Here is a 57,671-nt window from a genome sequence, read left to right on the forward strand (position 1 = left end):
ACGGTTGGTGTTCGACAGCACCACAACCCGGTGCCCCTGCTCGCGGAGTTTTTGCATAACGGCAATCACCTCCGGGCGCAGCGCCACAAAAACAGCCTGCCAGCCATGTGAGAATTGTTCATAGCTCAGCGGCAATGCCAGTTCATGACAAATCGCATCGGCAAAGGCCTCATCCGTTATTTCACCTCGTTCATGCTGCTGAAAAGCATCTCCCATAGTAAAACTCTGCTTTAACGAAGCCAGCGGGACACGGCTTAAGTCGCTCCATGTTCCTAACACACGGTTAAAGTCGATATCGACAATCACATTACCTAAATCAAAGATATAGAGCATGACCTTCTCCTTGTAAGCCGTGGATGAATAACTGTAGCGGGAAAGCCGAAGTTTGACTACTGACGACGGTCAAACCTGAGAGTTTTAGCTTATAGTGCTATTTTCTTAGCTATAAAATATCCTAAATGACGCACATTTTTCCGATCTCAGGTAGTAAAACTCCTGGAGCATATCGAAATATATTGCATTTACGCATCGTTAATTATTTGAGGTTGGATTTTTACCAGGAATATTCATTTAAAGTCATTCCATATCGTTATTAAAATAATAGCATGTTCCTTTTATTGACCTTGACACATTTACTTACAGGTGAAATATTTAAAGTGTAGCTAATGCAAAGGGATTGCTGAACATAGCGGAATATTATTTATGGGTATGTATCAACGCACAGACACCCTGATCATAATACGTAGCGAAATTAGTTTATAGACAAAGCAATTATGACTTATTTTTAATAAGACCGCTCAGTATTGATTAACATATTAGCCTACTTCAAATAAAGATTTAAATATCGTTATGAATCAGGCCTAAAGGAAGGAGGCTATTATGTTACATCAGAATAGATATTCTCGAATTGCATTGGCTGTATCGGCCGCATTAGCTACTTTCGCACTCCCGGTTCATGCGGCACGTATTGATTTTGATTCCTTACCCTCAAGTGGCCTGGTATCCGACCTGCCCGCTGAGTTACGTGTGCTAATCCCTGCAACAGCCAACGCCAGTTATCAAAAAAACAACGGTAACCCTAACTATATCTATCAATATGACCCAGGCAATATTCAAATTTACGGTAATAACGTTACCTTAAATGGTCCCGGCGCAGAGGCCTTTGAGCATTCTCTAATGGTTCTTCGTAATTCAACCTCGGGGAGCGCAGGTGTTGTTTTGGGTGATGACCTGACAATTTATACTAAGTCGAAAATCTCAACAAATGATGGAAAAGATGTTGATGGGATCCGTACTCATGGCACTAACACCCCAGATAACCCAATATTTATCATCACCGGTGACCGTACGAAAATCTACGTTAATGGATACAGTGGAGATGGCATTAACGCTGGATACAGTAGTTATAGCCAGGGTTATCTTGGTTCAGCCAATATTTACGTTGGCGATGAATTATATATTGAAACCACGGGATTCCAGGGACGTGGTATTTCCGCTAACGCCATGAAAAACGCTTCGGTGGTCAAAAACAATATTATTGTTGGCGATAAAGCTCACATTGTCACACGCGGTAATAGTGCCGAAGGGGTACGCACAAGCCAGAACGGAGCATATGTACGCCTCGGTGATAACACGACCATTGAAACCTATGGGACGAGTTCACATGGCCTCTATGCTGCCAGCCTTTCAACGATTGATCTTGGAAAATATACAACCATCACAACCGATCAGAGTCGGGCATACGGAATGTATGTCTCCAATGGCACTGTGAACCTGGATGAACACGCCTCCATCAAAACAAACGGCATTGATGGTCACGGCATTTATTCCTATGGGGCAACAGGGGTGGCTAACGTGGGCGAAAATTCCGCTATTTTCACCCAAGGCTCTGGTGCTCACGGTGTATACGCCTATAGCTCTGGGACGGTCAACCTCGCAAATAACATCAGCATAGCGGCCAACAGCGCGGAAAAATCCGCCTCTAAAGCTCCAGCGGGTTTGTATGCGATATCACGCGGTAAGATTAATTTAGCCGGCAACACAACCCTCACCATGGCTGGCAATAACGACAGCCAAAGCTACGCGATTCTCGCGGAAAGCGGAGGGATGGTTGATGGCTCGGCGGGTGGGCAACTCAATATTAAGGGCGATTTACTCGCTGCCGGTGCGATTGCAGCTACCAGCTCATTACCTTTGCAAAACAGCGCCATTACGCTGAACATGACGAATGAATCGATATGGAACGGAGCCTCATACATCACCAGCACAGCAGCCGGAACGGGCAATATTTCCGTATCAATGACCGATGCAACCTGGAATATGAGCAATAGCTCAACCCTCACTCACCTGATGCTAAATTCAGGCAGTATCGTCAATTTCCAACACGTCGATCCTGATAGCTGGCAGACGCTAACAATCAACGAAGATTTCACAGGAGATGGCGGCAGGCTGGTCTTTAATACCGTGCTTTACAATGACGTTTCGGAAACGGATAAGCTTATCGTTAACGGCAATACTGCCGGTAATGCCCTGGTTGCCGTAAGGAATATTGGCGGCAATGGCGCACAAACCGTTGAGGGGATTGAAATCATCAGCGTTGGAGGTCAATCAGACGGTGTATTTGAAAAAGAGGGGCGCATTGTTGCAGGCGGCTACGACTATAACGTTGTACAAAAAGGAAATAACTGGTATCTGACGAGTCTTCTGGAACCGACGGATCCAGTCGACCCACCACCGCCGGACCCGGTCGACCCACCGCCGCCAGACCCGGTTGACCCGCCACCACCAGACCCGGTCGACCCACCACCGCCGGACCCGGTTGACCCGCCGCCACCAGACCCGGTCGACCCGCCACCGCCGGACCCAGTTGACCCAGTTGACCCAGTTGACCCAGTTGACCCAGTTGACCCGGTCGACCCACAGGATCCTGTTGACCCGACTCCTCCGGTGCCACCAGCACTTCCAGGAGAGCATCAATATCGTCCTGAATATGGTAGCTATATGGCAAACAACTATGCCGCGAATACCATGTTCATCACCCGTCTTCACGATCGTCTGGGTGAAACACAGTACACCGACATGCTCACCGGAGAAAAAAAGGTGACTAGCCTATGGCTTCGTAATGTTGGGGGACATACGCGCTTTAAGGATGCTTCAGGTCGGTTAAGTACACAAAGTAATCGTTACGTGATGCAGTTGGGTGGCGATATTGCCCAGTGGAGTTCGGATGGTTTAGATCGTTGGCATGTTGGGGCAATGGCGGGTTACGGCAACAGCCGAAGCAGAACAGAGTCCAGCCTGACGCAATATCGCTCACGTGGACAAGTGACGGGCTACAGCGTCGGTCTATACGGCACCTGGTACGCTAACGAGACGGATAAAACGGGAACTTACGTCGATACGTGGGCTCTGTATAACTGGTTTGATAACAAAGTGATGGGTGAGCATTTAGCCACGGAGAAATATAAATCCAGCGGTATTACGGCATCCATTGAGGCGGGTTACAGCTTCAAAGTGTCGGAAAATGAACGCAACAGTTACTGGATTCAACCCAAAGCGCAGGTTATCTGGATGGATGTACAAGCTGATAGCCATCGCGAAGCCAATGGTACTCAGGTGAAAGATAAGACTGACGGTAACGTGATGACGCGTCTCGGTGTGAAAGCTTATATCAACGGGCATCACCCTATCGATGATGGTAAATCGCGTGAGTTCCAGCCATTCATTGAGGCCAACTGGATCCATAACACGCAGATGACGCGGGTGAAAATGGACGATGTTAGCAATGAAATGCATGGCGCTAAGAATATCGGCGAGCTGAAACTGGGTGTCGAAGGGCAGATTACGCCACGCTTGAATATGTGGGGTAACGTTGCTCAGCAGATTGGGGATAAAGGCTACAGTGATACGCAGGGAATGCTGGGCGTTAAATACAGCTTCTGAATTTCAACCTAAGTAAATTAAAACGCCTGGCGATCATCATCAGGCGTTTTTTTGCACACTCTCAGCGGAAGGCAAAAAAAAGCCGCTGATAATCAGCGGCTTTTCACCATCAAAGACGATAATTAGTCTTCTTTTGGACCACGGCTTGCGCGTTTACGATCGTTTTCAGTCAGGTGACGTTTACGGATACGGATAGAAATTGGAGTCACTTCTACCAGTTCGTCGTCATCGATGAATTCCAGAGCCTGTTCCAGCGTCATTTTCTGAGCAGGAACCAGCGTGGTGGCTTCATCAGTACCGGAAGCACGCATGTTGGTCAGTTTCTTACCGGTCAGGCAGTTTACAGTCAGGTCGTTAGAACGACTGTGAATACCGATGATCTGGCCTTCATAAACTTCTGCACCGTGACCCAGGAACAGCTTACCGCGGTCCTGCAGGCTGAACAGTGCGAACGCAACTGCTTTACCCTGGCCGTTGGAAATCAGTACGCCGTTCTGACGCTGGCCAACTTCGCCTGGACGAACGTCGTCGTAGTGGCTGAAGGTGGAGTACAGCAGACCAGTACCGGAAGTCATGGTCATGAATTCTGAACGGAAGCCGATCAGACCACGGCTTGGGATCACGTAGTCAAGACGTACGCGGCCTTTACCGTCTGGATTCATGTTTTTCAGGTCGCCTTTACGCTCACCCAGTGCCTGCATAACAGAACCCTGGTGCTGCTCTTCGACGTCCAGCGTTACGTTTTCGAATGGCTCTTGTTTACGGCCATCGATCTCGCGGAAGATAACTTTCGGACGGGAAACCGCCATCTCGAAACCTTCACGACGCATGTTTTCAATCAGAACGGACAGGTGCAGTTCGCCACGACCAGAAACGCGGAATGCGTCAGCATCCGGAGTCTCTTCAACGCGCAGCGCAACGTTGTGTACCAGCTCTTTTTTCAGACGGTCAAGGATCTGACGAGAAGTAACGTACTTACCTTCTTTACCACAGAATGGTGAAGTGTTGACGTTAAAGAACATGGTTACAGTTGGTTCATCAACAGACAGCGCTGGCAGCGCTTCAACATTCTGCGGGTCGCAGATGGTGTCAGAGATGTTCAACTCACCCAGACCAGTGATCGCGATGATATCGCCAGCTTCCGCCAGGTCGCTATCGATACGTTCCAGACCCAGGTGGGTCAGGACTTTACCGACTTTACCGTTACGGGTTTTGCCTTCGCTATCAATGATAGTGATCTGCTGGTTTGGTTTCACTTTACCGCGTTTGATACGGCCGATACCGATAACACCAACGTAGTTGTTGTAGTCCAGCTGGGAGATTTGCATCTGCAGCGGGCCATCCAGGTCTACGTCTGGAGCTGGTACATGGTCGATAATCGCCTGGTATAGCGGAGTCATATCTTCCGCCATATCTGCGTGATCAACGCCAGCAATACCATTCAGCGCAGATGCGTAAATGATAGGGAAGTCCAGCTGTTCGTCGGTCGCGTCGAGGTTAACGAACAGGTCAAATACCTGGTCAACAACCCAATCAGGACGTGCGCCTGGACGGTCAACTTTGTTGATAACAACAATTGGCTTCAAGCCGTGAGCAAATGCTTTTTTGGTCACGAAGCGCGTCTGCGGCATCGGGCCATCCATTGCATCAACAACCAGCAGCACGGAGTCTACCATGGACATGACGCGCTCAACTTCACCACCGAAGTCTGCGTGGCCTGGGGTATCAACGATGTTGATACGGTAATCATTCCATTTGATTGCGGTGTTTTTCGCGAGGATGGTAATCCCACGCTCTTTCTCCAAATCGTTGGAGTCCATCACACGCTCTTGTGTTTCAGCACGCGCATCAAACGTACCGGATTGCTGGAGCAGCTTATCAACCAGGGTAGTCTTACCATGGTCAACGTGCGCGATGATGGCGATGTTACGCAAATTTTCGATCACAACTTTGCCTCGGGCATTAGAAATAGCGCGTTATTGTACACGGATTAATCGCACTACAAAACAGGATCACAGAGATCCTCCGCAAACAAGTATTGCAGAGTTTCTTTGTGATCGCTTTCACGGAGCATAAAAAGGGCACCTAATCACAATTTGCACCAATATGGTGCTCAACAATCACAGGTAAGCACTATAATGGTGCAAAGAAGCTATCGTGGTGCATCCCTTTTGCACTATGGTGCGCATGATAACGCCTTTTGGGGGTAATTTAAAAGTTGGCACAGATTTCGCTTTATATTTTTTAGGGCAACAACGCCACTTTATGCAGTGATAGAAGACCTCGTTACCACGACGACAATGATAAATCCGGGAGATGTTAAGTATGTCCGCTGAACACGTTTTGACGATGCTGAATGAGCACGAAGTGAAGTTTGTCGATTTGCGCTTCACCGATACCAAAGGTAAAGAACAGCACGTCACGATCCCTGCTCATCAGGTAAATGCCGAATTCTTTGAAGAAGGCAAAATGTTTGACGGCTCCTCAATTGGCGGCTGGAAAGGCATTAACGAATCCGACATGGTGCTGATGCCAGACGCATCTACCGCTCTCATCGACCCGTTCTTTGAAGAGTCTACCCTGATTATTCGTTGCGACATCCTGGAACCAGGTACGCTGCAGGGCTACGACCGTGACCCACGCTCCATCGCGAAACGCGCTGAAGAATACCTGCGTTCTACCGGCATCGCGGACACCGTTCTGTTCGGGCCAGAGCCAGAATTCTTCCTGTTTGATGACATTCGTTTCGGCGCATCTATTTCCGGTTCTCACGTGGCTATCGATGATATCGAAGGCGCATGGAACTCTTCCACCAAATACGAAGGTGGTAACAAAGGTCACCGTCCAGGCGTGAAAGGCGGTTACTTCCCGGTTCCTCCGGTCGATTCTTCCCAGGACATCCGTTCTACCATGTGTCTTATCATGGAAGAGATGGGCCTGGTTGTTGAAGCGCACCACCACGAAGTGGCAACCGCTGGCCAGAACGAAATCGCGACCCGCTTTAACACCATGACCAAAAAAGCGGACGAAATTCAGATCTACAAATATGTGGTTCACAACGTTGCACACCGTTTCGGCAAAACCGCGACCTTCATGCCAAAACCAATGTTTGGCGATAACGGTTCCGGTATGCACTGCCACATGTCTCTGTCCAAGAACGGCGTAAACCTGTTCTCCGGTGACAAGTATGCAGGTCTGTCCGAGCAGGCGCTGTTCTACATCGGTGGTGTTATCAAACACGCTAAAGCGATCAACGCCCTGGCGAACCCAACCACCAACTCCTACAAGCGTCTGGTCCCGGGTTACGAAGCACCGGTTATGCTGGCTTACTCTGCCCGTAACCGTTCTGCCTCTATCCGTATCCCAGTGGTTGCGTCTCCGAAAGCACGTCGTATCGAAGTGCGCTTCCCGGATCCAGCAGCTAACCCGTATCTGTGCTTTGCAGCACTGCTGATGGCCGGTCTTGATGGTATCAAGAACAAAATCCACCCAGGCGAAGCAATGGACAAAAACCTGTACGATCTGCCTCCAGAAGAAGCAAAAGAGATCCCACAGGTTGCAGGCTCTCTGGAAGAAGCACTGAACGCGCTGGACGCAGACCGTGAATTCCTGACAGCTGGCGGCGTATTCACTGATGAAGCTATCGACGCTTACATCGGTCTGCGTATCGAAGAAAACGACCGCGTACGCATGACGCCACACCCTGTAGAGTTTGAACTGTACTACAGCGTTTAATCGTTTTTGAGTTGTCCCATCCAGCTAACGTCGCGTCATGGTGAACCCACCTTGACGCAACACCCTGGAGTTGAGTTGCCGTGGAAGCTTTCAGCCCATCTCAGGATGGGCTTTTTTCTCCACCAACAACCTGAACTTTCGCGCTTTTTAACCGTAAAAAGCTATAATGCACTAAAACAGTGCAAGCCTTTTCAGGAGACTGCTAAATGGCAACAGGCGCACTGCCCGATGCTGGGCAGATCCTCAATTCGTTAATCAACAGCATTTTATTAGTCGATGACGACCTCGCCGTTCATTACGCCAACCCGGCCGCACAACAGCTGCTGGCGCAGAGCGCGCGTAAACTTTTCGGCACACCGTTACCTGAACTGCTGAGCTATTTTTCGCTAAACATTGGCTTGATGCAGGAAAGTCTGCAAACCGGTCAGGGGTTTACTGATAACGAAGTGACGTTAGTCATCGACAGTCGTTCACATATTCTCTCGCTTACCGCTCAGCGCCTGCCTGATGGATTTATCCTGCTGGAAATGGCGCCGATGGATAACCAACGCCGCCTGAGCCAGGAGCAGCTACAGCACGCTCAGCAAATCGCTGCACGCGATCTGGTACGTGGGCTAGCCCATGAGATAAAAAACCCGCTGGGTGGCTTACGCGGCGCAGCACAGCTATTGAGTAAAGCCCTGCCTGACCCTGCATTGACTGAATACACCAATGTAATTATCGAACAGGCTGACCGTCTGCGTAATTTAGTGGACCGTCTGCTGGGGCCACAGCGTCCAGGAACTCACGTCAATGAGAGTATCCATAAGGTGGCGGAGCGGGTGGTGAAACTGGTCTCAATGGAGTTGCCGGATAATGTCACGCTAGTTCGCGACTACGATCCAAGTTTGCCGGAGCTTCCGCACGATCCAGACCAGATAGAGCAGGTTTTACTGAATATCGTGCGTAATGCACTTCAGGCTTTAGGGCCAGACGGTGGTGAAATCGTTCTGCGAACGCGAACCGCATTTCAGCTCACGCTACACGGCGTGCGCTACCGCCTGGCTGCCAGAATTGACGTTGAAGATAACGGCCCCGGCATTCCATCACATTTACAAGATACGCTGTTCTACCCGATGGTCAGCGGCCGTGAAGGCGGTACCGGGCTGGGTCTGTCGATTGCGCGCAGCCTTATCGATCAGCACTCCGGCAAAATTGAATTTACCAGTTGGCCGGGTCATACCGAGTTTTCGGTTTACCTGCCAATTAAAAAATAAGGTGTGTTTATGCAACGAGGGATAGTCTGGGTCGTAGATGACGATAGCTCCATCCGTTGGGTGCTTGAACGCGCACTCTCTGGGGCGGGCCTCACCTGTACGACATTTGAGGGCGGGAAAGAGGTGCTTGATGCGCTGGCGACCAAAACGCCAGACGTGCTGATGTCCGATATTCGCATGCCGGGTATGGACGGTCTGGCGCTGCTCACGCAAATTAAACAGCGTCATCCGATGCTTCCGGTCATCATAATGACGGCACACTCCGATCTGGATGCCGCCGTGAGCGCCTATCAGCAAGGGGCATTTGATTACCTGCCAAAACCATTCGATATCGATGAAGCGGTGGCGCTCGTTGAACGCGCCATCAGCCATTATCAAGAACAGCAGCAGCCGCGCAATGTTCAGGTAAACGATCCCACTACCGATATCATTGGTGAAGCGCCAGCGATGCAGGATGTGTTTCGCATTATCGGTCGCCTCTCTCGCTCCTCAATAAGCGTCTTGATTAACGGTGAGTCCGGTACCGGGAAAGAGCTGGTTGCGCATGCCTTGCATCGCCACAGCCCACGCGTAAAAGCGCCGTTTATCGCACTGAATATGGCCGCGATACCGAAAGACCTGATTGAGTCTGAACTGTTTGGCCACGAGAAAGGGGCCTTTACCGGCGCGAACACCGTACGCCAGGGGCGTTTTGAGCAAGCCGACGGGGGCACTTTGTTCCTCGATGAGATCGGTGACATGCCAATGGATGTACAGACCCGCCTGCTGCGCGTCCTGGCAGACGGGCAATTCTACCGCGTGGGTGGCTATGCCCCCGTAAAGGTGGATGTACGTATCATTGCCGCTACCCACCAGAATCTCGAACAGCGTGTCCAGGAAGGGAAATTCCGCGAGGATTTATTCCACCGCCTGAACGTCATTCGTGTCCATCTTCCACCGCTGCGCGAGCGTCGGGAAGACATCCCACGTCTGGCACACCATTTCCTACAGGTTGCCGCGCGTGAACTGGGTGTTGAAGCCAAATTACTGCATCCAGAAACGGAAGCCGCGTTAACTCGTCTGGCCTGGCCGGGCAACGTGCGTCAGCTTGAAAACACCTGTCGCTGGTTAACGGTGATGGCAGCCGGACAAGAAGTTTTAATTCAGGATCTGCCAGGTGAACTGTTTGAAGCCAGCATGCCGGACAGCCCCGCAGCCGCTTCACTGCCGGACAGTTGGGCCACATTGCTGGCGCAGTGGGCCGACCGTGCTCTACGTTCCGGTCATCAAAACCTGCTGTCTGAAGCACAGCCGGAAATGGAACGCACGCTGCTGACCACCGCGCTACGACATACTCAGGGGCATAAACAGGAAGCGGCTCGTCTGCTGGGCTGGGGGCGTAATACGCTCACCCGCAAGCTTAAAGAGCTGGGGATGGAGTGACCTTCATGTAAAGTGTAAATATTGCTCGATTCGAGCAGATTGCTGCAATTTTGTACTTTACTGTTCCGATGAGTTAAGTATTATTCAGCCCGGAAATTCGAGGGGACGATAATGTTTGAATCATTGATTAATTTGCTATCAAGCGGTGCCGCTAGCCATACGCCACAAACCGCGGCAGCGGCCGTACTGTGCGCTGCGCTGGTTGGGCTTTTTAGCTAAGCCGGATGGCGCTTGCGCTTATCCGGCCTACGGTAGATTTGTAGGCCCGGTAAGCGTAGCGCCACCGGCAATATCATCGCTAAATCACCCGTGAGAATTGCTGCATCCGCGCTTTCTGGCGCAGATAAGCATCAAAGCACATGCAGATATTGCGAATCAGCAGACGACCTTTTGGGGTCACCTGGATCCCTTTCTCATTAACCTCCACCAGCCCATCTTTCGCCAGCGGTGCCAGAAGTTCCAAATCTTGCGCAAAGTAGTCGCTAAATATCAGCCCCCACTCTTTTTCTACCGCCGCAAAGTCGAGACTGAAGTTGCAGATAAGCGCCTTAATGACATCACGACGAATACAATCATCACGCGTTAAGGCAATACCACGCCACAGAGCATTTCCCTGTTCTGCAACCTGTTGATAGTAAAGCTTCAATTCTTTCTGATTCTGAGCATAGCAGTCGCCAATCATGCTAATAGCGGAAACCCCCATGCCCAAAAGATCTGTGTCGCCCTGGGTGGTATAGCCCTGGAAGTTACGATGCAACACACCTTCACGCTGAGCCACCGCCAGTTCGTTATCCGGACGAGCAAAGTGGTCCATGCCGATGAACTGATAGCCCGCGTCGGTCAGTGAAGCGATAGTTTCCTGTAGGATATCCAGCTTCTGCTGCGCCGAAGGCAGATCGTCATCTTTAATTTTACGCTGTGCGGCGAAAAGCGTCGGCAGGTGCGCGTAGTTAAATACGCTCAGGCGGTCAGGATTCAGCTCCGCAACACGTTTCAACGTAAACGCAAAGCTCTCAGGCGTCTGCTTTGGCAGGCCATAGATCAGGTCGATATTCGTCGAGGTGAAGCCAATTTCGCGGGCGCGATTAAGCAGTGCGAAGATGAACTCTTCATCCTGCTCGCGATTCACCAACCGTTGCACTTCTTTGTTGAAGTCCTGCACGCCCATACTGAGGCGATTAAAGCCTTCGCTACGCAGATGATCGATAACATCTAGCTCGATTTCACGCGGGTCGACTTCAATCGATATCTCGGCGTCTTCATCAAACTGAAAACTCTCGCGCAGCAGTGACATCAGACGACTAATTTGCGCTTTGTTGAGATAGGTTGGCGTACCGCCGCCCCAGTGCAACTGGCTGACGTGTCGTCCAGCAAACAACGGTGCGCGCTGCCGGATTTCCTGTTCCAGGACGTCGAGGTATTGATCGGCTTTGTGCTGCTGACGAGTGACGATTTTATTGCAGCCACAGAAATAGCAAAGCTTGTGGCAGAACGGAATATGCACGTACAGCGACAAGGGGCGTTCAGGGTAACGCGCAACGGCGTTCAAGAATTCGGGTTCGCCAAAGGCGTCAGAAAATTCCAGTGCGGTGGGATACGAGGTATAGCGCGGCCCGGAATAGTTATATTTCTGGATCAGGGCCAGATCCCAGTCGATTAACTGCAAAGACATGCTCACTCCTTCCGATGGTGTCGAGAACGACGACGGCTTGCCGGCATCACCGTATTGCGGTGAAATTGCCGGTTGCGCAGCCATCTTTGACGCCGCGACAACCGTCGTAGTTTAACGAATAACCACACCAGATAACATATAACCAAAAGGGTTATAAGAAGGACTGGCAAGCCAATCGGGTGCAAACCTTAGTTTCCGCCTCTCAGCAGACGCATCATGTCTTCCTTGCCCTCTTCTTCCTCTTCCTCTTCTTCATCGTCATCATAAGAGAGGCCGAGTTTCTGCATCAGCTCGTCAATTCTATCCAGCTTGGCGTCAACCCACTTCTGCTCTTCAGCAGTCAGGATTTCGTCATTTTCCAGACGTTCAAGCAGCGCATCCAGGCGCTCATCACTCTCCAGCATATCCAGCTCAGCCTGCGGTGAAAGCATAGGTTTCTCGCTCTTCGGTTTGTGCTGTTTAGCGACCGGAGCGTCAGTGACGCCCAGCGCGATCGGTTTTTTACTACCAATACGAGGGTCTTGCTGCTGCTTTTGTTTGTTCGAGCCGGATGCACCGTCAGAGCCAGACGCACGGCTGCCTGCCGCGTTACCACGGTGTTTTTTATCGGTTTTACGATCGCGAGCTTCCAGATTCAGTTCTTCGCGTGTTTTACGATGCTGTTTGCCCGGTGCTTTACTACGCGGTGCAGAGGTTGGTTTTTTCATGATGTCAGTCTTTAAGCCGTTTTATTCAGTATAGAATTGAGCCGGAATCTAGCAGAAAGCAAACAAAGAAAAAAGGCGACAGAGTAATCTGTCGCCTTTTTTCCTGACTCACAACCCATTACGGGTTCTACATTCCATGTTGGCTTACAACGCGCCCTGTTTATCCGTTAGCTTTATAACAGTCCCTGTTATTGTTCCCTATCCCTGCGTAACGTCTCCAGACGTTGGTCATCCTGACAAATTCCGTAGGTCTTCGCCTCCTGGCGTTCCTGACCCCTCATCCTGAGTCTAAATCCTTCTGGCGCCCTTGCCGATGGGTGCTACTTTACCGTGTTGCGTTAAACTAACAAGCAATGAAAAGAGTAAAAAGAGACAAATCAGAATATTACATATCTGTAAGGTTATGATTTTTATCATGTCGACTATTTTTCAACCTGCGCTTTAACTTAGATTTCTCATAGTAACAATGGCGAATGTCTTACAAACGGGCAGCCATTGGCTTACAGCGAATGAGCGGTTGAGGAAAATCAGCCTTTTTCTACCGATCGGGTATAATCGCCTCCATATGCTGATTTAACGGAGATAACCGTTTTGACTAACCTGAACTACCAACAGACGCACTTTGTGACGAGTGCGCCTGATATTCGCCACTTACCGTCCGATACCGGAATCGAAGTGGCGTTTGCCGGCCGCTCTAATGCCGGGAAATCCAGCGCCCTGAATACGCTGACCAACCAGAAAGGCCTCGCACGTACCTCAAAAACGCCAGGACGTACGCAGCTTATCAACCTGTTCGAAGTCGTAGAAGGCAAGCGCCTGGTCGACCTTCCAGGCTATGGCTTCGCACAAGTTCCAGAAGAGATGAAGATCAAATGGCAAAAGGCGCTGGGTGAATACCTGGAAAAACGTCTGTGCCTGAAAGGATTAGTCATACTGATGGATATCCGTCATCCGCTGAAGGATCTCGACCAACAGATGATCGAGTGGGCGGTCGCCAGTGAAATCCAGGTTTTGGTACTGTTGACTAAGGCAGATAAGCTGGCAAGCGGCGCACGTAAAGCGCAGTTAAACCAGGTGCGTGAGGCAGTTCTTGCCTTTAATGGGGATGTGCAGGTTGAAGCATTTTCTTCACTGAAAAAGCTGGGCGTGGACAAACTTCGCCAGAAGCTCGATAGCTGGTATAACGAAATTCCACCGCAGGAAGAGCCAGAAATCGCCGAAGAGTAATTCCCGCCATAACCCCGGATAGCGGCGCCTGGCGCCCTGTTCCGGGCTCGATTTATCCCCTCGTCCGACCTAACACATATCAAATTGACTGATGCGAAAACTTTTCTTTCGCCCAATAAAAAACGCCCCAGTCATTACTGACTGGGGCGGCTAAAATATTCAGCCAAATCCGATTACGTGAAGTAAAAGGTCTGAAAGATAGAACATCTTACCTCTGTACCCTACGAGATTAACTCTACTCTTTTTTACAGTTCACAGAAAGCATTTTTTGTAGTTTTTTTTCATATATTACATAGCGAATTCTAATGTTCATCACAAAATTAGATAAGTTATGTTGCTTACTTACATAAACCAGAGTTATTAATCGAACACTTAATGCGCTTGATCCCAGTTTTCACCACTGCCCACTTCCACCAGCAATGGCACATCCAGTTGGGTGCTGTTTTCCATTAATTCATGCACCTTTTTCGTTACCGCATCCACATCATCTTTATGAACTTCAAAGACTAATTCATCGTGTACCTGCATGATCATACGAACGCGCGGTTTTTCACCTTCTAACCAGCTATCGACGGCAATCATTGCCCGCTTGATAACATCAGCAGCGGTACCCTGCATTGGGGCGTTAATCGCCGCACGCTCAGCACCAGCACGACGCGCGCCATTGCTGGATTTAATATCCGGCAGATACAAGCGACGACCATCCAGCGTGGCAACAAAGCCCTGCTCTTTCGCCTGCGCACGGGTACGTTCCATGTAGTCCAGTACACCTGGATAGCGCTCAAAGTAGAGGTCCATATACTTCTGCGCTTCTTTACGCGGAATGTTCAGCTGACGCGCCAGCCCAAATGCACTCATGCCGTAGATCAGACCAAAGTTGATTGCCTTTGCGCTACGACGCTGTTCGCCGGTCACGCTCTCCAGCGGCATACCAAACACTTCGGCAGCGGTCGCACGGTGGATATCCTGACCTTCTGCAAACGCCTTCAGCAAGCCTTCATCGCGAGATAAATGCGCCATGATACGCAGTTCAATTTGCGAGTAGTCGGCAGAGACGATGACGTAATCTTCCGGCGCAATAAACGCCTGACGAATACGGCGTCCTTCTTCGCTACGCACCGGAATATTTTGCAGGTTAGGATCGGTCGAAGAAAGGCGCCCGGTTGCCGTCACCGCCTGGTGATAGGAGGTGTGTACGCGACCGGTCTTCGGGTTAATCATCAGCGGCAGTTTGTCGGTATAAGTCGACTTCAGCTTCGCCAGCCCGCGATATTCAAGGATCACTTTCGGCAGCGGATAATCCAGCGCCAGCTCTTCCAGCACCTCTTCCGACGTAGACGGCGCGCCGCCCGGGGTTTTCTTCAGCGGCTTAATACCCTGCTTTTCAAACAAGATAGTTTGCAGCTGTTTTGGCGAAGCGAGGTTAAATTCTTCGCCTGCAATCTCGTAAGCTTTCTGCTCCAGTTCAACCAGACGTTTAGCGATTTCCTGCGAGTGCGCATGCAATACGGTCGGATTAATTTTCACACCGTTGCGTTCAATTCGTGACAGTACGGGCACCAGCGGCATTTCTATCTCATTGAAGATGCGTAGTGGCCCTTCCGTCTGCTGTAGCTTCGGCCACATTTTCAGATGCAGTTGCAGCGTGACATCGGCATCTTCCGCCGCGTAGCGCCCGGCTTCCTCCAGCGCAATCTGGTTAAAGGTCAGCTGGTTTTTGCCTTTCCCGGCAATCTCTTCAAAAGTGATGGTTTTATGCTTCAGCCAGCGGTCGGAGAGGCTGTCCATATCATGGCGTCCGGCCACGCTGTCCAGCGTGTAGGATTCCAGCATGGTATCAAAAGCAATGCCGCGCAGTTCGACGCCATAGTTAGCAAGAATGCCGCGATCGAATTTCAGGTTCTGACCTACCTTCAGCAGGCTATCGTCTTCTAGTAGCGGTTTAAGCAGCTCCAACACGCGTTCACGAGAGATCTGATCCGGCGCATCAAGATAGTCATGGGAAACCGGGACATAAGCGGCAACACCCGGTTCGGTGGCAAACGACAAGCCGACCATGTTAGCTGAGATATTATCAAGGCTATCCGTTTCCGTATCGAAGGCGAACAATGGCGCATTTTTTAACTTGTCGATCCACGTCACCAAGGTTTCTTCATCAAGAATGGTAACGTAGTTTTCTGATGATAATACGGTTGCCAACTCTTCTTCAGGCTCAACGGTCGCGACAGCGGCTTTCGCCGGTTTTGCTGCCGGCTTGGCGCCTTTGGCCTGCATCCAGGTACCGGACTCAACATCAGTTATCCAGCGTTTGAATTCGTACTTCTTAAACAACTCCAGCAACTCATTCGCCGATGGAGGTGAAACAAGCAGCTGTTCGCATCCCAGTTCCAGCTCCACGTCGGTTTTAATGGTGGCGAGTTTGTAGGAGAGATAGGCCAGATCTTTATTCTGCTCAAGCTTCGCCGCCATGGTTTTCGCGCCACGGAAGGTCAGCCCAGCAATTTTTTCAGGTTCACCATACAGCGTATCCAGACCACCTAAGCCTTGCAGCAGCGCTTGTGCCGTTTTCTCGCCAACACCCGGTACGCCTGGAATGTTATCCGAAGAGTCACCCATTAGCGCCAGGAAGTCGATGATCAACTCCGGCGGTACACCATATTTTGTGACCACTTCTTCAGGGCCGAGGATGGTATTGGTCATGGTGTTGATAAGCGTGATGCCCGGCGTCACCAGCTGCGCCATATCTTTGTCGCCGGTGCTAATCAGCACTGGGCGCCCCATTTTTTCCGCTTCACGTGCCAACGTCCCGATAACGTCGTCCGCTTCTACGCCCGCGACTGCCAGTAGCGGCAGTCCCATCGCTTTCACCATCGTATGCAGCGGCTCAATTTGCGCACGCAGGTCGTCCGGCATCGGTGGGCGATGAGACTTGTAGTCTTCAAACAGTTCGTCACGGAAGGTTTTCCCCTTCGCATCAAAAACCACAACCGCGTGAGTCGGCTGATATTGCAGGATCAAGCTGCGCAGCATGTTCAACACACCATACATCGCGCCTGTCGGCTCGCCTGCACGGTTAGTTAGCGGTGGGAATGCGTGATATGCCCGGTAGAGATAAGAGGAGCCATCAACGAGGATGAGAGGGTTTTCTGGGATCTGAACCATAATTTCCGTGCCTGTTTATCAGATTATGGGTAAAGGATGCCACAGACAGCATGAAAACATGAGTTTTTCGCCAAAATAAGGCGAAAAGATTTAGAGATCTTCGCGATCGCGCGTAAAACAAAATGTGGATAACTTTGTGAATAATTTTATTTTAATAATAACAAAGCATCTTTAACACAGACTTAAATTTAAAATAATCCATTACTTTCAATTTGTTATAACAAGATCGAGCCAGTAAAATTCGATCTGATGATAATTCACACAATGTGGATAGACATGCTGGTTCTTTTTGTATTCCTCTAAGACCCATCATTTGGTGCGTTTTCTGGTAAAATCAGTGCCTTGTGCCTTTTATATGGGCACTTTATATAACTAACTATCTGAATAAACATACTATGTCGAGATTACTCGCGGCGATAACATTGCCCATAAGTATCGCACTTACCATTTTGCTGACGATATTATGCTCCATACCCATCATACTTGCCGGGATCGTTAAGCTGATTTTTCCCATCCCGGTGATATGGCGTTCAGTCTCAGTATTTTGTAATTTCATGATGTACTGCTGGTGCTCTGGGCTGGCTGCTTTGCTGTACTTCAATCCCTGGCTCAAGTGGGACATTCAGGGGCTGGAAACGCTCAATAAAAAAAATTGGTACCTGCTTATCTGTAATCACCACAGCTGGGCGGATATCGTGGTGCTTTGTGTGATTTTCCGTAACCACATCCCGATGAATAAGTATTTTCTCAAGCAACAGTTGGCCTGGGTACCCTTTATGGGGCTGGCATGCTGGGCCTTAGATATGCCTTTTATGCGCCGCTATTCCCGGAGCTTTTTAATTCGCCATCCAGAGCATCGCGGTAAAGATGTTGAAACAACTCGCCGCTCCTGTGAGAAATTCCGCTCGCATCCAACAACCATCGTTAACTTTGTAGAAGGTTCACGCTTTACCCCTGAAAAATGCCAGCAAACCCGCTCACCGTATAAAAACCTGCTTCCGCCGAAAGCTGCGGGCATTGCCATGGCATTAAACGTATTAGGCTCTCAGTTTGATAAGCTGCTCGATGTCACGCTGTGCTATCCGGAAAATGATAAGACGCCATTCTACGATATGCTCAGTGGGAAATTGACGCGCATCGTTGTTACCGTCAATTTACGACCGGTAGATCCTGAGCTATACGGGGATTATGTCGGTGATAAGAGTTTCAAGCGACGCTTTCAGCTATGGCTGAATGCATTGTGGGAAGAGAAAGACAGGCAGATAGATGCCATCAAAGCAAAATACAAAAACGCCGGTCAGTGACCGGCGTTTTCATTTTATTTCTTCTCAACAAGCTGTTTAACGGTATCAGCATACTGAGCGACAAAGACGTCCATATTGCTGGTGTCCATGCCCTGCGGGTTCAGCTGGTATTTACCATTAACGAACATGGCTGGAACGCCCTGCAGCTGAAGATCGGCTGCGGCTTTTTCCTGCTGAGCGACCATCGATTTCACCACGAAGCTATTCCATGCAGCATCGTAGTCTTCGCCTTTCACACCCGCGTTGATAAAGACAGTGCGGATGTCAGCAACGGTTTGAACGGTTTGCGTTTTCTGTACCGCTTCAAACATCGGTACAGTAACCTTGTCTTCCACGCCCAGCGCCATTGCTACGGCCCACGCTTGAGTCAGATCTTTGCCCAGAGGGCCCAGGAACTCAACGTGATATTTAGTCATTTTTACGCCTTCTGGAAGCTTTTTCTTCACGTTGTCAGAAACGTGCAAAACTTCCTCGAACTGATAGCAATGTGGGCAGTAGAAGGAGAAGAACTCCAGTACCTGCGGCTCACCTGCAACCGGCTTATCGATAGTAACGTATTGTTTGCCTTCGGTGATCTGAGCAGCAGATGCACTGAATGCCAGAATCATACCTGCCAGCGCAAGCCAAACCTTTTTCATAACTCACTCTCTCCTGACTATGTCGAATTAATACATTGGCGTTAGCTGTAGAGGGGGTTCTTGTAGAACCTTCACCTGCTCAATGAAAGTAGCAATCTGCCGATGCCAGAAATCTTCCCCGGTTAACCAGGGAAAATTTTTCGGAAATGCGGGGTCATCCCAGCGTCTGATGATCCAGGCCAGATAATAAACCAACCGCATTGCACGTAAAGGCTCAATCAGCGCCAATTCATCTGAATCAAAGCTGCTGAATTCTTCATAAGCCTCTACGATCATTTCAAGTTGCATGCGTCTTTCGGCAAGAGAGCCGTTAAGTAGCATCCAGAGATCCTGTATAGCGGGACCGTTTCGCGCATCATCAAGATCGACAAACATGGGGCCATCACGCCAGAGAATATTCCCGGCATGGCAGTCACCGTGCAGACGCAGCGAATTAAAGCGCCCGTGCCACTGCCCCATTACCGCATCAATCAGATCATCTGTCGCTTTCAGGAAACGGTCTTTTAATCCAGCGGGGATCAGCGCCGAGTGTTCAAACACAGCACGAGGTTCAATAAGGTACTCTTTGACGCCGATATCCGGACGCGCTACGAAGCGTGATTTACGCCCGGTCTGATGCAGACGTCCTAGGTAGCGTCCCACCCACTCCATTTGATCCAGATTATCGGATTCAAACTGGCGGCCACCCACGCTTGGAAATACGGTGAAGTAAAAACCATCGTGAGTTAACAGGGTTTTATCGTTAAAGGCGAGGGGGGCGGCAACCGGCACATCATCCTGAACCAGCTCCAGCGCAAACTGATGCTCTTCAAGTATTTGTGCGGCTGACCAGCGTTCCGGACGATAGAACTTCACCACCATGCGGCGACGGTCTTCATCCTGGAACTGGTACACCCGGTTCTCATAACTATTTAGAGGTGTGAGACCAGAATCAACCCGGATACCCTGCTCAAACAGGGCATCAATAATGGTATCCGGGTGAAGAGTCTGGAATGTGAAAGCCTTGTCGTTCATCCTGACATCCGATAACGATACGAATGAGTCAGGATATCATTTCGCAGCGGTTTGAGCGGCTCTGCTTACAACCTTTTACTCTTTAATCACCCCACGAGCGCGGAGTAATGCGGTTTTGAAGTCTTCTTCATAATCTTTCTGAATACCGGGGATCACCGCATCCTTTGCCGAGTCGCGCATTTTCAGATGGTAGATCAGAATATCATCCGTTAAATCGGCCAATTCACCGTCATAACCTGACTCCTGCGCCAGTTTCTGCAAAAATTGCATTAAATTCAGCTCAGGCTCCTTCTGCCAGGCTGGCTGGAGGAGTTCAATAACTTCGTTCAGACGTTTACATTTCATGGTCATGCTCCTTACGCTTGATAAAGATACGGTAGCAGGGTAATCCCTACAATAAAAGAGGCGATAACGGTGAATGCAAAGAGCCAGGTCACGGGCGTGGTATTGGCGGGCGGTAAAGCCAGCAGAATGGGTGGGCAGGATAAGGGATTGATGCTGCTGGATGGTAAGCCGCTGTGGCAACACGTGTCTGACAGGCTGCATCCACAGGTAAGTTCAGTGGTTATTAGCGCGAACCGGAATCTGAATACCTATCAGGAAAGCGGTCTACCGGTCATAAGTGATACGTTGTCAGACTTTCCTGGTCCTTTGGCCGGTATGTTGTCGGTTATGCAGCAATTACCTGATGAGTGGTTTCTGTTTTGCCCATGCGACACTCCTTTTATTCCAGTGGATCTGTTCGCTCGTTTAGATATTGATCGTTTTCAGGCGCCTGTCGTTTGGGTCAATGACGGCGACAGGGATCACCCAGCTGTTGCACTGGCGCATCGCAGTCTGGCATCGAAAATATCAGATTACCTGATTCGTGGCGATCGACGCGTTATGGTATTTATGCGTGAAGTTGGCGGTCATTCTGTAGATTTTAGCGACATAAAGTCAGCATTTCGCAACATCAATACATTGGAAGATTTGCAGAAAAATCAGGGGGCGAAATGATCCCGTTATTAGCGATTGCAGCCTGGAGTGGTACGGGAAAAACAACGCTGTTGAAAAAATTGATCCCTGAACTCTGCATTCGCGGTATTCGCCCTGGATTGATTAAACATACTCACCACAATATGGATGTCGATAAACCCGGTAAAGATAGCTATGAGCTGCGTAAAGCGGGTGCGGCGCAGACGTTAGTCGCCAGCCAACAACGCTGGGCGCTGATGACGGAAACACTGGAAGAAGGTGAACTCGATCTCGCCTGGCTGGTAAGCCGAATGGATGCATCAAGGCTGGATTTGGTACTGGTTGAAGGGTTTAAACAGGAGGCAGTAGCTAAGATTTTACTGTTTCGAGAGGCGACTGGACATGCGATTGATGAGCTTGTTATTGATGAACATACGATCGCAGTGGCCAGCGATATTACATTAGATATTGATGTACCAGTGCTGGATTTGAACGATTTCGAGGAGATTGTGGAATTTATTGTGGGCTGGTTGGGTGGCGCTGGAGGATTTGGGTCCGCAGCTTCCCCGGAGTCGGCGTGAACGCCTCGTCCGGGCTTCCGGACGGGGCTGTTGTCGCCCGGCCGAACGCAGTGACCCCGGGGTTTTATTCGTGCTTTCATTTCGCACACACGCAAAAAAGCCCATCCGGCAGGATGGGCTTCTTCACTATTTGATGCCTGGCAGTTCCCTACTCTCGCATGGGGAGACCCCACACTACCATCGGCGCTACGGCGTTTCACTTCTGAGTTCGGCATGGGGTCAGGTGGGACCACCGCGCTGTTGCCGCCAGGCAAATTCTGTTTATCAACACGCATCTCTGCATGTCGATTTAATCTGTCTCAAGCTGAATATCGTGTCTCATCACCAACAAAACACCTTTGGCGTTGTAAGGTTAAGCCTCACGGTTCATTAGTACTGGTTAGCTCAACGTATCGCTACGCTTACACACCCAGCCTATCAACGTCGTAGTCTTCAACGTTCCTTCAGGACTCTCAAGGAGTCAGGGAGAACTCATCTCGGGGCAAGTTTCGTGCTTAGATGCTTTCAGCACTTATCTTTTCCGCATTTAGCTACCGGGCAATGCCATTGGCATGACAACCCGAACACCAGTGATGCGTCCACTCCGGTCCTCTCGTACTAGGAGCAGCCCCCCTCAATTCTCCAGCGCCCACGGCAGATAGGGACCGAACTGTCTCACGACGTTCTAAACCCAGCTCGCGTACCACTTTAAATGGCGAACAGCCATACCCTTGGGACCTACTTCAGCCCCAGGATGTGATGAGCCGACATCGAGGTGCCAAACACCGCCGTCGATATGAACTCTTGGGCGGTATCAGCCTGTTATCCCCGGAGTACCTTTTATCCGTTGAGCGATGGCCCTTCCATTCAGAACCACCGGATCACTATGACCTGCTTTCGCACCTGCTCGAGCCGTCACTCTCGCAGTCAAGCTAGCTTATGCCATTGCACTAACCTCCTGATGTCCGACCAGGATTAGCTAACCTTCGTGCTCCTCCGTTACTCTTTAGGAGGAGACCGCCCCAGTCAAACTACCCACCAGACACTGTCCGCAACCCGGGTAACGGGTCTACGTTAGAACACCAGCCATTAAAGGGTGGTATTTCAAGGTTGGCTCCATGCAGACTGGCGTCCACACTTCAAAGCCTCCCACCTATCCTACACATCAAGGACCAGTGTTCAGTGTCAAGCTATAGTAAAGGTTCACGGGGTCTTTCCGTCTTGCCGCGGGTACACTGCATCTTCACAGCGAGTTCAATTTCACTGAGTCTCGGGTGGAGACAGCCTGGCCATCATTACGCCATTCGTGCAGGTCGGAACTTACCCGACAAGGAATTTCGCTACCTTAGGACCGTTATAGTTACGGCCGCCGTTTACCGGGGCTTCGATCAAGAGCTTCGCCTTACAGCTAACCCCATCAATTAACCTTCCGGCACCGGGCAGGCGTCACACCGTATACGTCCACTTTCGTGTTTGCACAGTGCTGTGTTTTTAATAAACAGTTGCAGCCAGCTGGTATCTTCGACTGATTTCAGCTCCATGGGTAAACCACTTCACCTACATATCAGCGTGCCTTCTCCCGAAGTTACGGCACCATTTTGCCTAGTTCCTTCACCCGAGTTCTCTCAAGCGCCTTGGTATTCTCTACCTGACCACCTGTGTCGGTTTGGGGTACGATTTGATGTTACCTGATGCTTAGAGGCTTTTCCTGGAAGTGCGGCATTTGTTACTTCAGCACCGTAGTGCCTCGTCATCACACCTCAGCGTTAATAAGAGTCCGGATTTACCTAAACTCTCCGCCTACATGCTTAAACCGGGACAACCGTCGCCCGGCTAACATAGCCCTCTCCGTCCCCCCTTCGCAGTAACACCAAGTACAGGAATATTAACCTGTTTCCCATCGACTACGCCTTTCGGCCTCGCCTTAGGGGTCGACTCACCCTGCCCCGATTAACGTTGGACAGGAACCCTTGGTCTTCCGGCGTGCGGGTTTTTCACCCGCATTATCGTTACTTATGTCAGCATTCGCACTTCTGATACCTCCAGCACCCCTCACAGGACACCTTCAACGGCTTACAGAACGCTCCCCTACCCAACAACACATAGTGTCGCTGCCGCAGCTTCGGTGCACAGTTTAGCCCCGTTACATCTTCCGCGCAGGCCGACTCGACCAGTGAGCTATTACGCTTTCTTTAAATGATGGCTGCTTCTAAGCCAACATCCTGGCTGTCTGAGCCTTCCCACATCGTTTCCCACTTAACTGTGACTTTGGGACCTTAGCTGGCGGTCTGGGTTGTTTCCCTCTTCACGACGGACGTTAGCACCCGCCGTGTGTCTCCCGTGATAACATTCTTCGGTATTCGTAGTTTGCATCGGGTTGGTAAGTCGGGATGACCCCCTAGCCGAAACAGTGCTCTACCCCCGAAGATGAGTTCACGAGGCGCTACCTAAATAGCTTTCGGGGAGAACCAGCTATCTCCCGGTTTGATTGGCCTTTCACCCCCAGCCACAAGTCATCCGCTAATTTTTCAACATTAGTCGGTTCGGTCCTCCAGTTAGTGTTACCCAACCTTCAACCTGCCCATGGCTAGATCACCGGGTTTCGGGTCTATACCCTGCAACTTAACGCCCAGTTAAGACTCGGTTTCCCTTCGGCTCCCCTATTCGGTTAACCTTGCTACAGAATATAAGTCGCTGACCCATTATACAAAAGGTACGCAGTCACCCTGATAAATCAAGGCTCCCACTGCTTGTACGTACACGGTTTCAGGTTCTGTTTCACTCCCCTCGCCGGGGTTCTTTTCGCCTTTCCCTCACGGTACTGGTTCACTATCGGTCAGTCAGGAGTATTTAGCCTTGGAGGATGGTCCCCCCATATTCAGACAGGATACCACGTGTCCCGCCCTACTCTTCGAGTTCACAACACATGCATTTTTGTGTACGGGGCTATCACCCTGTATCGCCGGACTTTCCAGACCGTTCCACTAACACACATGCTGATTCAGACTCTGGGCTGCTCCCCGTTCGCTCGCCGCTACTAGGGGAATCTCGGTTGATTTCTTTTCCTCGGGGTACTTAGATGTTTCAGTTCCCCCGGTTCGCTTCATTACGCTATGTATTCACGTAATGATAGTGTGTCGAAACACACTGGGTTTCCCCATTCGGAAATCGTCGGTTATAACGGTTCATATCACCTTACCGACGCTTATCGCAGATTAGCACGTCCTTCATCGCCTCTGACTGCCAGGGCATCCACCGTGTACGCTTAGTCGCTTAACCTCACAACCCGAAGATGTTTCGTAAAACATTCCGCGTTGCGAAAATTTGAGAGACTCGAACACACCGCTTATCTGTTCTTATTACGGAGAACAGACACAGTGTGTCGTTTCAATTTTCAGCTTGATCCAGATTTTTAAAGAGCAAAACTTCTTAATGCACTCGTAAGTACATTCAGAAGTTCATCATTCATCAGACAATCTGTGTGGACACTTCAAAGCACGTTTCTTTAAGGTAAGGAGGTGATCCAACCGCAGGTTCCCCTACGGTTACCTTGTTACGACTTCACCCCAGTCATGAATCACAAAGTGGTAAGCGCCCTCCCGAAGGTTAAGCTACCTACTTCTTTTGCAACCCACTCCCATGGTGTGACGGGCGGTGTGTACAAGGCCCGGGAACGTATTCACCGTAGCATTCTGATCTACGATTACTAGCGATTCCGACTTCACGGAGTCGAGTTGCAGACTCCGATCCGGACTACGACATACTTTATGAGGTCCGCTTGCTCTCGCGAGGTCGCTTCTCTTTGTATATGCCATTGTAGCACGTGTGTAGCCCTACTCGTAAGGGCCATGATGACTTGACGTCATCCCCACCTTCCTCCAGTTTATCACTGGCAGTCTCCTTTGAGTTCCCGGCCGAACCGCTGGCAACAAAGGATAAGGGTTGCGCTCGTTGCGGGACTTAACCCAACATTTCACAACACGAGCTGACGACAGCCATGCAGCACCTGTCTCAGAGTTCCCGAAGGCACCAAAGCATCTCTGCTAAGTTCTCTGGATGTCAAGAGTAGGTAAGGTTCTTCGCGTTGCATCGAATTAAACCACATGCTCCACCGCTTGTGCGGGCCCCCGTCAATTCATTTGAGTTTTAACCTTGCGGCCGTACTCCCCAGGCGGTCGACTTAACGCGTTAGCTCCGGAAGCCACTCCTCAAGGGAACAACCTCCAAGTCGACATCGTTTACGGCGTGGACTACCAGGGTATCTAATCCTGTTTGCTCCCCACGCTTTCGCACCTGAGCGTCAGTCTTTGTCCAGGGGGCCGCCTTCGCCACCGGTATTCCTCCAGATCTCTACGCATTTCACCGCTACACCTGGAATTCTACCCCCCTCTACAAGACTCTAGCCTGCCAGTTTCGAATGCAGTTCCCAGGTTGAGCCCGGGGATTTCACATCCGACTTGACAGACCGCCTGCGTGCGCTTTACGCCCAGTAATTCCGATTAACGCTTGCACCCTCCGTATTACCGCGGCTGCTGGCACGGAGTTAGCCGGTGCTTCTTCTGCGAGTAACGTCAATCACTGCGGTTATTAACCACAATGCCTTCCTCCTCGCTGAAAGTACTTTACAACCCGAAGGCCTTCTTCATACACGCGGCATGGCTGCATCAGGCTTGCGCCCATTGTGCAATATTCCCCACTGCTGCCTCCCGTAGGAGTCTGGACCGTGTCTCAGTTCCAGTGTGGCTGGTCATCCTCTCAGACCAGCTAGGGATCGTCGCCTAGGTGAGCCGTTACCCCACCTACTAGCTAATCCCATCTGGGCACATCCGATGGTGTGAGGCCCGAAGGTCCCCCACTTTGGTCTTGCGACGTTATGCGGTATTAGCTACCGTTTCCAGTAGTTATCCCCCTCCATCGGGCAGTTTCCCAGACATTACTCACCCGTCCGCCACTCGTCACCCAAGAGCAAGCTCTCTGTGCTACCGTTCGACTTGCATGTGTTAGGCCTGCCGCCAGCGTTCAATCTGAGCCATGATCAAACTCTTCAATTTAAGTGTTTGATGCTCAATAAATTAAACTTCGTAATGAATTACGTATGTTCACTCGTTGAGACTTGGTATTCATTTAGCGTCTTGCGACGTTTAAGAATCCGTATCTTCGAGTGCCCACACAGATTGTCTGATAAATTGTTAAAGAGCAGTGCAACACGGCTTTCGCTCACTGTTGCGAGGTGGCGTATATTACGCTTTCCTCTTTCAGAGTCAAGCATTTAATTTCGCTTTTCTCTGTCGGCGTTCTCTTAAGAACCCCTGCTGACCCGGCGGCTTGCTTGCCGTTGTTCCGTCTCAGTGGGGCCGCATTATAGGGAGTTATTGAGATCCCGCAAGCATAAATTTGAATTAATTTATCGCTCGCTATTTTTTTCATCAAATTGCTTACGAATACGCCGTAAAAGGCCTGGATTGCTGTTTTTAACACCGATTCCACACGTCAAATGGCATACTAATGAAAAACAAATAATAGGAATGGCATTTATGTCCTTAACCGCACAGCAACTGGCAGCTCAAAAAAACATCTCTTGGGTCCTGGCTGAGAAGATAGCCCAGAAGATATTAACCGGCGAGTATCCACCGGAGAGCATTCTCCCCGGTGAAATGGAACTTGGCGAGATTTTCGGCGTGAGCCGCACCGCCGTTCGTGAAGCGGTGAAAACTCTCTCGGCAAAAGGCATGCTACTCCCCCGCCCACGTATTGGCACCCGCGTGATGCCCCAGGCACACTGGAACTTCCTCGACACCGACCTCATATCCTGGTGGCTCACCACCGATAACTTCCAGTCGGTCATGAAGCATTTCCTCGTGCTGCGCCGCAGCCTGGAACCTCAGGCATGTATGTTAGCTGCAACGCTCGGGACAGCCGAACAAAAGGCGCACCTCAACACATTAATGCAAGAGATGGCTAAGCTGGAGAAAGCCTTCGACCGCGATCGCTGGATTGATATCGACACATCCTGGCATGAACACATCTATGAAATGTGCGCGAATCCATTCCTGACCTCATTCTCTAAACTCTTTCATTCCGTGTACCACATCTATTTCACTTCTATTACTGAAGATGAAGTGATTGAGCTGGCCAGCCACCAGGCTATTGTTGATGCAATACAGGCAGGTGATGGTCAACAAGCGCTGATAGCCTGCCAGGCGTTATTAAATGCCCCACATATCCGGGCATTAGTATAAAGGACAGCGAATGACCGAAATGAAAGCTCGGAGTATGGCCGGGCTACCGTGGATAGCGGCGATGGCCTTCTTTATGCAGGCGCTGGACGCCACTATCCTGAATACCGCGCTCCCCGCTATTGCGCACAGCCTTAACCGCTCTCCATTAGCGATGCAGTCGGCGATTATCAGTTATACCCTCACCGTCGCCATGCTGATCCCGGTGAGTGGCTGGCTAGCCGACCGTTTCGGCACCCGGCGTATCTTTATGCTGGCCGTAAGTCTGTTTACCCTGGGCTCACTCGCCTGTGCGCTATCAAGTTCATTATCTGAGCTGGTTATCTTTCGCATCATCCAGGGTGTAGGTGGCGCGATGATGATGCCCGTCGCACGTCTGGCGCTTCTGCGCGCCTACCCGCGAAGCGAACTGCTGCCCGTGCTTAATTTTGTCACTATGCCGGGATTGATTGGCCCAATATTGGGGCCGGTGCTGGGCGGCGTATTCGTCACTTGGGCGACATGGCACTGGATTTTCCTGATTAACATTCCCATTGGCGTCGCGGGAATAATATACGCCCGTAAATATATGCCGAACTTCACGACGCCCCGACGGCGCTTTGACCTCTCAGGTTTCTTGCTGTTTGGTTTGAGCCTGGTCCTGTTCTCTATTGGTATGGAATTGCTGGGCGAGCAGATTGTGGCAAGCTGGATTGCCTTAATGGTCGTGCTATTCAGTCTTCTTCTATTACTGATGTATATCCGTCACGCTCGCAAACACCCGTCGCCACTGATCTCGCTATCATTATTTAAGACCCGGACCTTCTCCGTCGGTATTGCCGGTAATCTGGCTACGCGTTTAGGCACCGGCTGCGTACCGTTCCTGATGCCGCTCATGTTGCAGGTGGGCTTTGGCTATTCGGCATTAATTGCTGGCTGCATGATGGCACCGACGGCTGTCGGCTCCATCGTGGCAAAATCAACCGTCACTCAGGTGCTGCGTCGTTTAGGCTATCGGAAAACGTTGGTCGGCGTGACGCTGTTTATTGGTTTGATGATCGCGCAGTTCTCATTCCAGTCGCCAGGCATGCCGATATGGATGTTGATACTGCCGCTGTTTGTGTTGGGGATGGCGATGTCGACGCAATTCACCTCGATGAACACCATTACGCTTGCGGACTTAACCGACGATAACGCCAGTGGCGGCAATAGCCTACTCGCCGTGACACAGCAATTGTCGATTAGTCTTGGTGTCGCCATTAGCGCCGCGGTGCTCCGGTCGTATCAGAGCATTGAAGGGGCAACGACTGTCGATCAGTTCCACTATACCTTTATTACCATGGGCGTTATCACGGTGATATCGGCATTCATGTTTATGCTGCTTAAGCCTAAAGATGGTCGGAACCTGATTAAGGAAAAGCACTAGCTTTAAACCGAACCACGAACCACCAGCTCGGGCGTTAATTGCATACGCTGCTGTTTCTGTCCGGGCTGGGAAATACGGTGGATCAGCACATCAATCGCCAGTTCGCCCAGCTCGTCTTTCGGCTGGTGAATGGTGGTCAACGGCGGCGTCATGTAACGCGCCAGTTCAATATCGTCATAGCCAATCACCGCCATATCCTGTGGAACACGCAGCCCAGCCAGGTATAACGCCTGATAGACGCCAACGGCCATCGCATCGTTACCAACAAATACCGCATCCGGTCGAACCGGGTGCGTCAGCAGTTGCTGCATCGCATCAAGGCCACCGCCAAACTCAAAGTTACTGGTGATCTCATAACCGTCTGGGATCGGCAGTTTAGCGTTATGCATCGCTTCCCGATACCCTTCCAGACGTAGACGCGCAGGCGTTTTATCCAGAGGCCCGGAAATACAGGCAATACGCGAGTAGCCGCGTTCGATTAAATAACGCGTCGCCATATCACCACCAAGCAGCGAGTTGTCCTGAATCAGGTCGCTATCACCGTCGAACGGCGCCCAGTCCATCATCACGGAAGGAATTGAAGGATAGCGCTGCATGATTTCCAGCGACGGCTGGTGCGTTTCAGTACACAGCAGTAGCAGCCCATCAACGCGTTTTTGCATCAACGTCTCAAGATTGCTGTTCATCCGCTGTTCATCGCCTTCCGTATTGCACAGCACCAGGCTGTAGCCACGCTCAAAACAGCTACGTTCCACGCCGCGCACCAGTTCAGAGTAGAACGGATTGGTACTGGCGGTAATCAGCATACCGATTGTGCGAGTTTGATTTAGCTTGAGGCTACGCGCCAGCGCAGATGGCGCGTAATTGAGGCTTTTTATAGCCGCATCAACTTTCCCGGTAATGGTCTCGCTGACAAACCGGTCCTTATTAATGACGTGAGATACCGTGGAGGTGGAAACGCCCGCCAGGCGAGCAACATCCTTCATCGTGGCCAAGCGTTACCCCTGTTGACGTAAAAATTCGTCGATCTCTTCACGCCACGGCACCGAGGGCTGTGCCCCTTTGCGCGTGACGGCAATGGCCGCAGCAGCATGAGCAAAACGCAGCGCGTTGGCCAGCGGTGTTTTCTCCAGCAGAGCGGTCATCAGCGCGCCGTTAAAAGTGTCGCCTGCGGCAATGGTGTCGATAGCCTGGACTTTAAAGCCCGGAACGCGACGACCTTCGCCTTTGACGCTGGCCCATACGCCGCGGCTACCCAGCGTGATAATCACTGTGTCGATGCCTTTGGCATGCAAAACTTGCGCGGCTTTGGCTGCATCATCATCGTTTTCAACCCGCACACCGGTCAGCTTCTCGGCTTCAGTTTCATTCGGGGTAATGATATCCACCAGCGACAACAGCGTATCCGGCAGTTCACGTGCCGGCGCCGGGTTCAATACCACGGTCGTCTGGTTTTGGTGGGCAATCTTTGCGGCCAGCAGTACGCTGTCCAGCGGGGATTCAAGCTGCATCAACAACGCATCGGCCTGAGCTATACGCTCACGCTGCGCGTCAACTAATGCCGTAGAGAGGGCGGCGTTAGCACCAGCATGAATGCCAATGACGTTTTCGCCTTCACCGTTAACAAAGATCAGCGCCACGCCGGTTGATTCGCCGGATACCGCGCTCACGGGCGCGACGTCAATGCGATCGACCAGGAGCTGTTTGCGGATACGTTCGCCGATATCATCGTCGCCAGTGCAGGCAATGAATGCGATATCCGCGCCGCTGCGTCCGGCAGCCACTGCCTGATTCGCACCTTTGCCGCCGAAAGCGACCTGATAATGACTACCGGTAACGGTTTCGCCAGGCGTCGGGAAAGCGTCAAGATTGAGAATGTGATCGGCATTGATGCTGCCAAGAACGACGAGTTTGCCTGCGGTTTTCATTTTCAGAGTGTCCGGTAAGATGCGCCACCGGTAAACCGGTGGCGCGTGCCCTACTTTTCTTTATTGATATTGTCCCTCAGGCCTTAAAAGCCTGATTCGCATTCGCGTTATTACTGCTTGATAACCAGCTTCAGGTCAACAGGATATTTCGCCTGTACCTTTTCGCCTTTCAGTACTTTGTCAGCGGTTTCAACGCCTTTTGCACCGATCTGGTCAGGCAACTGAGCAATTGTTGCCGCCAGCTTGCCATCTTTAACCGCTTTTTCACCGTCCGGCGTACCGTCAAAACCAACAACCATCACGTCGGATTTGCCCGCAGTTTGCAGTGCACGCAGTGCACCCAGCGCCATTTCGTCATTCTGTGCAAATACCGCTTTCACATCAGGATGCGCGGTCAGCAGGTTCTGCATGACGTTCAGGCCTTTAGTACGGTCGAAATCTGCCGGCTGGCTCGCCAGCACGTTAAATTTATGCGCAGCCACGGCCTGCTGGAAACCTTCACCACGCTCACGCGCAGCGGATGTCCCGGCAATACCTTGCAGCTCAATAACTTTGGCGCCTTCACCTTCTTTCTTCGCGATGTAATCACCAGCGATTTTACCGCCCAGTACGTTATCGGAAGCAATATGGCTCACGACGTCGCCTTTAGATGCCACGCGGTCAAGGGTGATAACCGGGATTTTAGCCTGGTTAGCCATCTTGATGGCATTACCCACTGCATCAGAGTCAGTAGGGTTTATCAGCAGGATTTTGGTGCCGCGAACGGTTAAGTCCTGAACGTTAGCCAGCTCTTTCGCCGGGTTGTTCTGTGAGTCCAGAACCACCAGGTTATAACCCAGTTTGTCCGCTTCTTTCTGTGCGCCATCCTTCAAGGAAACAAAGAACGGGTTATTCAGCGTAGAGATAACCAGTGCAATGGTGTCTTTTGCCATCGCATTCGCGCTGACGGTGGCGCTCAGCGCAACCGCAGAAACCAGGGTAGCCAGTTTTTTCATGTTCATATCTAAGATGTCCTGTAGTGTCGTGGGTTATTGCTTTTTGTTGTCCACCAGCACCGCAAGCAGGATAACAACTGCTTTAACGATCATCTGGTAATAAGAAGAAACACCTAATAAGTTCAAACCGTTATTCAGAAAACCAAGGATCAGCGCACCGATAAGTGTGCCGACGATACGACCTTTACCGCCAGCCAGACTAGTACCGCCTAGAACAACTGCCGCGATGGCATCCAGCTCATAGCCTGTACCCGCCGTAGGTTGTGCCGAAGAGAGACGCGCCACTTCAATGATGCCCGCCAGCGCCGACAATAATCCACACAAAGAGTAGACGATAATTTTAACTTTATTGACGCTGATACCGGAAAGACGCGTTGCCGCTTCGTTGCCACCCAGCGCATAGATATAACGACCCAGACGAGTGTGATGCAGCATGTACCATGCCGCGAGGAAGACAATCCCCATGATCCACACCGGCGTAGGAATGCCCAGCGGGCGACCAATACCGAACCAACCGAATACGTCGGCATTATCGGTAAACCCGGTATTCACCGGACTGCCGTTGGTGTACACCATCGTCACACCGCGCAGCAGCAGCATCATCACCAGCGTGGCAATAAACGCCTGAACGCGTCCTTTGGCGACAATCACACCGGTAACGGCCCCGATTGCGGCACCTAATGCGAGTGCGGCAGCAACCGCCACCAACGCATTGACTTCGATGCCCACAATCGACGCGGCGACCGCGCCGGTCAACGCCAGCAAAGAACCGACGGACAGGTCGATTCCCGACGTTAAAATGACCAGCGTCATCCCAACCGCCATGATCGCATTCACGGAGGTTTGCTGCAGGATGTTGAACAGGTTATTGACGGTAAAAAAGTTTGGGCTCATGGTCGACACAACCGCTATCAGCACCAGCAAGGCAATCAGCGATTTTTGCTCGAGCAGCCATGCTTTAGTGAAATAGCGGCGACCTGCCACAGACTGGGTTGTCATCTTTTTTACTCCTGGTTCACGCGGTTAAGCTTGCCCACAGCGGCAGCCATTAATACTTCCTGGGTGGCCTGCTCGCGTGAAAACTCACCGCCGAGATGCCCTTCATGCATCACAATAATGCGATCGCTCATCCCCAATACTTCTGGCATCTCGGATGAGACCAGAATGATGCTCAGACCATCGGCCTTGAACTGGTTGATCAGCTGATAAATCTCTTTCTTCGCGCCCACATCTACGCCGCGCGTCGGTTCATCCAGAATCAACACTTTCGGACGGGTCATCAGACCGCGGGCGATGGCGACTTTCTGCTGGTTACCGCCGGACAGCAGGCCGATAGCCTGTTCCATGGAAGGGGTTTTTACGTTGAACAGGCGGATAAAGTCGCTCACTGCCTGCTGCTCATCTTTATGTTTGAGGCTACCGCCGGCACGGCTGAAATAGCGCAATGCGGTCAGCGACATGTTCTCTTTCACCGACATGCCCAGTACCAGGCCATCACGTTTACGGTCTTCAGAGATATAAACGATGCCGTTTGCCAGACCATCCTGCGGCGAGCGAGTCACCACTTCATGACCATCGAGGGTAACGTAGCCGCTGGTACGTGGCAGCGCGCCGTACAGCACTTTCATCAGTTCCGTGCGCCCAGCGCCCATCAGCCCAGCAACGCCAAGAATTTCACCTTTACGCAGGGTAAAGGAGACGTTTTCCACGCCCGGACCACACAACGCATCCACCTTCAGGCGGATATCACCCGGCGCTTTATCAATGCGCGGATATTGATCTTCAAGCTTGCGCCCCACCATCATTTCAATCAGCAGATCTTCATCGAGACTGGCGACTTCACGCTCGGCAATAAATTGACCGTCGCGGAAGACCGTTACGTCGTCGCAAATCTCGAAGATCTCTTTCATACGGTGAGAAATATAGACAATGCCGCGCCCCTGCGATTTCAGCTCGCGGATCACGCGGAACAGGGATTCAGTTTCGGTATCGGTCAGCGCATCGGTCGGTTCATCCATAATGATGACTTTCGACTCGAAGCTCAGCACTTTGGCGATTTCCACCATCTGCTGATCGCCAATCGAGAGTTCGCCGACTAAACGGTCGCTTTTAAAGCGCAGATTCAGTTTCGCCAGCAGAACGTCGGCTTCGGCATACATCTTCTTCCAGTCGATTTTGCCAAAACGATTCACAAACTCACGGCCGAGAAAAATGTTCTCAGCAATCGTCAGTTGTGGGATCAGGTTCAATTCCTGGTGGATGATGCCGATACCGGCTTCCTGGGAGGATTTCGGGCCGGTGAAGGTGGTTTCTTTACCCAGCCATAATAATGAACCGGCGTCACGGGCATAAATCCCGGTCAGCACTTTCATCATGGTGGATTTGCCCGCGCCGTTTTCGCCCACCAGCGCCATCACGCGCCCGGAATAGACATTTAACGCAGCACCGGAGAGCGCCTTCACGCCCGGGAACGATTTATCGATCCCTTTGAGTTGTAAGAGTGCGTCCATGATGGCCTCAGAAGGTGACGCCAGCACAAAGAATGATATTCGCATACGGGGAACATTCCCCGCTGCGAATCACCGCCTGACTGTCTGCGGTTTGTTGTTTGAACTGTTCATGCGAGACGTAACGAACGTCAATGGTATTTCCCTGGTGTTGTTGCAGCTGCTCGATGTGTTTGAGCAACGTTTCGTGGAGTTGCGGATTATGCTGTTGAATTTCCGTTGCGAGAATGGCTGCCTCAACCTGCATCTCTTGCGTCACCACGCCTAATACCTGCATAAAGGTGGGAACGCCCTGGGTTAACGCCATATCAATGCGCGCGGTGCTATGGGGAATAGGTAAACCCGCATCGCACACCACCAGCGTATCGGTATGACCCAGACGGGAGATAACCGATGAGATTTCAGAGTTAAGTACCGTGCCTTTCTTCATTTGTTTTCTTGCTCCACTAGCGAAACGTTTCGCTGAACTAAGTTTAGTCTTAAGTGCGCACAGAAAACCACCACTAGGTTATAGAAATGTGATCGCTATCGAAACGTTTCGCGAAGAAAGAAAGTGAGATAAAAAAATGCCCTCCATCGAAATGAGGGAGGGCATTGATTGTTTAGATTTCGACCTGGGTACCCAATTCGATAACCCGGTTTGGCGGGATCTCGAACTGGTCCGGCGCGCGAAGCGCGTTGCGTTGCAACAGCAAGTACAGCTTACCGCGCAGACGCAGATACCACGGACGCTTACCGACAATCAGTGACTCATGCGACATGAAGAATGACGTTTCCATCATCCGGCAGCTTAAGCCTTCCAGACCACAGCGGTGGAATACTTCTTCAACATTCGGGGTTTCACGCCAGCCGTAGCTTGCTACCACACGCCAGAAGGTTGGCGAGAGTTGCTCTATCTGCACGCGACGTACGTTATGAACATACGGCGCATCTTCAGTCCGCAACGTCAGAAGAATCACCCGCTCATGCAGCACCTTGTTGTGCTTGAGGTTATGCATCATGGCAAACGGAATAACGTTAAGCGCACGTGACATATATACCGCAGTACCCGGTACGCGTACCGGCGGCGATTTCTCGAGTGACGCTATCATCGCCTCCAGAGAGTTACCGTGTTCGTGCATCCGGCGCAGCAGACGGAAACGCTCACTTTTCCAGGTGGTCATAATGGTAAACATGATCAGCGCCAGCGTCAGCGGCAACCAACCGCCGGAGATGATTTTATCGAGGTTCGCCGAGAACAGCGGGATATCGATGCACATAAAGCCCACCAGCATCAACGCCACGACAAATTTATTCCAGCGCCAGTTTTTACGCGCCACCGTGGTGAACAGGATGGTGGTCAGCACCATAGTTCCCGTTACCGCAATACCGTACGCCGCCGCCAGGTTCGAGGAGTGCTCAAAGCTAACAATCACGATAACCACGGAGATGTAGAGCAGCCAGTTGATAAACGGAATATAAATCTGCCCGGACTCCATTTCCGAGGTATGGATAATCCGCATCGGCGACAAATACCCTAAACGCACGGCCTGACGCGTTAGCGAGAAGACCCCGGAAATCACTGCTTGAGAGGCAATAACTGTCGCTAGCGCTGCGATAATCAGCATTGGGATCAACGCCCAATCAGGTGCCAGCAGGAAGAAGGGGTTCTTAATCGCTTCCGGATGTTTTAACAACAGCGCACCCTGACCAAAGTAGTTGAGCACCAGCGAAGGCAACACCACCGAGAACCAGGCCAGACGAATTGGCAACTTACCGAAATGCCCCATGTCGGCGTAAAGTGCTTCCACACCGGTAATCGACAGCACGACGGCGCCCAGAGCCACAAACGAAACGGTCTTGTACTCAAGGAAGAAATGTACCGCCCAGTAAGGATTCAGCGCATGCAGAACGTCTGGGTTATCCATGATACTGCGCGCGCCCAGCACCGCCAACAGCAGGAACCACACCAGCATAATAGGGGCGAACAGTTTGCCGACCATGCTGGTACCGTGTTTCTGGATAGCAAACAGCAGCGTCAGAACGATAATCGAGATAGGGACAACCCAGGTATCGAGATCGGGCGCGATAATTTCCAGACCTTCTATCGCTGACATAACCGAAATAGCCGGGGTAATAACCACTTCGCCATAGAAGAAACTACCGCCGATAAGCCCCAGGATCACCAATACCGATGTGGTTCTCGCAGACGTGTTGCGTCCCGCCAGTGACATCAGCGTCAGGATCCCACCTTCACCCGCGTTATCCGCGCGCATCACGAAAGTGATGTATTTGAGTGAGACGGTAAAAATCAGCAGCCAGAAGATAAGCGACAGGAAGCCAAAAACGGCATCTCGTTCAACGCCAAAACCAAACTGACCAGACAAGCATTCACGAAGTGTATAAAGAGGGCTGGTACCGATGTCGCCGTATACCACGCCAATTGCAGCGAGTGTAATCGCTGATAAAGATTGTTTCTTATCAGTGCTCATAGACTAGTCTTTCGTTTATAAAACAAATGTGTGCCTAGTCCCTTGGCCCACGAAAAGCGCACAGTATGCACGATTAGCATCAAAATCGTACCCCTTAATCGCGTCATCTTAACCTGCCTCAATAAATCGCGAAGGACTATTCAGGCTATTCACCGCCAGACTTAAACGTCTATACTCAGCCAGTTAGCTGATTACATGGCGAAAGGACGCAGGTTAATTATGGCCCAACCACATTTATTAGCAGAAAGAATTTCTCGGTTAAGCAGTGCGTTAGAGAAAGGGCTCTTTGAACGTAGTCACGCCATTCGCCTGTGTCTTCTGGCAGCGCTGAGCGGCGAGAGCGTCTTTTTACTCGGCCCACCCGGAATTGCTAAAAGCCTGATCGCTCGTCGCCTGAAATTCGCCTTCCAGCATGCCCGCGCGTTTGAATATTTGATGACCCGTTTTTCCACGCCGGAAGAAGTCTTTGGTCCGCTGTCTATTCAGGCGTTAAAAGATGAAGGCCGCTATGAGCGCCTGACCGCTGGCTATCTGCCGGAAGCGGAGATCGTCTTTCTCGATGAAATCTGGAAAGCCGGCCCGGCCATCCTCAATACCCTGCTGACCGCGATCAATGAACGCCACTTCCGTAACGGCGCCAACGTCGACAAAATCCCAATGCGACTACTGGTCACCGCGTCTAACGAACTACCAGAAGCCGAAAGCAGCCTGGAAGCGCTCTATGACCGTATGTTGATTCGCCTGTGGCTCGACAAAGTGCAGGATAAAGGCAACTTCCGTTCAATGCTGATTAGCCAGCAGGATGAAAACGATAACCCTATCCCGCCAAATCTGCAGGTCACAGATGAAGAGTACTTCCAGTGGCAGAAAGATATCGGCAAGGTCAAACTGCCGGATGCGGTTTTTGAACTGGTATTCACGCTGCGTCAGCAACTGGATAACTTACCGAATGCACCATATGTCTCAGACCGTCGCTGGAAGAAAGCCGTCCGCTTACTGCAAGCCTGCGCCTTTTTCAGCGGCCGAGACAGCGTCGCGCCGATCGATCTGATCTTGCTAAAAGAGTGCCTGTGGCACGACGCTGAAAGCCGGAATTTACTGCAACAACAGATAGATATTTTGATGACCGGGCACGCATGGCAGCAGCAAGCGATGCTCAACAAGCTGGGCTCAATTACCCAGCAACGCTTACAGCTTCAGCAGCAGCAAAGCGACAAAACGGCGCTGAAAGTGACTCGTCTGGGCGGCATGTTTAGCCGTAAACCGCACTATGAACTGCCACCAGAGGTGCAGCCGCCAACGGTGACGCTGCTGTTACAAAAACCGCTTAAGCTGCATGATATTCAAGTCGTTCACATCACCTTCGAACACCAGGTGCTGGAGAATTGGCTGGAAAAAGGGGGTGAGATCCGCGGCAAACTTAACGGTATTGGGTTTGCACTGACGCTCAATATGGAAGTTGATGCAGCACAGCACCTGGTGGTGCGCGATGTCAGCCTTCAGGGTTCTCGATTATCACTGCCGGGCAACAGCACGCCGGAGAATATGCCGACCGAGATCCGCCAGCAGCTCACCGCCCTTCACGAAGAGTGGCACCAGCAGCACAACCGTTTTAGCGAGCAGCAAAAATGCCTGTTTGTGAACGAAGAATGGTTAGGCCGTATTGAGGCCAGCCTGCAAGACGTCGCTGTTCAGATTAAGCAGGCGCAACTTTAATGCTGACCGTTGATACGCTCAACATGATGCTGGCGGTCAGTGAAGAGGGGATGATCGAAGAGATGATCATTGCCCTGCTGGCCTCACCACAGTTGGCGGTCTTTTTTGAAAAATTTCCCCGTTTAAAAAGCGCGATTACCGAAGATCTTCCCCGGTGGCGTGAAACCTTTAAAAATCGCCTGAAAGGGGCCCCGGTTCCGGAGGAACTGGAAGAAGAGGTTATCTGCTATCAGCAAAGCCAGCTCCTATCGACGACCCAATTTATCGTCCAGCTCCCGCAGATTCAGGCACTCTTAAAACGGGTGCAATCTCCCTTTGCCGCGCAAGCGCAGCAGTTGGTTGCCAACAATGCGACCTTTACTCCCGCATTGCACACGCTCTTTCTACAACGCTGGCGCTTAAGCCTTGTTGTTCAGGTCACTTCAATTAACCAGCAATTGCTGGAAGAAGAGCGAGAACAACTGCTCAGTGAAGTCCAGGAACGCATGACCCTGAGCGGGCAGCTTGAACCGGTGCTGGTGGATAATGACAGCGCGGGTGGGCGACTGTGGGATATGAGCGCCGGGCAGCTTAATCGCGGCGACTATCAGCTGATCGTAAAATACGGTGAGTTTCTCAGCCAACAACCGGAATTAATGCGCCTGGCCGAGCAGCTGGGACGTTCTCGCGAAGCGAAGTCAGTGCCGAAGAAAGATGCACCGATGGAAACCTTCCGCGCGCTAGTACGCGAGCCCTCCACCGTGCCAGAACAGGTTGATGGCATCCAGCAAAGCGACGATATCCTGCGGCTACTACCACCGGAGCTGGCTACGCTGGGTATCACGGAGCTGGAGTATGAGTTTTATCGTCGGCTGGTGGAAAAACAGTTACTGACCTACCGTCTACATGGCGATTCCTGGCACGAGAAGATCACTGAGCGTCCAGTTGTTCGCCAGGACGAAGATGAGCAACCACGCGGACCCTTTATCGTCTGCGTGGACACTTCCGGTTCCATGGGTGGCTTCAATGAACAGTGCGCCAAAGCCTTCTGTCTGGCACTGATGCGCGTGGCGCTCGCTGATAATCGCCGCTGCTACATTATGTTGTTTTCAAGCGAAGTGGTGCGCTACGAGCTGACCAGCCCGCAGGGACTGGAGCAGGCGATCCGCTTTCTAAGCCAACGCTTTCGCGGCGGTACCGATATGGCCAGTTGTTTCCGCGCCATTATTGAACATCTGCAAAATCCGCAGTGGCAAGATGCCGACGCAGTGGTGATTTCAGATTTTATCGCCCAGCGGCTGCCGGATGAAGTGGTGAAGAAGGTGGGGGATCTACAGCATAAATATCAGCACCGTTTTCATGCGGTGGCGATGTCGGCACACGGCAAACCCGGGATCATGCGCATTTTCGATCATATCTGGCGCTTTGATACCGGGTTAAGAAGCCGCCTGCTAAGACGCTGGCGGCGTTAATCGTTTATTACAGCAGAGAAGAGACGCTCTCACGAACCTGTGCTGGCCACACGCCGCACTGCACCTGGCCGATATGCGACAACTGCAACAACAGCATGGTCAAACGCGACTGACCAATACCACCGCCGATGGTTTGCGGCATATCACCACGCAGCAGCGCCTGATGCCACTCAAGCTGCAAGCGATCTTCATCACCGGTCAGTTGAAGCTGATGTTTCAGTGCTTTAGCATCCACGCGAATCCCCATTGAAGAGAGCTCAAACGCATCTTCCAGTATCGGGTTCCACACCAGAATGTCACCGTTCAGACCAGCAAAGCCGGACGCGCTCGGGGTGCTCCAGTCGTCATAGTCCGGTGCACGAACGTCGTGGCGGTAACCATCAGATAATTTGCCACCGATACCAATAAGGAAAACAGCGCCCAGTTCTTTGGCGATAGCACGTTCACGACCTTTAGCATCCAGACCGGGATAACGGCTCAGCAACGTTTCACTGTGGACGAAGTGGATCTGTTCTGGCAGGAACGGTGTCAGACCAAATTCTTTGCTCACAGCGATTTCTGTTTCTTTAATTCCCGCCCAGATAGCCTTAACGGTGCTTTCCAGCGTACCGGCATGGCGCTCATCATCACCCATCACGCGTTCCCAGTCCCACTGGTCAACGTAAACGGAGTGAATGGCAGTCAATCTATCTTCATCGGGGCGAAGAGCTTTCATGTGCGTGTAGAGCCCTTCGCCCGCGCTGAAGTCGTGTTGTCCCAGTGTTTGACGTTTCCACTTTGCCAGAGAATGCACCACTTCAAACTGGGCATCTGGCAACGTTTTCACTTTCACCTGGACCGCTTTCTCGCAACCAGACAGGTTGTCCTGAGTCCCATCCCCGATACGGCTTAAGATTGGCGCCTGGACTTCTACGAGCCCTAGCTTCTCTTCCAGCTGACGGGAAAAGTGGGATTTAACGAAACTAATCTGGCGTTGTTTTGCGATGTATGCGGTTTTCATTGTTTTACTCCTGCGTCCTGTTGCCATTGATTAAGCAACAAAACAGGGTGCCAATACAATAATCAAACAATAAAAAGCCTCACTCACTTTTGATTCGATAAAATATCAGGCTAAAATAGAGTTAATCGTTAATCATCATAAGAAAAACCAATGGAAAATTATCAGATCGACAATCTGGATCGCGGCATCCTTGACGCTTTGATGGCCAACGCCCGTACCGCCTACGCAGAATTAGCCAAACAGTTCTCCGTTAGCCCCGGCACCATTCACGTACGTGTCGAGAAAATGAAGCAGGCGGGGATCATCACCGGCGCACATGTTGATGTCAGCCCCAAACAGCTCGGTTATGACGTGGGCTGCTTTATCGGCATTATTTTAAAGAGCGCAAAAGACTACCCGTCGGCATTAGCACGGCTGGAAAGTCTTGATGAGGTTACCGAGGCGTACTACACCACCGGTCACTACAGCATCTTTATTAAAGTGATGTGCAAATCGATCGATGCCCTTCAGCAGGTACTTATCAACAAGATCCAAACAATTGATGAAATTCAATCCACCGAAACGTTGATCGTGCTGCAGAACCCGATCATGCGTACCATCAAGCCGTAAACAACTTTTTTAATCCCACATTTTTCCACAGGTAGATCCCAGCTCGTTCACAGCGTACAATGCGCCTTCTTTATAAAGGTGGACGAGCATGGCGGATATCACTCTCATTACCGGCAGCACGCTAGGCAGTGCGGAATATGTTGCAGAACATCTGGCTGAAAAGCTCGACGACGCTGGTTTTTCCAGCGAAATGCTGCACGGCCCAATGATCGATGAAGTGCCAACCGACGGGATCTGGCTGATTATCAGTTCAACGCACGGTGCGGGAGACATTCCTGACAACCTGCTTCCTTTATATGAAGCATTACGCGAGCAGAAACCGGATCTGTCAAAGGTACACTTTGGCGCAATCGGGATCGGTAGCCGCGAATATGACACGTTCTGTGGGGCTATTGATAAGCTAGAGGCTGAATTGAAGTCCTGTGGAGCCAAACAGATCGGCGAAACGCTGCGGATCAATGTGCTTGAACATGAGATTCCTGAAGATCCGGCTGAGATTTGGTTAGGATCGTGGCATCTTTTACTCAGAGTTTTGTAAAGATCGCACTTTATTCTGTGGATAAGTCTGGTTAAAAGCATTGATCAACCGGTAGTTATCCCAAGAATAACTTCTGCCTAGTTTTTGACCTGTGTATAACCCTTCGTTTTGATCCCAGCTTATACTGTCCAGGATCACCGATCATTCACAGTTAACGATCCTTCTTAAACGGTTGATCTTAAATCGCGGATCGCACTTATCCACAGAAGTTGGCGATCCTAATAAGAGATCATAATAGAACAGATCTCTAAATAAAAAGATCTTCTTTTTAATACCCAAGATCCGAACCCTTTCTCCATCGACTAAAGTTGAGTAGAATCCACGGCCCGGGCTTCAATCCATTTTCAAACCGCTTTACGCGAGGCAAACCACCATGTTTTATCAGGATCCTTTTGACGTCATCATCATTGGCGGGGGTCATGCAGGCACTGAGGCCGCGATGGCCGCAGCGCGAATGGGTCAGCAGACCCTGCTTTTGACACACAATATCGACACCCTGGGGCAGATGAGCTGTAACCCGGCGATTGGCGGCATTGGGAAAGGACACCTGGTAAAAGAAGTGGATGCGCTTGGCGGCCTGATGGCAACGGCTATCGACCATGCGGGCATCCAGTTTAGGATACTAAACGCCAGCAAAGGACCGGCTGTTCGAGCCACCCGTGCTCAGGCGGATCGCGTGCTCTATCGTCAGGCTGTCCGTACCGCACTGGAGAATCAGCCAAACCTGATGATCTTCCAGCAGGCGGTCGAAGATCTGATTGTTGAAAACGATCGTGTTGTTGGCGCCGTCACCCAAATGGGCCTGAAATTCCGCGCTAAAGCGGTGGTTCTGACCGTCGGGACTTTCCTTGACGGCAAAATCCACATTGGTCTGGATAACTACAGCGGTGGCCGCGCAGGCGATCCGCCATCCATCCCACTGTCTCGTCGTCTGCGTGAATTGCCGCTGCGTGTGGGCCGCCTGAAAACCGGAACCCCACCGCGTATTGACGCTCGCACTATTGATTTCAGCGTATTGAGCCAACAAAACAGCGACAACCCGCTGCCGGTCTTCTCGTTCCTGGGCAAGGCGTCTCAACATCCGCGCCAGATGCCGTGCTACGTCACGCACACCAACGAGAAAACCCATGAGGTGATCCGCAATAACCTCGATCGTAGCCCGATGTATGCTGGAGTGATCGAAGGGATCGGCCCACGCTACTGCCCATCGATCGAAGACAAGGTGATGCGCTTTGCTGACAAAAATCAGCACCAGATTTTCCTCGAACCGGAAGGTTTGACCTCTAACGAAATTTATCCGAACGGGATCTCCACCAGCCTGCCATTCGATGTGCAGATGCAAATTGTTCGTTCCATGCAAGGGATGGAGAACGCCCGTATCGTTCGTCCAGGCTACGCTATCGAGTATGATTTCTTCGACCCGCGTGATCTGAAGCTAACGCTTGAGAGCAAACATATTCACGGTCTGTTCTTTGCAGGTCAGATCAACGGGACTACCGGTTACGAAGAAGCGGCTGCTCAAGGTATGCTGGCCGGTCTTAACGCAGCTCGTCTGTCTGCGGAAAAAGAAGGCTGGGCACCACGTCGCGATCAGGCTTACCTGGGCGTGCTGGTGGACGATCTCTGTACCCTCGGTACCAAAGAACCGTACCGTATGTTCACTTCTCGTGCGGAATATCGCCTGATGCTGCGTGAAGATAACGCCGATCTGCGTCTGACCGAAATCGGTCGTGAGCTGGGACTGGTGGACGACGTTCGCTGGGCTCGCTTTAACGAGAAAATCGAAAATATCGAACGTGAGCGTCAGCGTCTGAAGTCAACATGGGTTAACCCAACGACTGACTCTGTAGACGAAGTGAATGCTCACCTGAGCGCGCCACTGACCCGAGAAGCTAGCGGTGAAGATCTGCTGCGTCGCCCGGAAATGACCTACGAACAGCTGACGAAATTTACGGCCTACGCCCCAGCGCTGGAAGATGCTCAGGCGGCGGAGCAGGTAGAAATTCAGGTGAAATATGAAGGTTATATCGCGCGTCAGCAAGACGAGATTGAAAAACAGCAGCACAATGAGAATACCCTGCTGCCCGCCACGATGGACTATCGCCAGGTTAGCGGTCTGTCCAATGAAGTGATCGCGAAGCTTAACGATCACAAACCGGTTTCTATCGGTCAGGCATCGCGTATTTCCGGGGTGACCCCGGCTGCTATCTCAATCCTGCTGGTGTGGCTGAAAAAACAGGGTCTGCTGCGCCGCAGCGCGTAGTATTTGAATCATGCCCGGTAACGCTACGCTTACCGGGCCGACAATGTAGGCCGGATAAGGCAAGGCCGCCATCCGGCAAATCACCGCTAATAGGTATTCCCCGTGCTCAACAAACTTTCTCGTCTGCTGGATGAAGCAGGAATTTCGCTCACCGATCACCAGAAAAACCAGCTTGTGGCTTACGTCGATATGCTGCACAAGTGGAACAAAGCCTACAACCTGACTTCCGTTCGCGATCCCAATGAAATGCTGGTGCGCCATATTCTCGACAGTATCGTGGTCGCGCCTTCGCTGAAAGGTGAACGTTTTATCGACGTTGGGACAGGCCCGGGGCTGCCGGGGATTCCGTTATCTATCGTCCGACCGGATGCAAATTTCACATTACTGGATAGTCTGGGCAAGCGCGTACGTTTCCTGCGGCAGGTACAGCATGAGCTGAAGCTTGAGAACATTACGCCGGTGCAAAGCCGTGTAGAAGCGTTCCCGGCAGAGCCACCGTTTGACGGTGTTATTAGCCGTGCTTTCGCGTCTCTGACCGATATGGTGACCTGGTGCCACCATCTTCCTGGCGAAGAAGGGCGTTTTTATGCGTTAAAAGGCGTATTACCGACAGAGGAAATTGCGCAACTTCCCGCGCAGTTCAGCGTGGAGTCCGTGGTTGAATTGCGGGTTCCACATCTGGAAGGGGAACGTCATCTGGTTATTATTCAGGCTAATAAAATTTAATATTTATCAAAAAAAGTCGAGAAAAAGTACAGGTGCTGGTGTTAACAATTGTGCGAAAAGAAACGTCAGCAACCTGGAAAGATTAACTAGTGATTAACTTTGTTTTATCTTACTTTTAACTCAGCCTTTTTTGTTAAAGATGAAAATAGTAAACATGGAAAATATCAGTCTGCTAAAAGTCAGGGCTTAAGTCATTTTGTTATGTTAATAATATATTATGAATGTCAATGAATGGTTTTTGTTCTGTATCGGTGTGTTTTTAAAAGATTGGATAATTTTCGGCTTAGATATCAAAATGATGAGAACGCATATTTTGCTGCGTTGAATCAGAAGCTTAGTTCTAAAATGTTTAATATGTGATCTCGTGCACGCTTTATAATCACTGTTTTCCATGTGTTTGCACTTTTGTACGAGCGTTCACACTTTGACAAAAAGTAGGAAAACAGCCCGAATGAAAAATATTTAAACATTTATTCACTTTTTGGCTACTTATTGTTTGAATTCACGAGGCGTCACCGTATAATTTGCCCGATTTTTGATGCTTGACTCTAAGCCATAAAGAACGTTTTATACGACACGCGGCATACCTCAAAGGGAGCAGGAGTAGAAACGTGATGTCTATGTCGCTCGTGAGTCGAAACGTTGCTCGTAAGCTTCTGTTCATTCAGCTTCTGGCAGTGATAGCAAGTGGATTGCTGTTCAGCCTAAAAGACCCCTTCTGGGGCATCTCCGCCGCGTGTGGGGGATTGGCAGTGTTACTGCCTAACATGTTGTTTATGATTTTTGCCTGGCGTCACCAGGCGCATACACCTGCTAAAGGTCGAGTGGCCTGGACGTTCGCTTTCGGTGAAGCGTTCAAAGTGCTAGCGATGCTGGTGTTATTGATAGTGGCGCTGGCGGTTTTAAAGGCGGTATTCTTGCCGCTGATCGTGACATGGATTTTGGTGCTAGTGGTTCAGATACTGGCGCCCGCTGTAATTAACAACAAAGGGTAAAAGGCATCATGGCTTCTGAAAATATGACGCCGCAGGAATACATAGGTCATCACCTGAATAACCTTCAGCTTGATCTGCGTACTTTCTCGCTGGTAGATCCGCATAACCCCCCAGCCACCTTCTGGACGCTCAATATTGACTCCATGTTCTTCTCGGTGGTGCTGGGTCTGTTGTTCCTGCTTACGTTCCGTAGCGTTGCTAAAAGAGCAACCAGCGGCGTACCAGGTAAATTTCAGACCGCGATTGAGCTGGTAATCGGCTTTGTTCATGGCAGTGTCAAAGACATGTACCATGGCAAAAGCAAGGTTATCGCTCCGCTAGCCCTGACGATTTTTGTCTGGGTCTTCCTCATGAACATGATGGACTTACTGCCTATCGACCTGCTGCCGTATATTGCTGAGCATATACTGGGCCTGCCGGCGCTGCGCGTGGTTCCATCTGCGGATGTAAACATCACCCTGTCTATGGCATTGGGCGTGTTTATCCTGATTCTGTTCTACAGCATCAAAATGAAAGGCATCGGTGGCTTCACTAAAGAGTTGACGCTGCAGCCGTTCAATCACTGGGCATTTATTCCTGTCAACTTAATCCTTGAAGGGGTAAGCCTGCTGTCCAAACCAGTATCTCTGGGTCTGCGACTGTTCGGCAACATGTATGCCGGTGAGCTGATTTTCATTCTGATTGCTGGTCTGTTGCCGTGGTGGTCACAGTGGATTCTGAATGTGCCATGGGCCATTTTCCACATACTGATTATTACGCTACAAGCCTTCATCTTCATGGTTCTGACGATCGTCTATCTGTCGATGGCGTCTGAAGAGCATTAATTTACCAACACTACTACGTTTTAACTGAAACAAACTGGAGACTGTCATGGAAAACCTGAATATGGATCTGCTGTACATGGCTGCCGCTGTGATGATGGGTCTGGCGGCAATCGGTGCTGCGATCGGTATCGGCATCCTCGGGGGCAAATTCCTGGAAGGCGCAGCGCGTCAACCGGATCTGATTCCTCTGCTGCGTACTCAGTTCTTTATCGTTATGGGTCTGGTGGATGCTATCCCTATGATCGCTGTAGGTCTGGGTCTGTACGTGATGTTCGCTGTCGCGTAGTAAGCGTTGCTTTTAATTAAGTAAGAGCAATATCAGAACGTTAACTAGATAAAGAGGCATTGTGCTGTGAATCTTAACGCAACAATCCTCGGCCAGGCCATCGCGTTTGTCCTCTTCGTTCTGTTCTGCATGAAATACGTATGGCCGCCATTAATGGCAGCCATCGAAAAACGTCAAAAAGAAATTGCTGACGGTCTTTCTTCTGCAGAACGAGCTAAAAAGGATTTGGACCTTGCACAGGCCAATGCGACCGACCAGCTGAAAAAAGCGAAAGCGGAAGCCCAGGTAATCATCGAGCAGGCGAATAAACGTCGCTCCCAGATTCTGGACGAAGTGAAAGCTGAAGCAGAACAGGAACGTACTAAAATCGTGGCTCAGGCTCAGGCAGAAATCGACGCCGAGCGTAAACGTGCTCGCGAAGAACTGCGTAAGCAAGTCGCTATCCTGGCTATTGCTGGCGCCGAGAAGATCATCGAACGTTCCGTGGATGAAGCTGCTAACAGCGACATCGTGGATAAACTTGTCGCTGAACTGTAAGGAGGGAGGGGCTGATGTCTGAATTTATTACGGTAGCTCGCCCCTACGCCAAAGCAGCTTTTGACTTTGCCGTCGAACACAAAAGCGTAGATCGCTGGCAGGATATGCTGGCGTTTGCCGCCGAAGTGACGAAGAACGAACAAATGGCAGAGCTTCTTTCTGGCGCGATGGCGCCAGAAACGCTTGCTAAGTCGTTTATCGCTGTCTGTGGTGAGCAACTGGACGATAACGGTCAGAACCTGATTAAGGTCATGGCTGAAAATGGTCGTCTTAAGGTGCTCCCTGATGTTCTTGAGCAATTCATTCACCTGCGTGCCGCGAGTGAGGCTACCTCTGAGGTAGATATCATTTCAGCCACCGCACTGAGTGAAGAACAGCTTGCGAAGATCAGCGCCGCGATGGAAAAACGTCTGTCACGCAAAGTTAAGCTGAATTGCAAAATCGATAAGTCTGTAATGGCAGGTATTATCATCCGTGCGGGTGATATGGTCATTGATGGTAGCGTACGCGGCCGTCTTGATCGCCTTGCAGACGTCTTGCAGTCTTAAGGGGACTGGAGCATGCAACTGAATTCCACCGAAATCAGCGAACTGATCAAGCAGCGCATTGCTCAGTTCAGTGTTGTGAGTGAAGCTCACAACGAAGGTACAATTGTTTCTGTAAGTGACGGTGTTATCCGCATCCACGGCCTGGCCGATTGTATGCAGGGTGAAATGATTTCCCTGCCGGGTAACCGTTACGCTATCGCACTGAACCTGGAGCGCGACTCCGTAGGTGCTGTAGTCATGGGTCCATACGCTGACCTTGCCGAAGGCATGACGGTTAAGTGTACGGGTCGTATCCTGGAAGTTCCGGTTGGCCGTGGCCTGCTGGGACGTGTGGTTAACACCCTGGGTGCACCAATTGATGGTAAAGGCGCGCTGGACAACGACGGCTTCTCAGCTGTTGAAGCTATCGCACCAGGCGTAATCGAACGTCAGTCCGTCGATCAGCCGGTTCAAACCGGTTATAAATCCGTTGATGCCATGATCCCAATCGGTCGTGGTCAGCGTGAACTGATCATCGGCGACCGTCAGACCGGTAAAACCGCGCTGGCAATCGACGCCATCATCAACCAACGTGACTCCGGCATCAAGTGTGTCTACGTGGCTATCGGCCAGAAAGCGTCCACCATTTCTAACGTGGTACGTAAACTGGAAGAACACGGCGCGCTGGCTAACACCATCGTTGTTGTGGCAACTGCGTCAGAATCCGCTGCACTGCAATACCTGGCACCATATGCAGGTTGCGCAATGGGCGAATACTTCCGCGACCGCGGCGAAGATGCGCTGATCATTTATGATGACCTGTCTAAACAGGCCGTTGCTTACCGTCAGATCTCCCTGCTGCTTCGTCGTCCACCAGGTCGTGAAGCATTCCCAGGCGACGTATTCTACCTCCACTCCCGTCTGTTGGAGCGTGCTGCGCGTGTTAACGCCGAATACGTTGAAGCTTTCACTAAAGGTGAAGTTAAAGGGAAAACCGGCTCACTGACTGCTCTGCCGATTATCGAAACGCAGGCAGGTGACGTTTCCGCATTCGTTCCGACCAACGTAATTTCCATTACCGATGGTCAGATCTTCCTGGAAACCAACCTGTTTAACGCCGGTATTCGTCCAGCGGTTAACCCGGGTATCTCCGTATCCCGTGTTGGTGGTGCAGCGCAGACCAAGATCATGAAGAAACTGTCCGGTGGTATCCGTACCGCTCTGGCACAGTATCGTGAACTGGCAGCATTCTCCCAGTTCGCATCTGACCTTGACGATGCAACCCGTAAGCAGCTGGACCATGGTCAGAAAGTGACTGAACTGCTGAAACAGAAACAGTATGCGCCGATGTCAGTCGCGCAGCAGTCTCTGGTTCTGTTCGCGGCAGAACGTGGTTATCTGGCGGATGTAGAACTGGCGAAAATCGGTAGCTTCGAAGCCGCTCTGCTGGCTTACGTTGACCGTGATCACGCTCCGTTGATGCAAGAGATCAACCAGTCCGGTGGCTATAACGACGAAATCGAAGGCAAGCTGAAAGGCATCCTCGATTCCTTCAAAGCAACCCAGTCCTGGTAAAGTCTAGCGGCCTGTCTTAGGGCAGGCCGTAAGGCATTGAGGAGAAGCTCATGGCCGGCGCAAAAGAGATACGTAGTAAGATCGCAAGCGTCCAGAACACGCAAAAGATCACTAAAGCGATGGAAATGGTTGCCGCTTCCAAAATGCGTAAATCGCAGGAGCGTATGGCGGCCAGCCGTCCTTACGCAGAGACCATGCGTAAAGTTATTGGTCATCTTGCGAACGGTAATCTGGAATATAAGCACCCATACCTGGAAGAACGCGACGTTAAACGCGTGGGCTACCTGGTGGTGTCGACCGACCGTGGTCTGTGTGGTGGTTTGAACATTAACCTGTTCAAAAAACTGCTGGCGGATATGAAGGCATGGTCTGAAAAAGGCGTTCAGTGCGACCTCGCAATGATCGGCTCTAAAGGCGTTTCCTTCTTTAATTCCGTTAATGGCAACATCGTTGCTCAGGTTACTGGCATGGGGGATAAACCTTCCCTGTCAGAACTTATCGGTCCGGTAAAAGTGATGTTGCAGGCCTACGATGAAGGCCGTCTGGACAAGCTTTATATTGTCAGCAACAAATTTATTAACACCATGTCTCAGACGCCAACTATTACTCAACTGCTGCCGCTGCCGGCTTCAGATGATGCTGAGTTGAAGCGTAAAGCCTGGGATTACCTGTATGAACCAGACCCGAAAGCGCTGCTGGATACCCTGCTGCGCCGTTACGTTGAGTCTCAGGTTTATCAGGGCGTGGTAGAAAACCTGGCCAGCGAGCAGGCCGCACGTATGGTGGCGATGAAAGCCGCGACCGACAATGGCGGCAGCCTGATTAAAGAGCTGCAGTTGGTATACAACAAAGCTCGTCAGGCCAGCATTACTCAGGAACTCACCGAGATCGTCGGTGGTGCATCCGCGGTATAACCAGGTTAATTCGTAGAGGATTCAAGATGGCTACTGGAAAAATTGTCCAGGTAATCGGCGCCGTAGTTGACGTCGAATTCCCTCAGGATGCCGTACCGCGTGTGTACGAAGCCCTTGAGGTTCAGAATGGTAATGAAGTGCTGGTGCTGGAAGTTCAGCAGCAGCTCGGCGGCGGTATCGTACGTACCATCGCCATGGGTTCTTCCGACGGTCTGCGTCGCGGTCTGGATGTAAAAGACCTCGAGCACCCGATCGAAGTCCCAGTTGGTAAAGCAACACTGGGTCGTATCATGAACGTACTGGGTCAGCCAGTAGACATGAAGGGCGACATCGGTGAAGAAGAGCGTTGGGCTATCCACCGTGAAGCACCATCCTATGAAGAGCTGTCAAGCTCTCAGGAACTGCTGGAAACCGGCATCAAAGTTATCGACCTGATGTGTCCGTTTGCGAAGGGCGGTAAAGTTGGTCTGTTCGGTGGTGCGGGTGTAGGTAAAACCGTAAACATGATGGAGCTTATTCGTAACATCGCGATCGAGCACTCCGGCTATTCTGTGTTTGCGGGCGTAGGTGAACGTACTCGTGAGGGTAACGACTTCTACCACGAAATGACCGACTCCAACGTTATCGATAAAGTTTCTCTGGTTTATGGCCAGATGAACGAGCCACCAGGTAACCGTCTGCGCGTTGCGCTGACCGGTCTGACCATGGCTGAGAAGTTCCGTGACGAAGGTCGCGACGTACTGCTGTTCGTCGATAACATCTATCGTTACACCCTGGCAGGTACTGAAGTTTCAGCACTGCTGGGTCGTATGCCTTCAGCGGTAGGTTACCAGCCGACTCTGGCGGAAGAGATGGGCGTTCTGCAGGAACGTATCACCTCCACCAAAACCGGTTCTATCACCTCCGTACAGGCGGTATACGTACCTGCGGATGACTTGACTGACCCATCACCAGCCACCACCTTTGCTCACTTAGATGCAACCGTGGTACTGAGCCGTCAGATCGCATCCCTGGGTATCTACCCGGCCGTTGACCCGCTGGACTCCACCAGCCGTCAGCTGGATCCGCTGGTTGTTGGTCAGGAACACTACGACACCGCTCGTGGCGTTCAGTCCATCCTGCAGCGTTATCAGGAACTGAAAGACATCATCGCCATCCTGGGTATGGATGAGCTGTCTGAAGAAGATAAACTGGTGGTAGCACGCGCACGTAAGATCCAGCGCTTCCTGTCCCAGCCATTCTTCGTGGCAGAAGTATTTACCGGTTCTCCGGGCAAATACGTCTCCCTGAAAGACACCATCCGTGGCTTTAAAGGCATCATGGACGGCGAATACGATCACCTGCCGGAGCAGGCGTTCTACATGGTCGGTTCCATTGACGAAGCAGTGGAAAAAGCCAAAAAACTTTAACGCCTTAATCGGAGGGTGATATGGCAATGACTTACCACCTGGACGTCGTCAGCGCAGAGCAACAAATGTTCTCTGGTCTGGTCGAGAAAATCCAGGTAACGGGTAGCGAAGGTGAACTGGGTATTTTCCCGGGTCACGCCCCGCTGCTCACCGCCATTAAGCCTGGTATGATCCGCATCGTTAAACAGTTCGGTCATGAAGAGTTTATCTACCTGTCCGGCGGCATTCTTGAAGTGCAGCCAGGCAGTGTGACCGTTCTCGCTGATACTGCTATTCGTGGTCAGGACCTCGACGAAGCGCGAGCTCTGGAAGCGAAACGTAAGGCAGAAGAGCACATTAAGAGCTCTCATGGCGACGTGGATTACGCTCAGGCGTCAGCTGAACTGGCCAAAGCGATCGCTAAACTGCGCGTTATCGAGTTGACCAAAAAAGCGATGTAACACCGGCTTAGAAAGTCTAAAAACCAGTCTGATTTCAGGCTGGTTTTTTTTTTGCTGTTTTAAAAATAATGAAATTGAAAAGGTATTTTAAATATTTTGTGATTTACATCACAAAAATGTTGATCGATAAAAATGAGTGGAGTAGACTTTGTTTTGTGACTTGAGTCACAAAAAATATCACTACTATCGCAGGATAAAAATCATGAAACTGATCAACAAAATCATCGCACTTTTCAGCTCTATGAACATCTCTTTCGGTACCTTCAACCTGTAAGGTTACCGCGCTGACCGCCCACTTGCCGGTCAGACTCTGTTCTGTGATGCGCTGTACCGCTAACGAAAACGACAACACATGCGGTGTAAACAGAACTCAAAATGAAGAAGGTCGCCTTACGGCGACCTTTATATTTTCTGGGTTATTTATCCCTTATTCAGGAAGTCCCCGGTCTTAAAGCTTCCATCCGCGTTGCGTTCCAGCGGCTGCGGTAACGCCAGTGATTGGAAATCATCTGCGCGTAGCTCCTTGCCTTCTTTATTCACGCTTTTCCCATTCTCGATAAAGTAGTTGGTCGCATCCACATTCCCGACCACCGCATCGTCATATTTCCCTGTTTTGCTGCGCAGCGAAATGTTCTCACTAAACACGCCTTGAGTAGAAGCATCACCATAAGGGCTTGGACGGAAGATAAAGTTGAAGCGCTGATTATCAACGGCAACGTTGTTTACCACCACCAGCTTGCCCGGATTAAAGTTATCGGTGAACCCATCGAGATGATTACCTACCGCGATGCTGTTGCGGATTTCATGGGCGACCGGCTGGCCTTCACCTCCCAGCTTAAAGCCATTGCTGGTGTTGTCTCGGGCAATTGAGTTCTCGATAACGACGACGCCATTTGCACCATCCTCAATCTTATTGAACAGATCAAAACCATCGTCGATATTGTTGTGAGAGTAGCAGCCTTCAAGGCGATTCCCTTCGCCCACGCGCATCTTCACGGCAAACCCGTCGGCGTTGATCTTGCCCGGATCTTCGTTACTGTAGGATTCAGCATTCACGACGCGGTTATAGCTTGCCCACAGTGGACGACCGATCTTATCCGCAGAGGAGATCTGAATGCCGGTATCATCGTTGCGATAAGCCACCACATTTTCAATCAGGTTATGGCTACCCTGGATACGCAGGCTTTTATCGGTAATCTCTATCCCACGCAGAGTCCAATAGTGACCATCGAGCAGCATGCCGTGGATAACCGCTTTACCTTGTGATTCCAGTGACTTACGGCCATTTTCAAGCCCACTGGCGGTGAGAGGAATATCGGTTTTTGGGTAGTCTCCGGCGGCCAGCACAATCTTACCGCCAGGAGGTAGTAAATCGATGGCGGTGTTTAAATCCATTGGCGCTTCCAGGGTCCCTTTGGCCTCGGCTTTGCCGTTTGCTGAGGCGTATAGCGTGCTGGCTGAAACGCTTTTGACCTGACTCACGGTCAGCTCTTGATCCACGGGCGCACGGTCTTTACCGCTGGTAGGGGTAAAGGTGATTTTGAACGTATTGTTCTCTTTAAGTGTGGCTGGCAGGGTAAACATCTCACCGGCTTTCACCGGTTTATTCTCCCCGATCACCACTTCGTTTTGCCGCACGGTAAACTGTCCGTCGTAGTTGGCACGCGCCTGCAAGGTATAGTCCTGTGCCTGACTCTGACTTCCCGAGGCGACCTGCATAACTACCGGCCATGATTTAGCGACGAACGGCTTTGAGGCAACGGTGTCGGCTGCTGATGTGGTCAGCGACGCATCGCTGACGGTGATTTTTGCATTACGTGAGGCAAAGAATCCCACGTAATACTGTTTTTTGTCCTGTACGGAGATAAGGTCAGCATGCGGCACTTGCTGGGTCACCCACTCTTCGCTACCCACCGGAGCCCAGGCGGTAATAAAACCTGTGTTGGTGCGTTCGAGTTTTAGACGAAAGGCCGGTGACTGATGAAGGTCCACGGCTTCTTTATAACTCACCTTCTTGATCTCAGAACCGGCGTTCCCCCAGGGCTGGGTGATCCCATTACGTGAAATGGCCAGCATCTTCACGCGGTAATCATCTTTTTTATCCTGCGTGATAATGGCATTCATCACCATATTGGATGCTGCCGGAAACTCCTCATAACCTTCTTTGAGAGGGTCCATGCGTGGTAGACCGATAATATCGCGTACCAGCAGACCGGCACCCTCCTGAGCCGCAGGCTTGGCACCGTTTTCCGGGCCAAACTGGTCAACGGTGACGGTCGCTGATAATACAAAATTCTTATCGCTCGGCAACGTGGTGTAGAAGAACGTTAGGCCATCATGGGAGTTAGCTATCTTGCCACCACGACTTTCAATAGTGATAGGACGGCTAAGATCGGCAACCTGCGCTGTGGTCAGCGTCTTGCCATCAATAGTCACGTTATTAACCCCGACCTTCTCCGGGAGGACATTTGAGGAGAAGTTGACGTCAGTGGATTGTCCGAAGGCGATAGCCTTCCATTGTTGGGCGGTCTCAGCGTGTGCCGAGAGTGAAAATGCTGCGCTACAAAGGGTAAGAGCCAGAGGTATCTTGTTGTTCATATTATCTTCCTGAATGGTTTATCGGTGCAATTATCACCAAATCAAAATGGTGTTTCTTTTTTGTTCGTCACAATAATGAATAAATAAAACACCGTTTTAATTTAAGCTGTTCTTTATTCAGGTGGTAAAAAAACAATATAAGCAGAGAGATAGCCTGCAATCTGGCGTTCAGACTGATTTCTTACAAGACAAATGGATTTGATATGGACGAAAATAGGGGTAGAAAAGGGAATGTTGAGTGTTTTATCAGCAAGCCATTTCATGGCGAAAAATATGTAGAATTTTCAACGTTAACCGGGTTTACTTCATCCTTAATCTACAGACAGGATACCTATGTCTAACCGTACCATGAGCGTTGTGATCCTTGCCGCTGGCAAAGGCACGCGTATGTATTCCGATCTTCCTAAAGTGCTGCATACTCTGGCGGGTAAGCCAATGGTGCAGCATGTCATTGATGCCGCTAACCATGTTGGCGCAACCCAGGTACATCTGGTGTACGGCCACGGCGGTGATTTACTTAAGCAGACCTTAACGGATGACAATCTGAACTGGGTGCTACAGGCAGAACAATTGGGTACCGGTCATGCTATGCAGCAGGCTGCCCCGTTCTTTGCCGATGACGAAGATATCCTGATGCTGTACGGCGACGTTCCGCTGATCTCCGTTGAAACGCTGCAACGCCTGCGTGATGCTAAACCGCAGGGCGGTATTGGTTTACTGACGGTCGTGCTATCCGATCCAAGCGGCTACGGCCGAATCACCCGCGAAAACGGCAAAGTGACCGGCATCGTCGAGCATAAAGATGCCACCGATGAACAGCGTCTGATCCCGGAAATAAACACCGGCATCCTGATTGCTAACGGCGCGGATTTGAAACGCTGGCTGGCGAAACTGAACAACAACAACGCGCAGGGTGAGTTCTATATCACCGATATTATCGCAATGGCCTATCAGGAAGGGCGCGAGGTTGTCGCCGTTCATCCGGCACGTATCAGCGAAACCGACGGTGTGAATAACCGCCTTCAACTTGCCCGTCTTGAGCGTATTTACCAGTCAGAGCAGGCTGAAAAACTGCTGCTGGCAGGCGTGATGCTGCGTGACCCGGCGCGTTTTGATCTGCGCGGCACGCTGTCTCACGGGCGCGATATCGAAATTGATACTAACGTTATCCTTGAGGGCAACGTGGTACTGGGTCATCGCGTTAAAATCGGCGCCGGCTGCGTGATTAAAAACGCCACCATTGGCGACGACTGTGAAATCAGCCCGTACAGCGTAGTGGAAGATGCCCACCTGGAAGCCGCCTGCACCATTGGGCCGTTCGCTCGACTTCGCCCTGGCGCGGAGCTGCTGGAAGGTGCGCATGTCGGTAACTTTGTCGAAATGAAAAAAGCGCGCTTGGGTAAAGGCTCAAAAGCTGGTCATCTGACCTACCTGGGCGATGCGGAAATTGGCGATAACGTCAATATCGGCGCAGGAACCATCACCTGCAACTATGACGGCGCAAACAAGTTTAAAACCATTATTGGCGATGACGTCTTTGTTGGCTCAGACTCCCAGCTGGTGGCCCCGGTCACCATCGGAAAAGGTGTCACCATTGCCGCAGGTACGACGGTTACTCGTGATGTTGCTGATAATGAACTGGTGATCAGCCGCGTACCACAGGTACACAAACAAGGTTGGCAGCGTCCGGTGAAGATTAAGAAGTAGGCCTGATAAGGTGTAACCGCCATCAGGCAAACAAAGGGCGAGGCGATAACATAATCTCCCGCCCAAAATGCAGTACCTATAAAAATAACCCCACTCTCTACAAGGCTCGGGGCGCCCGGTAACGGGCAACAGGTTGACCGACAACGCGTAAAAATCGGAACTAAAAACTATGTGTGGAATTGTTGGCGCAGTCGCGCAACGTGATGTAGCTGAAATCCTTCTCGAAGGCCTTCGTCGTCTGGAATACCGTGGCTATGACTCTGCGGGTTTGGCGGTCGTGGATGCACAAGGTCATATGACTCGCCTGCGTCGCCTGGGTAAGGTCCAGATGCTGTCTAATGCAGCGGCTGAACACCCACTGCCAGGCGGCACGGGTATTGCTCACACTCGCTGGGCAACCCACGGCGAACCTTCGGAA

45 protein-coding genes, 3 rRNA genes and 1 pseudogene (2 of these 49 only partly in view) are annotated in these 57,671 nt (G+C 51.0%); 28 read left to right on the forward strand and 21 right to left on the reverse strand.

Annotation, left to right across the window (positions count from 1 at the left end; translation table 11 throughout):
• Nucleotides 1-333, reverse strand: the 5' portion of a protein-coding gene (yihX, locus tag U0026_RS22360; protein ID WP_062776488.1) for a glucose-1-phosphatase. The gene continues 267 nt to the left of window position 1, outside the view; the window shows 333 of its 600 coding nt (coding positions 1-333); the start codon lies at nucleotides 331-333; its stop codon lies beyond the left edge, outside the window.
• A 546-nt stretch (nucleotides 334-879) separates the two neighbouring features.
• Here yihX and U0026_RS22365 point away from each other — a divergent pair.
• A complete protein-coding gene (locus U0026_RS22365; RefSeq protein WP_062776487.1) occupies nucleotides 880-3,942 on the forward strand; it encodes an autotransporter outer membrane beta-barrel domain-containing protein in 3,063 nt (1,020 codons plus the stop codon).
• 122 nt (nucleotides 3,943-4,064) lie between these two features.
• Here U0026_RS22365 and typA read toward each other — a convergent pair whose 3' ends face one another.
• Entirely contained in the window at nucleotides 4,065-5,888 is a 1,824-nt protein-coding gene (gene typA, locus U0026_RS22370; protein ID WP_062776485.1) for a ribosome-dependent GTPase TypA, read from the reverse strand.
• Between the two features lie 379 nt (nucleotides 5,889-6,267).
• On the opposite strand from typA, the gene glnA reads away from it, so the two are divergent.
• The 4 genes from glnA (at nucleotide 6,268) to U0026_RS22390 (ending at nucleotide 10,574) form a co-directional block, all read left to right on the forward strand.
• A complete protein-coding gene (gene glnA / locus U0026_RS22375) occupies nucleotides 6,268-7,677 on the forward strand; it encodes a glutamate--ammonia ligase (RefSeq protein WP_062776483.1) in 1,410 nt (469 codons plus the stop codon).
• 206 nt (nucleotides 7,678-7,883) lie between these two features.
• Nucleotides 7,884-8,933 (forward strand): nitrogen regulation protein NR(II), encoded by a 1,050-nt coding sequence (gene glnL, locus U0026_RS22380; protein WP_062776481.1) that lies wholly within the window; start codon nucleotides 7,884-7,886, stop codon nucleotides 8,931-8,933.
• Nucleotides 8,934-8,942: 9 nt separating this feature from the next.
• Nucleotides 8,943-10,355: a nitrogen regulation protein NR(I) gene (gene glnG, locus U0026_RS22385; protein ID WP_062776480.1), complete on the forward strand. Its 1,413-nt coding sequence runs from the start codon at nucleotides 8,943-8,945 to the stop codon at nucleotides 10,353-10,355.
• A gap of 111 nt (nucleotides 10,356-10,466) precedes the next feature.
• Complete coding sequence (locus U0026_RS22390) at nucleotides 10,467-10,574, forward strand: YshB family small membrane protein (RefSeq protein ID WP_126440935.1); 108 nt, start codon at nucleotides 10,467-10,469, stop codon at nucleotides 10,572-10,574.
• Nucleotides 10,575-10,653: 79 nt separating this feature from the next.
• Here the strand turns inward: U0026_RS22390 and hemN are convergent, their stop codons facing one another.
• Entirely contained in the window at nucleotides 10,654-12,027 is a 1,374-nt protein-coding gene (gene hemN, locus U0026_RS22395) for an oxygen-independent coproporphyrinogen III oxidase (protein WP_062776478.1), read from the reverse strand.
• A 188-nt stretch (nucleotides 12,028-12,215) separates the two neighbouring features.
• Entirely contained in the window at nucleotides 12,216-12,734 is a 519-nt protein-coding gene (yihI, locus tag U0026_RS22400) for a Der GTPase-activating protein YihI (protein ID WP_062776476.1), read from the reverse strand.
• Nucleotides 12,735-13,325: 591 nt separating this feature from the next.
• Between yihI and yihA the strand changes: the two genes are divergently transcribed.
• Complete coding sequence (yihA, locus tag U0026_RS22405) at nucleotides 13,326-13,961, forward strand: ribosome biogenesis GTP-binding protein YihA/YsxC (RefSeq protein ID WP_062776475.1); 636 nt, start codon at nucleotides 13,326-13,328, stop codon at nucleotides 13,959-13,961.
• 159 nt (nucleotides 13,962-14,120) lie between these two features.
• Here yihA and U0026_RS22855 read toward each other — a convergent pair whose 3' ends face one another.
• Nucleotides 14,121-14,168 (reverse strand): spot 42 RNA, inhibition of DNA synthesis, encoded by a 48-nt coding sequence (locus tag U0026_RS22855; protein WP_071892919.1) that lies wholly within the window; start codon nucleotides 14,166-14,168, stop codon nucleotides 14,121-14,123.
• A 165-nt stretch (nucleotides 14,169-14,333) separates the two neighbouring features.
• Nucleotides 14,334-17,123 carry a DNA polymerase I gene (gene polA, locus U0026_RS22410; protein ID WP_062776473.1) on the reverse strand — a complete coding sequence of 930 codons (2,790 nt, stop codon included), beginning with the start codon at nucleotides 17,121-17,123 and terminating at the stop codon, nucleotides 14,334-14,336.
• 395 nt (nucleotides 17,124-17,518) lie between these two features.
• Here polA and U0026_RS22415 point away from each other — a divergent pair, with 395 nt between their 5' ends.
• Nucleotides 17,519-18,427 carry an acyltransferase gene (locus U0026_RS22415; protein WP_062776472.1) on the forward strand — a complete coding sequence of 303 codons (909 nt, stop codon included), beginning with the start codon at nucleotides 17,519-17,521 and terminating at the stop codon, nucleotides 18,425-18,427.
• Nucleotides 18,428-18,441: 14 nt separating this feature from the next.
• Here the strand turns inward: U0026_RS22415 and dsbA are convergent, their stop codons facing one another.
• The 3 genes from dsbA to U0026_RS22430 form a co-directional block, all read right to left on the reverse strand.
• Nucleotides 18,442-19,065 (reverse strand): thiol:disulfide interchange protein DsbA, encoded by a 624-nt coding sequence (gene dsbA / locus U0026_RS22420; protein ID WP_062776470.1) that lies wholly within the window; start codon nucleotides 19,063-19,065, stop codon nucleotides 18,442-18,444.
• Between the two features lie 27 nt (nucleotides 19,066-19,092).
• The gene (locus tag U0026_RS22425) at nucleotides 19,093-20,079 is read right to left on the reverse strand and encodes a serine/threonine protein kinase (protein WP_062776469.1); all 987 of its coding nucleotides are present in this window, start codon (nucleotides 20,077-20,079) and stop codon (nucleotides 19,093-19,095) included.
• A 75-nt stretch (nucleotides 20,080-20,154) separates the two neighbouring features.
• Nucleotides 20,155-20,424 (reverse strand): YihD family protein, encoded by a 270-nt coding sequence (locus U0026_RS22430; protein WP_062776468.1) that lies wholly within the window; start codon nucleotides 20,422-20,424, stop codon nucleotides 20,155-20,157.
• Nucleotides 20,425-20,493: 69 nt separating this feature from the next.
• Here U0026_RS22430 and mobA point away from each other — a divergent pair, with 69 nt between their 5' ends.
• Nucleotides 20,494-21,078 carry a molybdenum cofactor guanylyltransferase MobA gene (gene mobA, locus U0026_RS22435; protein ID WP_062776467.1) on the forward strand — a complete coding sequence of 195 codons (585 nt, stop codon included), beginning with the start codon at nucleotides 20,494-20,496 and terminating at the stop codon, nucleotides 21,076-21,078.
• Nucleotides 21,075-21,617: a molybdopterin-guanine dinucleotide biosynthesis protein MobB gene (gene mobB, locus U0026_RS22440; RefSeq protein WP_062776466.1), complete on the forward strand. Its 543-nt coding sequence runs from the start codon at nucleotides 21,075-21,077 to the stop codon at nucleotides 21,615-21,617. Before mobA ends, mobB begins: the two co-directional genes overlap by 4 nt.
• Before the next feature lie 135 nt (nucleotides 21,618-21,752).
• Here the strand turns inward: mobB and rrf are convergent.
• The 3 genes from rrf to U0026_RS22455 form a co-directional block, all read right to left on the reverse strand.
• A 5S ribosomal RNA gene (rrf, locus tag U0026_RS22445) occupies nucleotides 21,753-21,868 on the reverse strand.
• A 97-nt stretch (nucleotides 21,869-21,965) separates the two neighbouring features.
• Nucleotides 21,966-24,875, reverse strand: a 23S ribosomal RNA gene (locus U0026_RS22450).
• Between the two features lie 232 nt (nucleotides 24,876-25,107).
• Nucleotides 25,108-26,647: ribosomal RNA gene (locus U0026_RS22455) — 16S ribosomal RNA — on the reverse strand.
• Together the 16S, 23S and 5S rRNA genes form the textbook arrangement of a ribosomal RNA operon.
• A gap of 483 nt (nucleotides 26,648-27,130) precedes the next feature.
• Between U0026_RS22455 and U0026_RS22460 the strand changes: the two genes are divergently transcribed.
• Together U0026_RS22460 and mdtD are read left to right on the forward strand one after the other, a co-directional pair.
• Complete coding sequence (locus U0026_RS22460) at nucleotides 27,131-27,835, forward strand: FadR/GntR family transcriptional regulator (protein WP_062776609.1); 705 nt, start codon at nucleotides 27,131-27,133, stop codon at nucleotides 27,833-27,835.
• A 10-nt stretch (nucleotides 27,836-27,845) separates the two neighbouring features.
• Nucleotides 27,846-29,259, forward strand: a pseudogene (gene mdtD / locus U0026_RS22465) (multidrug transporter subunit MdtD); the annotation flags it as partial.
• Here mdtD and rbsR read toward each other — a convergent pair.
• From rbsR to kup, 7 genes are all read right to left on the reverse strand, one after another.
• Nucleotides 29,240-30,232: a ribose operon transcriptional repressor RbsR gene (rbsR, locus tag U0026_RS22470; RefSeq protein WP_126440937.1), complete on the reverse strand. Its 993-nt coding sequence runs from the start codon at nucleotides 30,230-30,232 to the stop codon at nucleotides 29,240-29,242. The pseudogene mdtD and the gene rbsR overlap by 20 nt on opposite strands.
• A 3-nt stretch (nucleotides 30,233-30,235) precedes the next feature.
• Nucleotides 30,236-31,165 (reverse strand): ribokinase, encoded by a 930-nt coding sequence (gene rbsK, locus U0026_RS22475; protein WP_062776614.1) that lies wholly within the window; start codon nucleotides 31,163-31,165, stop codon nucleotides 30,236-30,238.
• A gap of 110 nt (nucleotides 31,166-31,275) precedes the next feature.
• A complete protein-coding gene (rbsB, locus tag U0026_RS22480) occupies nucleotides 31,276-32,166 on the reverse strand; it encodes a ribose ABC transporter substrate-binding protein RbsB (RefSeq protein ID WP_062776615.1) in 891 nt (296 codons plus the stop codon).
• A 27-nt stretch (nucleotides 32,167-32,193) separates the two neighbouring features.
• Nucleotides 32,194-33,159, reverse strand: coding sequence for a ribose ABC transporter permease (gene rbsC, locus U0026_RS22485; RefSeq protein ID WP_052284556.1), 966 nt, complete (start codon nucleotides 33,157-33,159; stop codon nucleotides 32,194-32,196).
• Between the two features lie 5 nt (nucleotides 33,160-33,164).
• Nucleotides 33,165-34,670 (reverse strand): ribose ABC transporter ATP-binding protein RbsA, encoded by a 1,506-nt coding sequence (gene rbsA, locus U0026_RS22490; RefSeq protein ID WP_062776617.1) that lies wholly within the window; start codon nucleotides 34,668-34,670, stop codon nucleotides 33,165-33,167.
• A 7-nt stretch (nucleotides 34,671-34,677) separates the two neighbouring features.
• A complete protein-coding gene (gene rbsD / locus U0026_RS22495; protein ID WP_062776619.1) occupies nucleotides 34,678-35,097 on the reverse strand; it encodes a D-ribose pyranase in 420 nt (139 codons plus the stop codon).
• Nucleotides 35,098-35,269: 172 nt separating this feature from the next.
• Nucleotides 35,270-37,138 (reverse strand): low affinity potassium transporter Kup, encoded by a 1,869-nt coding sequence (gene kup, locus U0026_RS22500; RefSeq protein WP_062776621.1) that lies wholly within the window; start codon nucleotides 37,136-37,138, stop codon nucleotides 35,270-35,272.
• 219 nt (nucleotides 37,139-37,357) lie between these two features.
• Here kup and ravA point away from each other — a divergent pair, with 219 nt between their 5' ends.
• Both ravA and viaA read left to right on the forward strand, forming a co-directional pair.
• Nucleotides 37,358-38,854, forward strand: a complete 1,497-nt coding sequence (ravA, locus tag U0026_RS22505) for an ATPase RavA (RefSeq protein WP_062776623.1) — start codon at nucleotides 37,358-37,360, stop codon at nucleotides 38,852-38,854.
• The gene (gene viaA, locus U0026_RS22510) at nucleotides 38,854-40,305 is read left to right on the forward strand and encodes an ATPase RavA stimulator ViaA (RefSeq protein ID WP_062776624.1); all 1,452 of its coding nucleotides are present in this window, start codon (nucleotides 38,854-38,856) and stop codon (nucleotides 40,303-40,305) included. Before ravA ends, viaA begins: the two co-directional genes overlap by 1 nt.
• Before the next feature lie 7 nt (nucleotides 40,306-40,312).
• Here the strand turns inward: viaA and asnA are convergent, their stop codons facing one another.
• Nucleotides 40,313-41,305: an aspartate--ammonia ligase gene (gene asnA / locus U0026_RS22515; protein ID WP_062776626.1), complete on the reverse strand. Its 993-nt coding sequence runs from the start codon at nucleotides 41,303-41,305 to the stop codon at nucleotides 40,313-40,315.
• A 150-nt stretch (nucleotides 41,306-41,455) separates the two neighbouring features.
• Between asnA and asnC the strand changes: the two genes are divergently transcribed.
• From asnC to U0026_RS22580, 13 genes are all read left to right on the forward strand, one after another.
• Nucleotides 41,456-41,914 carry a transcriptional regulator AsnC gene (gene asnC, locus U0026_RS22520; protein ID WP_062776627.1) on the forward strand — a complete coding sequence of 153 codons (459 nt, stop codon included), beginning with the start codon at nucleotides 41,456-41,458 and terminating at the stop codon, nucleotides 41,912-41,914.
• A gap of 88 nt (nucleotides 41,915-42,002) precedes the next feature.
• Nucleotides 42,003-42,452: an FMN-binding protein MioC gene (gene mioC / locus U0026_RS22525; RefSeq protein WP_062776629.1), complete on the forward strand. Its 450-nt coding sequence runs from the start codon at nucleotides 42,003-42,005 to the stop codon at nucleotides 42,450-42,452.
• Nucleotides 42,453-42,825: 373 nt separating this feature from the next.
• Nucleotides 42,826-44,715, forward strand: a complete 1,890-nt coding sequence (gene mnmG, locus U0026_RS22530) for a tRNA uridine-5-carboxymethylaminomethyl(34) synthesis enzyme MnmG (RefSeq protein ID WP_062776630.1) — start codon at nucleotides 42,826-42,828, stop codon at nucleotides 44,713-44,715.
• Between the two features lie 102 nt (nucleotides 44,716-44,817).
• The gene (gene rsmG / locus U0026_RS22535; protein WP_062776632.1) at nucleotides 44,818-45,441 is read left to right on the forward strand and encodes a 16S rRNA (guanine(527)-N(7))-methyltransferase RsmG; all 624 of its coding nucleotides are present in this window, start codon (nucleotides 44,818-44,820) and stop codon (nucleotides 45,439-45,441) included.
• Nucleotides 45,442-46,055: 614 nt separating this feature from the next.
• A complete protein-coding gene (gene atpI / locus U0026_RS22540; protein WP_052284567.1) occupies nucleotides 46,056-46,436 on the forward strand; it encodes a F0F1 ATP synthase subunit I in 381 nt (126 codons plus the stop codon).
• 8 nt (nucleotides 46,437-46,444) lie between these two features.
• Nucleotides 46,445-47,260 carry a F0F1 ATP synthase subunit A gene (gene atpB, locus U0026_RS22545; protein ID WP_062776633.1) on the forward strand — a complete coding sequence of 272 codons (816 nt, stop codon included), beginning with the start codon at nucleotides 46,445-46,447 and terminating at the stop codon, nucleotides 47,258-47,260.
• A gap of 46 nt (nucleotides 47,261-47,306) precedes the next feature.
• On the forward strand, nucleotides 47,307-47,546 hold the full coding sequence (gene atpE, locus U0026_RS22550) for a F0F1 ATP synthase subunit C (protein ID WP_000429386.1): 240 nt from the start codon (nucleotides 47,307-47,309) through the stop codon (nucleotides 47,544-47,546).
• Between the two features lie 66 nt (nucleotides 47,547-47,612).
• Nucleotides 47,613-48,083, forward strand: a complete 471-nt coding sequence (gene atpF / locus U0026_RS22555; RefSeq protein WP_062776635.1) for a F0F1 ATP synthase subunit B — start codon at nucleotides 47,613-47,615, stop codon at nucleotides 48,081-48,083.
• A 14-nt stretch (nucleotides 48,084-48,097) separates the two neighbouring features.
• Nucleotides 48,098-48,631: a F0F1 ATP synthase subunit delta gene (atpH, locus tag U0026_RS22560; RefSeq protein ID WP_062776637.1), complete on the forward strand. Its 534-nt coding sequence runs from the start codon at nucleotides 48,098-48,100 to the stop codon at nucleotides 48,629-48,631.
• A 12-nt stretch (nucleotides 48,632-48,643) separates the two neighbouring features.
• Nucleotides 48,644-50,185 carry a F0F1 ATP synthase subunit alpha gene (atpA, locus tag U0026_RS22565; RefSeq protein ID WP_035893616.1) on the forward strand — a complete coding sequence of 514 codons (1,542 nt, stop codon included), beginning with the start codon at nucleotides 48,644-48,646 and terminating at the stop codon, nucleotides 50,183-50,185.
• A gap of 50 nt (nucleotides 50,186-50,235) precedes the next feature.
• Nucleotides 50,236-51,099 (forward strand): F0F1 ATP synthase subunit gamma, encoded by an 864-nt coding sequence (gene atpG / locus U0026_RS22570; protein WP_062776638.1) that lies wholly within the window; start codon nucleotides 50,236-50,238, stop codon nucleotides 51,097-51,099.
• A gap of 26 nt (nucleotides 51,100-51,125) precedes the next feature.
• Entirely contained in the window at nucleotides 51,126-52,508 is a 1,383-nt protein-coding gene (gene atpD / locus U0026_RS22575; RefSeq protein ID WP_062776640.1) for a F0F1 ATP synthase subunit beta, read from the forward strand.
• 20 nt (nucleotides 52,509-52,528) lie between these two features.
• A complete protein-coding gene (locus U0026_RS22580) occupies nucleotides 52,529-52,948 on the forward strand; it encodes a F0F1 ATP synthase subunit epsilon (RefSeq protein WP_003023809.1) in 420 nt (139 codons plus the stop codon).
• A gap of 420 nt (nucleotides 52,949-53,368) precedes the next feature.
• Here U0026_RS22580 and U0026_RS22585 read toward each other — a convergent pair whose 3' ends face one another.
• Complete coding sequence (locus U0026_RS22585; RefSeq protein ID WP_062776643.1) at nucleotides 53,369-55,546, reverse strand: right-handed parallel beta-helix repeat-containing protein; 2,178 nt, start codon at nucleotides 55,544-55,546, stop codon at nucleotides 53,369-53,371.
• A gap of 333 nt (nucleotides 55,547-55,879) precedes the next feature.
• On the opposite strand from U0026_RS22585, the gene glmU reads away from it, so the two are divergent.
• Together glmU and glmS are read left to right on the forward strand one after the other, a co-directional pair.
• Entirely contained in the window at nucleotides 55,880-57,253 is a 1,374-nt protein-coding gene (gene glmU / locus U0026_RS22590) for a bifunctional UDP-N-acetylglucosamine diphosphorylase/glucosamine-1-phosphate N-acetyltransferase GlmU (RefSeq protein WP_062776645.1), read from the forward strand.
• A gap of 169 nt (nucleotides 57,254-57,422) precedes the next feature.
• Nucleotides 57,423-57,671: the start of a glutamine--fructose-6-phosphate transaminase (isomerizing) gene (gene glmS / locus U0026_RS22595; RefSeq protein WP_062776647.1), read on the forward strand. Its footprint extends 1,581 nt past the window's final position; the window shows 249 of its 1,830 coding nt (coding positions 1-249); its start codon is at nucleotides 57,423-57,425; its stop codon lies beyond the right edge, outside the window.

Source organism: Kluyvera intermedia, from assembly GCF_034424175.1.
Classification (GTDB): Bacteria; Pseudomonadota; Gammaproteobacteria; order Enterobacterales; family Enterobacteriaceae; genus Kluyvera; species Kluyvera intermedia.

Excerpts from the sequence above, each read along its gene's own strand:
- U0026_RS22365 (WP_062776487.1), top strand. The coding sequence starts at position 880 with ATGTTACATCAGAATAGATATTCTCGAATTGCATTGGCTGTATCGGCC.
- glnA (WP_062776483.1), top strand. The coding sequence starts at position 6,268 with ATGTCCGCTGAACACGTTTTGACGATGCTGAATGAGCACGAAGTGAAG.
- glnL (WP_062776481.1), top strand. The coding sequence starts at position 7,884 with ATGGCAACAGGCGCACTGCCCGATGCTGGGCAGATCCTCAATTCGTTA.
- glnG (WP_062776480.1), top strand. The coding sequence starts at position 8,943 with ATGCAACGAGGGATAGTCTGGGTCGTAGATGACGATAGCTCCATCCGT.
- U0026_RS22390 (WP_126440935.1), top strand. The coding sequence starts at position 10,467 with ATGTTTGAATCATTGATTAATTTGCTATCAAGCGGTGCCGCTAGCCAT.
- hemN (WP_062776478.1), bottom strand. The coding sequence starts at position 12,027 with ATGTCTTTGCAGTTAATCGACTGGGATCTGGCCCTGATCCAGAAATAT.
- yihI (WP_062776476.1), bottom strand. The coding sequence starts at position 12,734 with ATGAAAAAACCAACCTCTGCACCGCGTAGTAAAGCACCGGGCAAACAG.
- polA (WP_062776473.1), bottom strand. The coding sequence starts at position 17,123 with ATGGTTCAGATCCCAGAAAACCCTCTCATCCTCGTTGATGGCTCCTCT.
- U0026_RS22415 (WP_062776472.1), top strand. The coding sequence starts at position 17,519 with ATGTCGAGATTACTCGCGGCGATAACATTGCCCATAAGTATCGCACTT.
- dsbA (WP_062776470.1), bottom strand. The coding sequence starts at position 19,065 with ATGAAAAAGGTTTGGCTTGCGCTGGCAGGTATGATTCTGGCATTCAGT.
- U0026_RS22425 (WP_062776469.1), bottom strand. The coding sequence starts at position 20,079 with ATGAACGACAAGGCTTTCACATTCCAGACTCTTCACCCGGATACCATT.
- U0026_RS22430 (WP_062776468.1), bottom strand. The coding sequence starts at position 20,424 with ATGAAATGTAAACGTCTGAACGAAGTTATTGAACTCCTCCAGCCAGCC.
- mobB (WP_062776466.1), top strand. The coding sequence starts at position 21,075 with ATGATCCCGTTATTAGCGATTGCAGCCTGGAGTGGTACGGGAAAAACA.
- U0026_RS22460 (WP_062776609.1), top strand. The coding sequence starts at position 27,131 with ATGTCCTTAACCGCACAGCAACTGGCAGCTCAAAAAAACATCTCTTGG.
- rbsK (WP_062776614.1), bottom strand. The coding sequence starts at position 31,165 with ATGAAAACCGCAGGCAAACTCGTCGTTCTTGGCAGCATCAATGCCGAT.
- rbsB (WP_062776615.1), bottom strand. The coding sequence starts at position 32,166 with ATGAACATGAAAAAACTGGCTACCCTGGTTTCTGCGGTTGCGCTGAGC.
- rbsC (WP_052284556.1), bottom strand. The coding sequence starts at position 33,159 with ATGACAACCCAGTCTGTGGCAGGTCGCCGCTATTTCACTAAAGCATGG.
- rbsA (WP_062776617.1), bottom strand. The coding sequence starts at position 34,670 with ATGGACGCACTCTTACAACTCAAAGGGATCGATAAATCGTTCCCGGGC.
- rbsD (WP_062776619.1), bottom strand. The coding sequence starts at position 35,097 with ATGAAGAAAGGCACGGTACTTAACTCTGAAATCTCATCGGTTATCTCC.
- kup (WP_062776621.1), bottom strand. The coding sequence starts at position 37,138 with ATGAGCACTGATAAGAAACAATCTTTATCAGCGATTACACTCGCTGCA.
- ravA (WP_062776623.1), top strand. The coding sequence starts at position 37,358 with ATGGCCCAACCACATTTATTAGCAGAAAGAATTTCTCGGTTAAGCAGT.
- viaA (WP_062776624.1), top strand. The coding sequence starts at position 38,854 with ATGCTGACCGTTGATACGCTCAACATGATGCTGGCGGTCAGTGAAGAG.
- asnA (WP_062776626.1), bottom strand. The coding sequence starts at position 41,305 with ATGAAAACCGCATACATCGCAAAACAACGCCAGATTAGTTTCGTTAAA.
- asnC (WP_062776627.1), top strand. The coding sequence starts at position 41,456 with ATGGAAAATTATCAGATCGACAATCTGGATCGCGGCATCCTTGACGCT.
- mioC (WP_062776629.1), top strand. The coding sequence starts at position 42,003 with ATGGCGGATATCACTCTCATTACCGGCAGCACGCTAGGCAGTGCGGAA.
- mnmG (WP_062776630.1), top strand. The coding sequence starts at position 42,826 with ATGTTTTATCAGGATCCTTTTGACGTCATCATCATTGGCGGGGGTCAT.
- atpI (WP_052284567.1), top strand. The coding sequence starts at position 46,056 with ATGTCTATGTCGCTCGTGAGTCGAAACGTTGCTCGTAAGCTTCTGTTC.
- atpB (WP_062776633.1), top strand. The coding sequence starts at position 46,445 with ATGGCTTCTGAAAATATGACGCCGCAGGAATACATAGGTCATCACCTG.
- atpE (WP_000429386.1), top strand. The coding sequence starts at position 47,307 with ATGGAAAACCTGAATATGGATCTGCTGTACATGGCTGCCGCTGTGATG.
- atpH (WP_062776637.1), top strand. The coding sequence starts at position 48,098 with ATGTCTGAATTTATTACGGTAGCTCGCCCCTACGCCAAAGCAGCTTTT.
- atpA (WP_035893616.1), top strand. The coding sequence starts at position 48,644 with ATGCAACTGAATTCCACCGAAATCAGCGAACTGATCAAGCAGCGCATT.
- atpG (WP_062776638.1), top strand. The coding sequence starts at position 50,236 with ATGGCCGGCGCAAAAGAGATACGTAGTAAGATCGCAAGCGTCCAGAAC.
- atpD (WP_062776640.1), top strand. The coding sequence starts at position 51,126 with ATGGCTACTGGAAAAATTGTCCAGGTAATCGGCGCCGTAGTTGACGTC.
- U0026_RS22580 (WP_003023809.1), top strand. The coding sequence starts at position 52,529 with ATGGCAATGACTTACCACCTGGACGTCGTCAGCGCAGAGCAACAAATG.
- U0026_RS22585 (WP_062776643.1), bottom strand. The coding sequence starts at position 55,546 with ATGAACAACAAGATACCTCTGGCTCTTACCCTTTGTAGCGCAGCATTT.
- glmU (WP_062776645.1), top strand. The coding sequence starts at position 55,880 with ATGTCTAACCGTACCATGAGCGTTGTGATCCTTGCCGCTGGCAAAGGC.